At 60.6% G+C, this 42,126-nt stretch carries 50 protein-coding genes and 1 other RNA gene (1 of these 51 running past the window's edge); 27 read left to right on the top strand and 24 right to left on the bottom strand.

Features of this window, described 5'->3' with window-relative positions; translation table 11 throughout:
- Positions 1–350: 350 nt before the first annotated feature.
- Both tmaR and AB5Y98_RS22065 read left to right on the top strand, forming a co-directional pair.
- The gene (gene tmaR, locus AB5Y98_RS22070; protein ID WP_005306016.1) at positions 351–668 is read left to right on the top strand and encodes a PTS system regulator TmaR; all 318 of its coding nucleotides are present in this window, start codon (positions 351–353) and stop codon (positions 666–668) included.
- 216 nt (positions 669–884) lie between these two features.
- A complete protein-coding gene (locus AB5Y98_RS22065) occupies positions 885–3,968 on the top strand; it encodes a transglycosylase domain-containing protein (RefSeq protein ID WP_368232953.1) in 3,084 nt (1,027 codons plus the stop codon).
- 85 nt (positions 3,969–4,053) lie between these two features.
- On the opposite strand, the gene yjgA is transcribed toward AB5Y98_RS22065, so the two are convergent.
- Entirely contained in the window at positions 4,054–4,578 is a 525-nt protein-coding gene (gene yjgA / locus AB5Y98_RS22060) for a ribosome biogenesis factor YjgA (RefSeq protein ID WP_010635921.1), read from the bottom strand.
- Between the two features lie 113 nt (positions 4,579–4,691).
- Between yjgA and pmbA the strand changes: the two genes are divergently transcribed.
- On the top strand, positions 4,692–6,035 hold the full coding sequence (gene pmbA, locus AB5Y98_RS22055; protein WP_017779766.1) for a metalloprotease PmbA: 1,344 nt from the start codon (positions 4,692–4,694) through the stop codon (positions 6,033–6,035).
- Between the two features lie 88 nt (positions 6,036–6,123).
- Here the strand turns inward: pmbA and murA are convergent, their stop codons facing one another.
- The 7 genes from murA to mlaF are packed head-to-tail and all read right to left on the bottom strand — an operon-like array spanning position 6,124 to position 10,643.
- Complete coding sequence (gene murA / locus AB5Y98_RS22050; RefSeq protein WP_123247319.1) at positions 6,124–7,380, bottom strand: UDP-N-acetylglucosamine 1-carboxyvinyltransferase; 1,257 nt, start codon at positions 7,378–7,380, stop codon at positions 6,124–6,126.
- Between the two features lie 16 nt (positions 7,381–7,396).
- The gene (gene ibaG / locus AB5Y98_RS22045; RefSeq protein WP_005306001.1) at positions 7,397–7,654 is read right to left on the bottom strand and encodes a BolA family iron metabolism protein IbaG; all 258 of its coding nucleotides are present in this window, start codon (positions 7,652–7,654) and stop codon (positions 7,397–7,399) included.
- Positions 7,654–7,926, bottom strand: a complete 273-nt coding sequence (locus tag AB5Y98_RS22040) for a lipid asymmetry maintenance protein MlaB (RefSeq protein WP_005305991.1) — start codon at positions 7,924–7,926, stop codon at positions 7,654–7,656. Before AB5Y98_RS22040 ends, ibaG begins: the two co-directional genes overlap by 1 nt.
- Complete coding sequence (gene mlaC / locus AB5Y98_RS22035; RefSeq protein ID WP_005305988.1) at positions 7,923–8,555, bottom strand: phospholipid-binding protein MlaC; 633 nt, start codon at positions 8,553–8,555, stop codon at positions 7,923–7,925. The genes AB5Y98_RS22040 and mlaC overlap by 4 nt, the downstream gene beginning before the upstream one ends.
- A gap of 9 nt (positions 8,556–8,564) precedes the next feature.
- Positions 8,565–9,056 (bottom strand): outer membrane lipid asymmetry maintenance protein MlaD, encoded by a 492-nt coding sequence (mlaD, locus tag AB5Y98_RS22030; protein ID WP_005305985.1) that lies wholly within the window; start codon positions 9,054–9,056, stop codon positions 8,565–8,567.
- A gap of 7 nt (positions 9,057–9,063) precedes the next feature.
- Entirely contained in the window at positions 9,064–9,843 is a 780-nt protein-coding gene (mlaE, locus tag AB5Y98_RS22025; protein ID WP_005305981.1) for a lipid asymmetry maintenance ABC transporter permease subunit MlaE, read from the bottom strand.
- The gene (gene mlaF, locus AB5Y98_RS22020; RefSeq protein ID WP_017766396.1) at positions 9,843–10,643 is read right to left on the bottom strand and encodes a phospholipid ABC transporter ATP-binding protein MlaF; all 801 of its coding nucleotides are present in this window, start codon (positions 10,641–10,643) and stop codon (positions 9,843–9,845) included. Before mlaF ends, mlaE begins: the two co-directional genes overlap by 1 nt.
- Positions 10,644–10,850: 207 nt before the next feature.
- Here mlaF and AB5Y98_RS22015 point away from each other — a divergent pair, with 207 nt between their 5' ends.
- From AB5Y98_RS22015 to npr, 10 genes are all read left to right on the top strand, one after another.
- Positions 10,851–11,846 (top strand): KpsF/GutQ family sugar-phosphate isomerase, encoded by a 996-nt coding sequence (locus AB5Y98_RS22015; RefSeq protein ID WP_005305976.1) that lies wholly within the window; start codon positions 10,851–10,853, stop codon positions 11,844–11,846.
- Positions 11,846–12,400 (top strand): 3-deoxy-manno-octulosonate-8-phosphatase KdsC, encoded by a 555-nt coding sequence (gene kdsC / locus AB5Y98_RS22010; protein WP_368232951.1) that lies wholly within the window; start codon positions 11,846–11,848, stop codon positions 12,398–12,400. The genes AB5Y98_RS22015 and kdsC overlap by 1 nt, the downstream gene beginning before the upstream one ends.
- Positions 12,397–12,957 (top strand): LPS export ABC transporter periplasmic protein LptC, encoded by a 561-nt coding sequence (gene lptC / locus AB5Y98_RS22005; RefSeq protein ID WP_010635927.1) that lies wholly within the window; start codon positions 12,397–12,399, stop codon positions 12,955–12,957. Before kdsC ends, lptC begins: the two co-directional genes overlap by 4 nt.
- Entirely contained in the window at positions 12,944–13,471 is a 528-nt protein-coding gene (gene lptA / locus AB5Y98_RS22000; protein WP_010635928.1) for a lipopolysaccharide transport periplasmic protein LptA, read from the top strand. Before lptC ends, lptA begins: the two co-directional genes overlap by 14 nt.
- Before the next feature lie 3 nt (positions 13,472–13,474).
- The gene (lptB, locus tag AB5Y98_RS21995) at positions 13,475–14,200 is read left to right on the top strand and encodes an LPS export ABC transporter ATP-binding protein (protein ID WP_005305964.1); all 726 of its coding nucleotides are present in this window, start codon (positions 13,475–13,477) and stop codon (positions 14,198–14,200) included.
- 65 nt (positions 14,201–14,265) lie between these two features.
- Positions 14,266–15,705, top strand: a complete 1,440-nt coding sequence (locus AB5Y98_RS21990; protein WP_010635929.1) for an RNA polymerase factor sigma-54 — start codon at positions 14,266–14,268, stop codon at positions 15,703–15,705.
- Between the two features lie 21 nt (positions 15,706–15,726).
- Positions 15,727–16,014: a ribosome hibernation promoting factor gene (gene hpf / locus AB5Y98_RS21985; RefSeq protein WP_005305957.1), complete on the top strand. Its 288-nt coding sequence runs from the start codon at positions 15,727–15,729 to the stop codon at positions 16,012–16,014.
- Positions 16,015–16,016: 2 nt separating this feature from the next.
- Positions 16,017–16,463 (top strand): PTS IIA-like nitrogen regulatory protein PtsN, encoded by a 447-nt coding sequence (gene ptsN, locus AB5Y98_RS21980; RefSeq protein WP_005305951.1) that lies wholly within the window; start codon positions 16,017–16,019, stop codon positions 16,461–16,463.
- Positions 16,464–16,505: 42 nt separating this feature from the next.
- Complete coding sequence (rapZ, locus tag AB5Y98_RS21975) at positions 16,506–17,372, top strand: RNase adapter RapZ (RefSeq protein ID WP_368232949.1); 867 nt, start codon at positions 16,506–16,508, stop codon at positions 17,370–17,372.
- 20 nt (positions 17,373–17,392) lie between these two features.
- Positions 17,393–17,665 carry a PTS phosphocarrier protein NPr gene (gene npr / locus AB5Y98_RS21970; protein ID WP_368232947.1) on the top strand — a complete coding sequence of 91 codons (273 nt, stop codon included), beginning with the start codon at positions 17,393–17,395 and terminating at the stop codon, positions 17,663–17,665.
- Positions 17,666–17,680: 15 nt separating this feature from the next.
- Here npr and AB5Y98_RS21965 read toward each other — a convergent pair whose 3' ends face one another.
- The 12 genes from AB5Y98_RS21965 to AB5Y98_RS21910 form a co-directional block, all read right to left on the bottom strand.
- On the bottom strand, positions 17,681–19,585 hold the full coding sequence (locus AB5Y98_RS21965) for a transcription antiterminator (protein WP_368232945.1): 1,905 nt from the start codon (positions 19,583–19,585) through the stop codon (positions 17,681–17,683).
- A gap of 104 nt (positions 19,586–19,689) precedes the next feature.
- Complete coding sequence (locus AB5Y98_RS21960; protein ID WP_368232943.1) at positions 19,690–20,430, bottom strand: KDGP aldolase family protein; 741 nt, start codon at positions 20,428–20,430, stop codon at positions 19,690–19,692.
- Entirely contained in the window at positions 20,430–21,545 is a 1,116-nt protein-coding gene (locus AB5Y98_RS21955) for a DgaE family pyridoxal phosphate-dependent ammonia lyase (protein WP_368232941.1), read from the bottom strand. The genes AB5Y98_RS21960 and AB5Y98_RS21955 overlap by 1 nt, the downstream gene beginning before the upstream one ends.
- Entirely contained in the window at positions 21,529–22,668 is a 1,140-nt protein-coding gene (locus AB5Y98_RS21950; protein ID WP_368232939.1) for an amidohydrolase/deacetylase family metallohydrolase, read from the bottom strand. Before AB5Y98_RS21950 ends, AB5Y98_RS21955 begins: the two co-directional genes overlap by 17 nt.
- A gap of 42 nt (positions 22,669–22,710) precedes the next feature.
- The gene (locus tag AB5Y98_RS21945; RefSeq protein ID WP_017766404.1) at positions 22,711–23,361 is read right to left on the bottom strand and encodes a DUF4310 family protein; all 651 of its coding nucleotides are present in this window, start codon (positions 23,359–23,361) and stop codon (positions 22,711–22,713) included.
- A gap of 11 nt (positions 23,362–23,372) precedes the next feature.
- Positions 23,373–24,149, bottom strand: coding sequence for a DUF4311 domain-containing protein (locus AB5Y98_RS21940; RefSeq protein WP_005305923.1), 777 nt, complete (start codon positions 24,147–24,149; stop codon positions 23,373–23,375).
- 40 nt (positions 24,150–24,189) lie between these two features.
- Positions 24,190–24,486, bottom strand: coding sequence for a DUF4312 family protein (locus AB5Y98_RS21935; RefSeq protein WP_368232937.1), 297 nt, complete (start codon positions 24,484–24,486; stop codon positions 24,190–24,192).
- Positions 24,486–24,851: an SFCGS family glycine-rich protein gene (locus AB5Y98_RS21930; RefSeq protein ID WP_005305917.1), complete on the bottom strand. Its 366-nt coding sequence runs from the start codon at positions 24,849–24,851 to the stop codon at positions 24,486–24,488. Before AB5Y98_RS21930 ends, AB5Y98_RS21935 begins: the two co-directional genes overlap by 1 nt.
- Positions 24,852–25,214 carry a PRD domain-containing protein gene (locus tag AB5Y98_RS21925; protein WP_005305914.1) on the bottom strand — a complete coding sequence of 121 codons (363 nt, stop codon included), beginning with the start codon at positions 25,212–25,214 and terminating at the stop codon, positions 24,852–24,854.
- Positions 25,215–25,513: 299 nt separating this feature from the next.
- Positions 25,514–26,635, bottom strand: a complete 1,122-nt coding sequence (gene degS / locus AB5Y98_RS21920) for an outer membrane-stress sensor serine endopeptidase DegS (protein WP_005305911.1) — start codon at positions 26,633–26,635, stop codon at positions 25,514–25,516.
- A gap of 89 nt (positions 26,636–26,724) precedes the next feature.
- Positions 26,725–28,086 carry a Do family serine endopeptidase gene (locus tag AB5Y98_RS21915; RefSeq protein WP_005305907.1) on the bottom strand — a complete coding sequence of 454 codons (1,362 nt, stop codon included), beginning with the start codon at positions 28,084–28,086 and terminating at the stop codon, positions 26,725–26,727.
- A gap of 81 nt (positions 28,087–28,167) precedes the next feature.
- Complete coding sequence (locus AB5Y98_RS21910) at positions 28,168–28,548, bottom strand: YhcB family protein (RefSeq protein WP_005305902.1); 381 nt, start codon at positions 28,546–28,548, stop codon at positions 28,168–28,170.
- Positions 28,549–28,688: 140 nt separating this feature from the next.
- Here AB5Y98_RS21910 and zapE point away from each other — a divergent pair, with 140 nt between their 5' ends.
- From zapE to AB5Y98_RS21870, 8 genes are all read left to right on the top strand, one after another.
- Positions 28,689–29,783, top strand: coding sequence for a cell division protein ZapE (gene zapE / locus AB5Y98_RS21905; RefSeq protein ID WP_017766407.1), 1,095 nt, complete (start codon positions 28,689–28,691; stop codon positions 29,781–29,783).
- 266 nt (positions 29,784–30,049) lie between these two features.
- Positions 30,050–30,478, top strand: coding sequence for a 50S ribosomal protein L13 (rplM, locus tag AB5Y98_RS21900; protein WP_005305895.1), 429 nt, complete (start codon positions 30,050–30,052; stop codon positions 30,476–30,478).
- Positions 30,479–30,493: 15 nt separating this feature from the next.
- The gene (gene rpsI / locus AB5Y98_RS21895) at positions 30,494–30,886 is read left to right on the top strand and encodes a 30S ribosomal protein S9 (RefSeq protein WP_005305893.1); all 393 of its coding nucleotides are present in this window, start codon (positions 30,494–30,496) and stop codon (positions 30,884–30,886) included.
- Between the two features lie 295 nt (positions 30,887–31,181).
- Positions 31,182–31,772, top strand: coding sequence for a ubiquinol-cytochrome c reductase iron-sulfur subunit (gene petA, locus AB5Y98_RS21890; RefSeq protein WP_005305890.1), 591 nt, complete (start codon positions 31,182–31,184; stop codon positions 31,770–31,772).
- Positions 31,773–31,774: 2 nt separating this feature from the next.
- The gene (locus tag AB5Y98_RS21885; RefSeq protein ID WP_005305888.1) at positions 31,775–32,992 is read left to right on the top strand and encodes a cytochrome bc complex cytochrome b subunit; all 1,218 of its coding nucleotides are present in this window, start codon (positions 31,775–31,777) and stop codon (positions 32,990–32,992) included.
- A complete protein-coding gene (locus AB5Y98_RS21880) occupies positions 32,989–33,723 on the top strand; it encodes a cytochrome c1 (RefSeq protein WP_010635938.1) in 735 nt (244 codons plus the stop codon). The genes AB5Y98_RS21885 and AB5Y98_RS21880 overlap by 4 nt, the downstream gene beginning before the upstream one ends.
- An 87-nt stretch (positions 33,724–33,810) precedes the next feature.
- Entirely contained in the window at positions 33,811–34,440 is a 630-nt protein-coding gene (gene sspA, locus AB5Y98_RS21875; protein WP_010635939.1) for a stringent starvation protein SspA, read from the top strand.
- Positions 34,437–34,862, top strand: coding sequence for a ClpXP protease specificity-enhancing factor (locus AB5Y98_RS21870; RefSeq protein ID WP_005305878.1), 426 nt, complete (start codon positions 34,437–34,439; stop codon positions 34,860–34,862). Before sspA ends, AB5Y98_RS21870 begins: the two co-directional genes overlap by 4 nt.
- 45 nt (positions 34,863–34,907) lie before the next feature.
- Here the strand turns inward: AB5Y98_RS21870 and dolP are convergent, their stop codons facing one another.
- From dolP to AB5Y98_RS21850, 4 genes are read right to left on the bottom strand one after another with little or no spacing between them, the layout of a single operon-like run.
- Entirely contained in the window at positions 34,908–35,486 is a 579-nt protein-coding gene (gene dolP, locus AB5Y98_RS21865) for a division/outer membrane stress-associated lipid-binding lipoprotein (protein ID WP_005305875.1), read from the bottom strand.
- Positions 35,487–35,490: 4 nt separating this feature from the next.
- The gene (locus AB5Y98_RS21860; protein WP_005305871.1) at positions 35,491–36,081 is read right to left on the bottom strand and encodes an SIS domain-containing protein; all 591 of its coding nucleotides are present in this window, start codon (positions 36,079–36,081) and stop codon (positions 35,491–35,493) included.
- Positions 36,082–36,090: 9 nt separating this feature from the next.
- Entirely contained in the window at positions 36,091–36,462 is a 372-nt protein-coding gene (locus tag AB5Y98_RS21855; RefSeq protein ID WP_026140996.1) for a YraN family protein, read from the bottom strand.
- Positions 36,404–38,311 (bottom strand): penicillin-binding protein activator, encoded by a 1,908-nt coding sequence (locus AB5Y98_RS21850; RefSeq protein WP_368232935.1) that lies wholly within the window; start codon positions 38,309–38,311, stop codon positions 36,404–36,406. The genes AB5Y98_RS21855 and AB5Y98_RS21850 overlap by 59 nt, the downstream gene beginning before the upstream one ends.
- A gap of 79 nt (positions 38,312–38,390) precedes the next feature.
- Here AB5Y98_RS21850 and rsmI point away from each other — a divergent pair, with 79 nt between their 5' ends.
- The 6 genes from rsmI to lfiQ form a co-directional block, all read left to right on the top strand.
- Entirely contained in the window at positions 38,391–39,224 is an 834-nt protein-coding gene (gene rsmI / locus AB5Y98_RS21845) for a 16S rRNA (cytidine(1402)-2'-O)-methyltransferase (protein ID WP_005305861.1), read from the top strand.
- Between the two features lie 62 nt (positions 39,225–39,286).
- An RNA gene (gene rnpB / locus AB5Y98_RS21840) (RNase P RNA component class A) lies at positions 39,287–39,673 on the top strand.
- 228 nt (positions 39,674–39,901) lie between these two features.
- The gene (gene lfiM, locus AB5Y98_RS21835; protein ID WP_336291162.1) at positions 39,902–40,777 is read left to right on the top strand and encodes a lateral flagellar motor switch protein LfiM; all 876 of its coding nucleotides are present in this window, start codon (positions 39,902–39,904) and stop codon (positions 40,775–40,777) included.
- 7 nt (positions 40,778–40,784) lie between these two features.
- Positions 40,785–41,162 carry a lateral flagellar motor switch protein LfiN gene (lfiN, locus tag AB5Y98_RS21830; RefSeq protein ID WP_005305855.1) on the top strand — a complete coding sequence of 126 codons (378 nt, stop codon included), beginning with the start codon at positions 40,785–40,787 and terminating at the stop codon, positions 41,160–41,162.
- Positions 41,162–41,896 carry a flagellar type III secretion system pore protein FliP gene (gene fliP / locus AB5Y98_RS21825; protein WP_336291161.1) on the top strand — a complete coding sequence of 245 codons (735 nt, stop codon included), beginning with the start codon at positions 41,162–41,164 and terminating at the stop codon, positions 41,894–41,896. The genes lfiN and fliP overlap by 1 nt, the downstream gene beginning before the upstream one ends.
- Position 41,897: 1 nt before the next feature.
- Positions 41,898–42,126: the 5' portion of a lateral flagellar biosynthetic protein LfiQ gene (gene lfiQ, locus AB5Y98_RS21820; RefSeq protein WP_005305849.1), read on the top strand. The gene runs 41 nt beyond the window's last position; the window shows 229 of its 270 coding nt (coding positions 1–229); the start codon lies at positions 41,898–41,900; its stop codon lies off the right edge, out of view.

Raw genomic sequence — 42,126 nt, 5'->3', positions numbered from 1 at the left:
TGTAGCGCCGATGGTAGTGTGGCATTCGCCATGCGAGAGTAGGACACTGCCAGGCACCCAATTGAAGAAGCCCGCTCATCTGAGCGGGCTTTTTTATTGCCTGAAATTCGGCTTGATTCGTATTTGACCGCTGTTCTTCGATGCATGATCAGTGCCTGCCTCACTCCTTATTCTCCACTCGACTCTCCTCTGCCGAAACCCGGCACCAGAGCTGTAATTAGGGTTGTATCTGCTTCATAACTCGGTAGAGTAAAGGGCATCTTGGGTTGGCCCGTACTCTCTCATGCTCGTTTCTCTGGTACGGATGCAACTTGGCCTGCTTTTATCAACCTTACGTCAGTGGTATCGATATGGAACAAGTAAACAAGTCCACCTTCAGCGATGTACTGGAATATGTGCGTATGTCCCGTCGTCAGAACAAGCTCAAGCGTGAAATCGCAGACAATGAGAAGAAGATCCGTGACAACCAGAAGCGGGTGCTGCTGCTCGACAACCTGAGCGATTACATCAAGCCTGGCATGAGCATCGATGAGGTTCAGGCCATCATCGCCAACATGCGCGCCGACTATGAGGAGCGGGTGGATGATCACATCATCAAAAACGCCGAGCTCTCCAAGGAGCGTAAAGACCTGAGCTCCAAGCTCAAGGCGATGAGCTCCAGCAAGTAAGCTCGCTCATTATTCTCCCAAAACACCGGCCCATGGCCGGTGTTTTGCTTTCTGCCATCAGCTCGGATCTCTCGCCGCTCTACAACAATCGGCTCCCCTTTTCATGATCGCCCTGTTACCATCACTACAAAGCGGTCAATAGATTTCAAGCCATTGACTTGAAACGACTAAGCTTGAGTCAAACACAATAAATTGCGCAACCATGGTGGGGCTGATATGGGCGCATCAGAACAGACGGATTTGAACAAAGTGGCATATCAGGATTCATCTGTCCCAAGCGCGGACGGCAAGTACAAGCGCAAGCGTCGTCCCTGGTGGCGCTGGTTGTTCTGCTTTCTCTTTTTGCTGTGCCTGGCCGCCGTGATTGCTCTGGTGGGCTATGAGATGCAGACATCGCGCCTGCAGTCGCAGGAGATCTCCCGCTATGCCGCCAAGCTGACCTATCAGGTCGAGCCCGGTCTTAGCAAGCAGATTGCCTTCCCCGAGGATGGCCCCTTCGACAAGCGGCTGGGTTATGTGCTGCTGCCCATGATGCAGGAGCGTCTGCTGCAGCGCGGCTATCAGGTCAGCGAGCAGGTGCATTTCTCCGATGCCTTGTATGACTACGCCAGCCGCGGCTTCTTTGTCCCCTATACCGAGAAGGTCCAGGCCGGTCTGACCCTGCATGATTGCCGGGCAGAGCCCTTCTATCAGTTCAAGTATCCGACCCACTATTATCCGGACTTTGCCTCCATCCCGCCGCTGGTGATCCAGTCGCTGCTGTTCATCGAGAACCGCGATCTGCTCAGCAATGAGCATCCGCTGGCCAACCCGGCCGTGGACTGGCCCCGTTTTGCCAAGGCGGCCATGTCCCAGGTGGGCAAGGCGCTGGATATGCAGGATCAGTCGGCCGGCGGCAGTACCCTAGCGACCCAGGTCGAGAAGTACCGCCACTCGCCGGATGGCCTGACGCTCTCCCCCACCGAGAAGATCCGCCAAATGGCGTCCGCCAGCGTGCGGGCTTACCGGCTTGGGCCGGAGACCCTGGAGGCACGCAAGCTGGTTGCCTGGGCCTACCTCAACTCGGTGCCACTCTCGGCGGCCCCCGGTTATGGCGAGGTGCACGGTCTGGGTGATGGCCTCTGGGTCTGGTTCGGTGCCAATGTTGACGAGGTGAACCGGCTGCTGGATCCCGCTCGCAACCAGGATGCCTCGTTGGCGGAGCAGGGGCTGGCGCTGCGTCAGGTAGTCTCGTTGATGATTGCCCATCGCCGCCCCTCCTATTACCTGGCTCAGGGACGAGAGGCTCTGGCCACTCTGACCGACAGCTATCTGCGCCTGTTCGTGCAGGAAGGGATGATCACGCCGCCGCTGATGGAGGCTGCGCTGAAGGCCAAGATCACCTTCCGTGATTTCCTGCAGTCCCCCGCGGTGACCAAGGTCAACAACAACAAAGGGTTGCAGGTTGCCCGTACCCGTCTCAGCCGTCAGCTCGGGGTGCAGCTCTACGATCTGGACCGGCTCGATCTGACGGCCGATACCAGCCTCAACATGCCGCTGCAAAACGAGGTTTCCCATTACCTGCAACAGTTGGCTGATCCGACGTTTGCCGCTCAGGTTGGCCTGTTTGGTGAGCGCCTGCTCTCGCCGGAGAAGACGGGGGATGTGAAGTACAGTTTCACCCTGTTCGAGAAATCGCCGCAAGGCTTCAAGGTGCGGGTGCAGACCGACAACACGGATCAGCCGTTTGACATCAACGAGGGCAGCAAGCTGGAGCTGGGCTCTACCGCCAAGCTGCGGGTGCTGACCACCTATCTGGAGATCGTCTCCGAGCTGCACGACAGTTATGCCGGCATGTCGGCCGAGAGCCTGCGCAAGATTGAGGTGTCGGATCAGGACAACATCAGCCGTTGGGCCGTCTCTTACCTGATGACCGCCAAGGACAAGAGCCTGCCCCTGATGCTGGAGGCTGCGCTGGATCGCAAGTATTCCGCCAGCCCGAACGAGGGTTTTTTCACCGGCGGCGGCATGCACACCTTCAACAACTTCCGGCGCGAAGACAACGGCCGCATTCCGGCCATTCGCGATGCCCTGCGTGAGTCCATCAACCTGCCGTTCGTACGCTTGATGCGCGATATCGTTCGCTACAGCCTCTATCGGGAGGGCAACCGCGCCCAGTTGCTCAAGGATGACAAGGATCCGCGCCGCACCGAATATCTGGCCAAGTTTGCAGACAAGGAGGGACAGACCTACCTGCTGCGCTTCTGGCGCAAATACCGTGGCAAGGCTCCGGAGGAGCAGCTCGACACCTTCCTGGATGGCCTCAAACCCAGCGCTGTGCGCCTTGCCGCCGTGCACCGCTACCTGATGCCGGATGCCTCGCAGGAGACCTTCGCGGCCTTCCTGGCCAAACGTCTGCCGCGGGAGAAGCTGAGTGAGCGGCGCATCGAACAGCTCTACACCAGCTATGGTCCCGGCAAGTATTCGCTGCCGGATCAGGGCTATATCGCCCGGGTACACCCGCTGGAGCTGTGGTTGCTCTCCTATCTCAAGGAGTTTGACAAGGCGACCTTCGCCGATGCCGTCGAGGCGAGCCGGGACGAGCGCCAAGAGGTCTACAGCTGGCTGTTCAAGACCCGTCACCGCAGCGCCCGCGACAGCCGGATCCGCACCATGCTGGAGGTCGAGGCCTTCCTCGATATCCATCAGCGCTGGGCCAGACTGGGCTATCCGTTCGATCACCTGGTGCCGTCGCTGGCGACCGCGCTGGGCAGCTCGGGCGACCGCCCTGCTGCGTTGGCCGAGCTGATGGGGATCATCCAGAATGGCGGCATCCGCGCGCCGACCCTGCGCATCGAGCACCTCTCGTTTGCCAAGGGCACGCCGTTCGAGACAGAGTTCACGCCGGCGCAGACCGAGGGGACCCGGGTATTGCCGGTCGAGGTGGCCACCGCCCTGCGCAACGCGTTGTCGAAGGTGGTGGAAGGGGGCACCGCCAGGCGCATCGCCGGTGCCTTCGCCCTGCCGGACGGCACAGTGCTGCAGATGGGGGGCAAGACGGGGACCGGTGACAACCGGATCGAGACGGTGGGCCGCTACGGCAACGTGACCAGCTCGCTGGCCCGCAACCGGACCGCGACCTTCGTCTTCTACATCGGGGATGATCACTTCGGCACCCTGACGGCCTATGTGCCCGGCAGCCAGTCCGACAAGTTCCGCTTCACCTCGGCTCTGCCGGTACAGGTGCTCAAGGGGATGGCGCCGCTGCTGATGCCCTATCTGCAACCGGAAACCCACACCCAGTGCGTAGCGGGTAACTGACGCTTCACGCCATGAAAAACGGGGCCGTATAGGCCCCGTTTCATTTTGTGTTGACCGCCGCCTGTCGGCGAACGTGAGTCATCACTTACAGCAGATCTTCGATCTCGCCGCGCAGATACTGGTACATCTCGCGATAGGCCACCGGCGGCTTGTTCAGCTCCCGCTCCTTGTTGGCGGTGCGGATCAGCTGGCGCAGCTTCTGGCGGTCCAGCTCGTGGAACTGGGACATCAGCTCGTTGAGGGCGCTGTCGCCTTCGTTGATCAGCCGCTCGCGCCACTGTTCCAGCCGGTGCAGGCGGGCGTTGACGGTGGAGTGGCGATTCTTGATGATGGAGAGCGCCTCGACGATGGGCTCCACATCGCGGCTGCGCATCAACCGGCCGATGAACTGCAGGTGGCGACGGAAAGACTCGTCCTTCTTCGGCTTGAGCTTGCGGCCCAGTTCGACCGCTTCGGCCAGCTCTTCATCCAGCGGGATCTTCTCCAGTTCGCTGTGGCTGAGGGAGACGATCTCTTCCCCCATCTTCTGCAGTGCCTCGGCATCACGCTTGAGCTGGCTCTTGCTGGGGCCCCAGTCTTCCCACTCGTTGTCGTCTTGATATTGACTCATCGGTCTCTTGATTCCTGTCATTCACGTTTGGCGGATATGTTACCAGCTTCTCCCGCTGGGCGCAGGGGTCTGATATGCTTAGCCCCTTTCCTTCCTTCATACAGATGTGAGTTATGGATCAGCAAGACCAAATCCGCCAGGATCAAGCCCATCTCGAGGCCGTGGTTGCCGAGGCCCTGGATATCGCCAAGGGACTGGGCGCCTCGCTGGCCGAAGTCTCCATCAGCAAACAGACCGGGTTGTCGGTCAACACCCGCGGTTGTGAACTGGAAAGCATCGAATTCAACAAGGATGGTGCGCTCGGCATCGCCGTCTATCGCGATGGCTGCAAGGGATCCTCGTCCACCACGGATCTGAGCCCGTCAGCCATTCGCGCCGCCGTGGAAGCGGCCATGGAGATTGCTCGCCATACCTCCCCTGATGAGTGCGCCGGTCTGGCAGATGCAGATCTGCTGGCCTGGAACGCCCCGGATCTGCAGCTGTGCCACCCGGTCGCGCTGGATCCCCAATATGGCATCGAGCTGGCCACCGAGTGCGAGCGGTTGGCGCTGGGGCGCGATGCCCGTATCAAGCACTCCGACGGCGCTGGTTTCTCCAGCCACCTCGGCATCAAGGTCTATGGCAACAGTCATGGCTTCGTCAAAGGCTATGCCGCCTCGCGCAACTCCCTGAGCTGCGTGTTGATCGGCGAGCAGGACGGCGACATGCAGCGTGATTACGGTTACTCCTCCAGCCGTACCTTGGAGGGCCTCTGGAGCCCGCAGCGCATTGCCGATGAGGCGGTGGAGCGCACCGTCTCCCGCCTCGGTGCCCGCAAGATCGCCACCCGCCATGCACCCGTGCTGTTCCATCCCGATACCGCGGCCGGGCTCTGGGGTCATTTGGTGATGGCCATCAGCGGCGGCAACCTCTACCGCAAGTCGAGCTTCCTGCTGGACAAGCTGGGCAAGCAGATCCTGCCCGAATGGCTCACCATCCAGGAATTCCCCCACCTGCTGGGAGGGCTCGCCAGTACCCCGTTCGATGGGGAAGGGGTGCTGACCCGCGACATGGACATAGTGCGCAATGGCGAGCTGATGAGCTGGCTGTTGACCTCCTACTCCGCCCGCAAGCTGGGGCTGACCAGCACTGGCCACGCCGGTGGCATCCATAACTGGCAGGTCTCCAGCACAGGTCAGGATTTCAATGGCATGCTCAAGGAGATGGGCACCGGCCTGCTGGTGACCGAGTTGATGGGGCAGGGGGTCAACATCGTCAATGGTGACTACTCCCGCGGCGCCGCCGGTTTCTGGGTGGAGAACGGCGAGATAGCCTATCCGGTCGAAGAGATCACCATCGCCGGCAATCTGGCCGAGATGTTCAGCCACATAGTGGCGGTGGGCAGCGACGAAGATGAGCGCTCCAGCCTCAAGACGGGCTCTGTGCTGGTCGAGAACATGAAGCTGGCGGGACACTGACCCCGCCATCCCGCCGATCCGCGCTCATGAAAAAGGCCCCTCGCTGTGCGAGGGGCCTTTTTGTATCGGCTTTGCTCAGGGGCGGCAATCAGCCCTTGATGCGCTCGATGCGGCCGCCGAGGCCTTGCAGCTTCTGCTCGATGTCTTCGTAGCCGCGGTCGATGTGGTAGATGCGGTCGACTATGGTGGAGCCTTCGGCCACGAAGCCGGCCAGCACCAGACTGGCGGAGGCGCGCAGATCGGTTGCCATCACCTGGGCACCCTTGAGCTGCTCGGTGTCGCGGCAGATGGCCACGTTGCCCTGCAGTTCGATGTCGGCGCCCATCCGTACCAGTTCAGGCACGTGCATGAAACGGTTCTCGAAGATGGTCTCTGTGACCATGCCGGTGCCCTTGGCTACCGCGTTCAGCACGGTGAACTGGGCCTGCATGTCGGTCGGGAAGGCCGGGTAGGGGGCGGTCTTGATGGTGACCGGCTTGAGGGTGCGACCAGTCATGTCGAGGGTGATCCAGTCTTCACCCTTCTCAATCAGGGCACCGGCCTCTTCCAGCTTGACCAGAACTGCTTCCAGCAGGGTCGGGTCGGTGTTGCGGCAGGTGATCTTGCCGCCGGTGACCGCGGCGCCCACCAGGAAGGTACCGGTTTCGATACGGTCAGGCTGGACGCTGTAACTGCCCCCGTGCAGACGCTCGACGCCGTCGATGATCAGGGTGTCGGTGCCAGCGCCCTGGATCTTGGCGCCCAGCGCGTTGAGGAAGTGGGCCAGATCGACCACTTCCGGCTCGCGCGCGGCGTTTTCGATCACGGTACGGCCGTCAGCCAGGGTGGCGGCCATCATCAGGTTTTCGGTACCGGTGACGGAGACCATATCCATCAGGATGTGGGCACCCTTCAGGCGACCGTCGACGCGGGCCTTGATGTAACCCTCTTCGATGACGATCTTGGCGCCCATCAGCTCCAGACCGTGCACGTGCAGGTTGACCGGACGGGCACCGATGGCGCAGCCGCCGGGCAGGGAGACGTCAGCCGCGCCAAAACGGGCGGCCAGCGGGCCCAGCGCCAGGATGGAGGCGCGCATGGTTTTCACCAGCTCGTAGGGGGCGACGTGGTTGTTCACGGCGCCGGTCAGTACGGTCACGTTGCCGTTCACCTTGGTGGTGGCGCCCAGCATCTCCAGCAGCTTGATGGTGGTCCCCACGTCTTTCAGACGCGGTACGTTGGAGAGGTGGATCTCCTCGTCACACAGCAGGGTGGCGAACAGGATCGGCAGAGCGGCGTTCTTGGCGCCAGAGATGGTCACTTCGCCGTTGAGAGTACAACGACCATCGATCTTGAATTTGTCCATTTACGTTTGATACCAATCAGGAGGGCAGTAGAAATTTACGTTCGCGTTTCCACTCGGCATCGGTAAAGGCCTTGATGGAGAGTGCGTGAATGGCGTTGCTGGCGATCTTGTCCATCAGCGGGGCATAGATGGCCTGCTGCTTCTTGACCCGGCTCATGCCGTCAAACATGTCACCGACGGCGATCACTTGGTAGTGACTGCCATCCCCTTTGACATGGACTTCGGACAATGGCAGAGCCTCGAGGAGTATCGCTTCAATTTCAGAGACTTGCATTATGCGTCCTCAGTTGTGAGCGGGGTTGATTGAAACAATCCGGCCACCCCGTAGAGGTTGGCCAGGGTATAGAAATCAGCGGAGGCGCCCACCAGTTGCGGTGTGGCGCCTCGTGCCAGAGCGGCTTTGGCCCATTTGACCAGCAGGGCCAGCCCGGCGGAATCCAGCGTGGTCACGTCGCCGAGCTCGAGTAGGTCCTCCTGCCACCAGTCAGCCCGCCGTTGCCACAGCTCAATCACCTGAGCCGCCTGCAGCTCGCCGCTCAGTCTCATGACTTGAGCACCAGCGGCTTGGCATTGTGGGCGCGCAGCTGGGCGATCACCGCATCGATGCCGTTCTGGCGAATGAGGCCACCCAGCTCGTTCTGTTTGGCAGAGAGCAGGCTGATCCCCTCGGCGACCATGTCGAAGGCTTTCCATTCGCCGGTCTTGTTGTTCTTGCGCAGCTTGAACTCGAGGAAGATGTCCGGCTTGCCGGCCTCTTTCACGCTGACGTTGACGGCGGTGATGTTGCTGTCACCGGCGGCCTTGCCCGGCTCGACCTTGACGGTCTGCTTGTCGAAATGGGCCAGGGCGTCGGCGTAGGAGCTCACCATGTACTCGGTGAACACCTCGACGAAGGCGTCACGCTGGGCCGGGGTGGTCTGCTTGATCTGGTTGCCGAGCACCTTGTAGGCGGCGAAGCGGTTGTCCACGTAGGGCAGCAGCTCTTCGCGGATGATCACCCGCAGGTGATCCGGGTTGCTCTTCACCTGAGCCTGATCGGATTTCAGGCGGGCGAAGGTCTGCTTGGCTGCCTGATCCACCAGGGCGTAGGGGTCGGTGGCGTCGGTGGCTTGCGCGGTCAGGGAAAACAGCATGCTGGTCATCAGGCCCAGCAACAGGGCGATTTTCTTGAACATGGTTACTCCTTACTTGCTGTCTGACTTGGTGTCGGAAGACTGGCTGTAGAGGAATTTGCCAATCAGGTCTTCCAGCACAATGGCGGATTTGGTGTCTTCAATCATGTCGCCATCCTTGAGCATGCTGGTGCCCATCTCCTCATCGGTAAAACCGGGTACCAGGCCGATGTACTGCTCACCCAGCAGGCCTGAGGTCAGGATGGAGAGGGTGCTGGTCTCGGAGAACTCGCCGGCGCTCTTCTGCATCTGCAGGGAGACGACCGGAACCTGGCTCTTGGCGTCCAGGCTGATGTCGCTGACCCGACCGACCACCACGCCGCCCACCTTGACCGGAGAGCGTACTTTCAGGCCGCCGATATTATCGAAATGGGCGCGCAGGGTATAGGTTTCTCCTTCCGGTTTGAAGCTCAAACCGGCCACTTGCAGTGCCAATGCCAGAATGGCACCGATGCCGGCCAGCATGAAGGTGCCAACCAGGAATTCTACTTTGCTGAACTTCATCTTTACCTTATCCAAACATGACTGCGGTGAGTATAAAATCCAGGCCGAGCACGGCCAGGGAGGAGTGGACCACGGTACGGGTCGTGGCCTGACTGATCCCGGCCGAGGTCGGCTTGGCATCATAACCGTTAAAGAGCGCAATCCAGGTGACCACCAGGGCGAAGATCAGGCTCTTGATGGCGCCCTGCATGATGTCATCCTGCCAGTCGACGGAGGCCTGCATGGCGGACCAGAAGCCCCCCTCATCGACCCCCAGCCAGTCCACCCCGACCAGCTTGCCGCCGAAGATGCCGATCAGGCTGAACATGAAGGCCAGCAGCGGCATGCTGATGACCCCGGCCCAGAAGCGCGGCGCCACCACCCGACGCAGCGGATCCACCGCCATCATCTCGAGGCTCGAGAGCTGCTCGGTGGCCTTCATCAGGCCGATTTCGGCGGTGAGGGCGGAGCCCGCACGACCGGCAAACAGCAGGGCGGTCACCACCGGGCCCAGTTCCCGCAGCAGGGAGAGGGAGACCAGCGGGCCCAGGCTCTGCTCGGCGCCAAAGTCCTTCAGGACGTTGTAGCCTTGCAGCGAGAGCACCATGCCAATGAACAGGCCCGACACCAGAATGATGGCGACCGACTGCACCCCGACCACATAGAGCTGCTGTACCAGCAGCGGAAAGTGCTTGCGCGGCGCGGGTTTGCCCGCCAACGCGTGAAACAACATGATGGTGGCGCGGCCGATGGCGCTGATGAACCGCACCCCGCTTCGCCCGAGTTTGCTTACCTGGCTTGTCAACATCAGAGATCCTGTAGCAGCTCGCCTGCCGGAAAATGAAACGGAACAGGACCGTCGGGCAGTCCCTTCAGGAACTGCTCGACCTCGGGATTGTGCTCCTCGCGCAGCTGGGCCGGCGTGCCGTGCGCCACCACCTTGCGGTTGGCGATGATATAGGCGTAGTCGGCGATGCTCAGCACCTCCTTCACGTCGTGGGTGACGATGACGGAGGTGATGCCGAGGGCATCGTTCATATCCTTGATGAGCTTCACCAGCACCGCCATGGTGATGGGATCCTGGCCGACGAACGGCTCGTCATACATGATGAGGTCCGGATCCAGCGCGATGGAGCGGGCCAGCGCCGCACGTCTGGCCATGCCGCCGGAGAGTTCGGACGGCATCAGTCTTGCCGCGCCGCGCAAGCCCACCGCCTGCAGCTTCATCATGACGATGGTGTGGATCAGCTCTTCTGGCAGGCCGGAGTGCTCGCGCAGCGGGAAGGCCACGTTGTCGTATACCGTCATGCCGGTGAACAGGGCGCCGCTCTGGAACAGCATGCTCATCCGCTTGCGCACTTCGTACAGGCGCGAGCGGGAGAGGGTGGGGATATCTTCCCCGTCAAACAGGATATGACCGGACTCGGGCTTGAGCTGGCCGCCGATCAACCGCAGCAAGGTGGTCTTGCCGATGCCGCTGGGGCCCATGACCGCAGTGACCTTGCCACGGGGAATGGTCAGGTTTATCCCGTCGTATAACAGCCGATCTCCGTGACTGAAGGTCAGGTCGGAGATGGTGATCAGGTCATCGTTCAAACAATTGTCCATCCGGTGTAAATGAAGAGCGAATTTTATGGGCTAGTCTAGGTCTAAGCAACAGCAAGGAACAACTATTGAACAGTCTGCCCATCCAGACGCGCGACAGTTTTTTGTAACCAATTGTCTCTCTTTTACGCCCAAGAAGTATCCGATTCGCTTATCTCGACAGACTTTTTTATAATCCCGCAGCAAATTTCAGCCCGGAGCTGTGCCTTTATGTCTGTAAAGTCTGAAAAAGTGTCTGAACTGTTCGATTTTCGTCGCAGCGCCCGTACCGTGCTGGACATCGAGAAACAAGCGATTGATGGACTCTACCAGTACCTGAACGATGCCTTCGATCAGGCGTGCGAGATGATACTGCGCTGTAGTGGCAAGATAGTGGTCACCGGCATGGGCAAGTCAGGTCATGTCGGAAGCAAGATAGCTGCGACCCTGGCCAGCACCGGCACGCCCGCCTTCTTCCTCCATCCGGGTGAAGCCAGCCACGGCGATCTGGGGATGATCTCCGGCGGCGATCTCATCATCGCCATCTCCAACTCCGGTGAGAGCGACGAGATCCTGGCCCTGCTGCCGGTACTCAAGCGCCGCGGCATTCCGCTCATCTGCATGACCGGCAACCCGGCCTCCACCATGGCAAAAGAAGCCAACGTGCACCTGTGCATCAAGGTGGAGAAGGAAGCCTGCCCGCTGGGGCTGGCGCCGACCTCCAGTACTACCGCGACCCTGGTGATGGGCGATGCGCTGGCTGTGGCCCTGCTGGAAGCCCGCGGTTTTACCGCCGACGATTTCGCGCTCTCTCACCCGGGCGGGTCGCTCGGCAAGCGCTTGCTGCTGCGAGTCGGCGATCTGATGCACAGCGGCGAGCTGTTGCCCCAGGTGGGGATAGATGCCACCATCAGCCAGGCACTGCTGGAAGTGAGTCGCAAGGGGCTCGGCATGACGGCGGTGGTTGATGGCAACGGCGTGCTGGCCGGCCTGTTCACCGATGGCGACCTGCGCCGCATTCTGGATCTGCAGGTGGATATCCATCACACCCCGATCAGCCGCGTCATGACGGTGAACTGTGTTACCGTGGGACCAGAGATGATGGCGGCCGAGGCCGTCAAGCTGATGGAAACCAGAAAGATCAACGGATTACTGGTCGTGGATGGCGACAAGCGCCCGCTGGGGGCCTTCAACATGCACGACCTGCTGAAAGCCGGAGTAATTTGATGCAAAACGTACCGACCCTCTATGGTCCGGTGACGCGCAGCCAGTTTGATCAGGCGGCGCAGATCCGCCTGCTGGTGTGCGATGTGGACGGGGTGCTCTCCAACGGCCTCATCTACATGGGAAATGACGGCGAAGAGCTGAAAACCTTCTGTACCCGCGACGGTGCCGGCATGCGGGCGCTGCTCAATGCCGGCATCGAGATTGCCATCATTACCGGGCGCAACTCCCGCATCGTTAGCGATCGGATGAAGAGCCTGGGGGTGCAGCACCTGGTGCAAGGGGCGGATCAGAAGCTGCCCCACTTCGAGGCGCTGCTAGCCAAGCTGGAGCTGGATGCATCGCAAGCAGCCTATATGGGAGATGACACCATCGATCTGCCGGTGATGCAGGCGTGTGGCCTCGGCATTGCCGTGGCCGACGCCCATCCGCTGGTGCTGGCGCGCGCCGACATGGTGACCCGGCTGGCCGGTGGGGTGGGGGCGGTGCGTGAGGTGTGCGATCTCATCCTGCAGGCCCAGGGGCTGGGTGATTATCAGCCAGAGGCCTCGGTATGAGCAGACAGACCCTGTTGTTCGCCCTGCTGTTTCTGGTGGCGCTGGCGGCCTGGCAGCTCGGCGATATCGAGCTGGCACCGGAGCCGACCACCAAGGTGGAAAATTATCAGCCGGACTTCACCGCCAAGAATCTGGTGACGACCCGCTTCAATGCCGAGGGACTGCGTACCGAACGGCTCGAGTCCCGCTACGCGGAGTATTACCAGATCCTGGAACAGGCCACCTTCGACAAGCCGGTGGTCTACATGTTCGACAAGCAGGGCGAAGCCGAGTGGAAGGTCAACGCCGAGACCGGGGTGCTCAACACCGATGACAACGTGATCCTGCGGGACAAGGTACATCTGGACGGTCTGCTGCCCACCTCCTTCATCTCCACGCTGGATACCCCCTATCTGGAGCTGGATCTGGTGACCCAGAACGTGAGAAGCAATCAGCAGGTCAGCATAGTGGGTAAGGACTTCCAGACCGAGGGCGTTGGCCTGAAGGGTCATCTGGAACGCAAATATTTCGAATTACTGGATCAGGGCCATGCCATCTATTTCAATGAAAAACGCTAATCTGGCCCTCGCGGCCCTGCTGCTGTGCGGCACCGTGAGCGCCAAAGAGTCCGACTTTGCCGAGAAGGTCTATGTGGACGCGGTCAAGCAAGTGGCCGAGCTGCAGGACAACCGCATCACCTTCGAACAGGATGTGACCATCACCCAGGGTTCCATCAAGATCAAGGCCGACAAGGTGGTGGTAATCCGCTCCGGTGAGAAGGGGGCCGAGGTGATGACGGCCTATGGCAAGCCAGCCACCTTCTTCCAGATCCTGGACAACGGCAAGCCGGTCAATGCCCACGGCAACAGCATTCGCTATGAGCTCAAGAACCGGCTGGTGACCATCACCGGCGATGGCCAGCTCAAGCAGGAAGACAGCCAGGTCAATGGCGATCTCATTCGCTACGACATCGTCAAACAGAAGATGGTTGCCGAGAGCAAGACCCCGAACCAGCGGGTCAAGACGGTGTTCCTGCCGGATCAGGTCGAGAGTTTCGACAAGCCGGCCGATCAGAAGAAGCAGGGAAAATAAGCCATGGCAGTGTTGAAAGCAGCCGGCCTGCAGAAGAGCTACAAGCGCCGCATGGTGGTCAGCGATGTGAGCCTGGAAGTGGGCACCGGCCAGATCGTCGGCCTGCTCGGCCCGAACGGCGCCGGCAAGACCACCTCCTTCTACATGATCGTGGGGCTGGTGCAGAGCGATGCCGGTCTCATCACCATCGATGATCAGGACATCAGCCTGCAACCCATGCATATCCGTGCTCGCAACGGCATCGGCTATCTGCCGCAGGAGGCCTCCATCTTCCGGCGCCTGTCGGTGTTCGACAACCTGATGGGGGTCATGCAGACCCGCAAGGGACTGAGCCGCGAGGAGCGGGAGGACAAGGTCCAGCAGCTGCTGGAAGAGTTCAACATCACCCATATCCGCGACAGCCTGGGGCAGAGCCTGTCGGGCGGTGAGCGGCGCCGGGTCGAGATCGCCCGTGCACTGGCGGCAGAGCCGCGTTTTATCCTGCTGGATGAACCTTTTGCCGGGGTAGACCCCATTTCTGTGATAGACATCAAGAAGATCATCCAGCACCTCAAAGATAGAGGCCTGGGCGTCTTGATCACCGACCACAACGTCAGAGAGACTCTGGACGTATGTGAGAAGGCCTATATCGTCAGCCACGGCAAGATGATTGCCGAAGGTGCACCGGCGGAAATACTCGCCGATGAGCAGGTCAAGCGCGTCTATTTGGGCGATCAATTCAGTCTATAGTAAGGGGGCATCTCTTCATTTCCTGTGACGACTGCCTCGCTGACCATAAGGATATCCCGACGTAGATGAAGCCGACATTACAGTTGCGTCTCGGTCAGTCCCTGACCATGACGCCGCAATTACAACAAGCGATTCGTCTGCTCCAGCTCTCCACTCTGGAACTCCAGCAGGAAATTCAGCAAGCGCTCGACAACAACCCCTTGCTGGAGCAAGAGGAAAACGACGTTCAGGAGACCAGCCCGGTCGACCAGGTGGACGTCAGCCAGCTCGACTCCAGCGATGCCATGGCCCAGGATCAGATGCCGGACGAACTGCCGGTGGATACCACCTGGGAAGAGGTTTATTCGGCCGGCACGGCCCAGAGCGCAGGCCCCATCCATGACGGGGAAGACAGCATCTATCAGGGGGAGACAACCGAGAACCTGCAGGACTACCTGTTGTGGCAGATGCGCTTGACCCCGTTCAGCGACGTGGATGCCGCCATCGCCCTCGCCATCATAGATGCCATCGACGAATCTGGTTACCTGACGGTGTCGCTTGAGGATATTCAGGCGGCGGTGAGCAGCGAGGATGTCGAGGTGGAGCTCGATGAAGTGGAGGCCGTGCTCAAGCGGGTGCAGCATTTCGATCCGGTCGGCATCGCCGCCCGCTCGGTGCAGGAGTGCCTGCTGATCCAGCTGGGCCAATACTCCCCTGACTTGCCCTGGCTTAACGAAGCCAGGGAGGTGATCCTCGAGCACATGGATCTGCTCGGCAACCGCGATTACCGCACCTTGGCCCGCAAGACCAAGCTGAAGGAGAACGACCTCAAGGAGGTGCTGGATCTCATCCAGCAGCTGGAGCCGCGGCCCGGCAACGGCGTCATCCAGAGCGAATCCCAGTACGTGATCCCGGATGTCTCCGTGGTCAAGAAGGGCAACAAGTGGGTGGTCGAGCTCAACCCTGACTCGGCCCCGCGCATCCGGGTCAACGAGACCTATGCCGCCATGGCCAGACAGGCCCGTACCAGTCAGGATACCCAGTTCATCCGCTCCCACCTGCAGGAAGCCAAGTGGTTCATCAAGAGTCTGGAGAGTCGCAACGACACCCTGCTCAAGGTGGCCAGCTGCATCGTCGAGCAGCAGCAGGGCTTCTTCGAATACGGTGAAGAGGCCATGAAACCCATGGTGCTCAACGACATCGCCGAAGCGGTGGAGATGCACGAGTCGACCATCTCGCGGGTGACTACCCAGAAGTACATGCACACGCCGCGCGGCATCTTCGAACTGAAGTTTTTTTTCTCCAGCCATGTAAACACCGAGGGAGGAGGAGAGTGCTCATCGACCGCAATTCGCGCGCTCATCAAGAAGCTGGTCACGGCGGAGAATCCCGCCAAGCCGCTAAGTGATAGCAAGATCGCGGATTTGCTGGCCGAACAGGGTATTATGGTGGCGAGACGCACGATCGCAAAGTACCGTGAATCCTTGTTGATCCCGCCATCCAATCAGCGCAAACGCCTGGTTTAGGCAAAACAAAAGGAAGACGTTATGCAAATCAACCTGACCGGACACCATGTCGAGATCACCGAAGCTCTGCGTGATTATGTGAACAACAAATTTGCCAAACTCGAGCGTCACTTTGACCACATCAACAATGTTCATGTGGTGTTGAGCGTAGAAAAACTGAACCAGATCGCCGAAGCCAAGCTGCATGTCAGCGGGGGTGAGGTGTTCGCCAACTCGCAGCATGCCGACATGTATGCGGCGATTGATACCCTGCTGGACAAGCTGGATCGGCAGATCATCAAGCACAAAGATAAGTTAAACCAAAAATAACCATGCAACTTGAACACATACTGAGTCGGGACTGCACCAAAAGTGCGGTCCCTTGTACCAGCAAGAAACGCGCCCTGGAGATCATCAGCGAGTTAGCCGCTGAGCGCCTGGGGACCTCTCGTCAGGTGCTCTTCGAGTGCCTGCTGGCGCGAGAAAAGATGGGCAGTACCGGGATCGGTGCCGGTATCGCCATTCCCCACGGCCGGATCGGCGACGAGTTTCCGCCGACCGCGATCCTGATGACCTTCGCAGAGCCTATCCCTTTCGATTCCATCGACAATCAACCGGTTGACCTGCTGTTTGCCCTGCTGGTGCCGGAAAGCGAGTGCAAGCAGCACCTCAAGACCCTTTCCCTGATGGCATCCAAACTGGGCGACAAGGCGGTATGCCGCCAGTTGCGCCAGGCAACCAGCGATGAAGAACTCTATCAGATCATGACATCGGCCTGAGATGCAGGCCCTTGCAATGACGCCAAGCGGTGAGGGAACAAGATGCAATTAATAGTGGTGAGTGGGCGCTCCGGCTCGGGCAAGACAGTTGCCCTGCGTGTGCTGGAGGATCTCGGTTATTACTGCGTGGATAACCTGCCGGTCAACCTGCTGCCCCAGTTGATCGTGTCGGTCGAGAGCCAGTATGACAAGCTGGCGGTCAGCATCGATGTGCGCAACCTGCCGGCGAGTTCCGACAAGCTGGAAACCCTGCTGGCTCAGGTACGCAACGAGGGGCGTGTGGAGTTCACGAGCTTCTTCTTCGATGCGGAAAACTCCACCCTGCTCAAGCGCTACGGCGAGAGCCGCCGGCTGCACCCCCTGTCGCGCAACAAGCTGTCGCTCGACGAGGCGATCCGGGAAGAGACCCACCTGCTGGCGCCGCTCTCCTCGACGGCCGATCTGCGCATCGACACCACCAACCTCAGCATTCACGACCTGAGCGAGCTCATCAGGACCCGGGTGCTCGGCAAGAAGGAGAACGAGCTGGTGCTGGTGTTCGAGTCGTTCGGCTTCAAGTACGGTATCCCCAAGGATGCCGACTTCGTGTTCGACGCCCGCTTCCTGCCCAATCCGCACTGGATCCCGGAGCTCAAGCCTTTCACCGGCAAGGATGAGCCGGTGGCCCGCTACCTCTCCAGCCAGCCCGATGTGATGCAGTTCATCCTGCAGATCGAGAACATGCTGGCGACCTGGCTGCCCCACCTGGAGCGCAACAATCGCAGCTATGTGACGGTCGGCATTGGCTGTACCGGTGGTCAGCACAGATCGGTATTCATTGCCGAGCAGCTGGCCGGCGCCTTTCGCCTGCTGGGCAAGAACGTCCAGATCCGCCACCGCACCCTCGACAAGAGTGCGCCGCAATTTTGATGGACCAATAGGAAGATCAGATGACCGTCTCAGCCTCGGTGGAAGTGAAAAACAAACTGGGCATGCATGCCAGACCGGCCATGATGCTGTTCGAGCTGGTGCAGGGGTTCGATGCTCACGTGTTGCTGCGCAACGAAGAGGGGGTCGAGGCCGACGCGGACAGCGTGATCGGCCTGTTGATGCTGGACTCCGCCCAGGGCAAGCAGGTAGAAATTCAGGTGGAGGGGCCTGAGGAAGTGGAGGCCTTGGCCGCCGTGGTGGCGCTGTTCACCTCGGGCTTCAACGAGGAGTAACGCGCCTCGGCATGCTCAAGGTGCGCTGCGTGCCAGCGCCTTGAAGGCGGCAAAGTCTCGACAAGCCAGCAGGTTCCTGCTGGCTTTTTCGTTCATCAGCGCCAGGAACAGGTCGTAGAGCCCCATCGCCTCTTCGTAGTCGGCCTTGGCGATGGCCAGCACGAAGATGAGGGTGGCGCTCTCGCCGTTGCCCCAGTCGATCCCCTGCGGGGCCAGCACGGTATAGACCAGAGTGCGGCGCGCCAGCAGGCCGAGGGAGTGGGGCAGGGCAATGCCGTCCCCCAGCAGGGTGGAGACGATCCGCTCCCGCTCCTGCAAGGATCCCCGAAAGCCGCTCTCCACCAGATCCTCCGCCTCCAGCTGGCTGCAGATGCGATCAAACAGCGCCCCCTGGCTGAGCGGTTCGCTGACCACCATGAAGTGGTCGGCATCGAAGTACTTGTCGAGCAGGTAGGGGCGGGTGCGATCGACCAGCACCAGCTTGCCGAGCTGCTCCAGCTGGTATTGGGTGGGGAAGGGGGCGACCTGCACCACTGGCACGTTCTTGTCGCTCACCTTGACGGTGCTGATGACGAAATCCTGCTCGACTCGCGCCAGCCCTTCGTAATCCCGCACCGACTCCAGTGTGGTCAATTGCAGCTGGGGATACTCCCGCTTGATGCGAGCCTCCAGCACCCGGAAGGTGGCGTTGCCCGCATCGCACAACAGCAGCGCCTGGGGACGGCGGGTGTAGCCGATGTCGTAGTGACGCTCCAGTCCAACCCCTATGTGGATCACCAGATAGCCTATCTCGTGGTGGGTCAGCCGGTAAGGGGTCTGCTTGATCCACTCCGAGATGGCCGCCAGCGTGATGTCGTAGGCGAGGGGGTAATACTGCTTGATGTGGTCCGCCAGCGGATTGTGGCTGCCAATCTGGTATTTGACCCGCAGCAGCATGGCACTGATATGGGTCTGCAGGTCGGCCCGCAGTTGCAGGTCGCCGCGCAGGTCATAGGGGTAGTGCTGGTGGATGTAGGCGAGCAGGTGCTCTACCAGCTGCTCGCTCTCGGCCGCCATGGCCGGGCTGAGCTGGGGGGCATCGGCGGTGAGGCGGGCCTGGATCTGGATGGCGAGGCAGGCTATCTCCTCTTCCCCCGGCGGGGTCAGGGTCGGCAGCTCGCCATAGGTATCGCGGGCGACCGCCAGCAGTGGCGCCGTGAGATCCTCGCCGGTGAATTGGCGCAGCTCGTGGCCCGCGGCCTGGCGCAGCAGGGCGACGGCGCAGTAGATGGCGAGCTGCTGCAGACTCTCGTCGGCCAGACGCAGCTGGTGGCGGCCGAGTTGCTCGTGGATGTGATTACCCACTACCTCCAGCGTCTTGCTGGGACAGAGGTTGGGCAGCAGGCTCTGCAGTGGGTTGCTGTGCAGCAGTTCTTGATAGAGCAGCTGGGTGAGGCAGGCGCGGATGGCCGTCTCACCCCCCTGGATCCGCATCCCCTGCCTGGGCTTGCTGTCGATGGCGAGGTCGAAGTGGGCGAGCCGATCCCGCACCTCCGCCATGTCCCCCTGCAGTGCCGCCCGGCTCAGATACCAGGTGTCCGCCAGCTCGTCGAGCTTGATGCCCTGCTCCGCCGTCAACAACAGGATCTGCAGGTGCAGCACCCGCTCGCGGCTGGTGCGAGGCAAGCCGCTCTCCTGCTCCTGGGCCGCCAGCAGCGCCGCGAACAGCTCCTGATTGTAGATCTTGAGCTGATAGCCGCTGCCGCGCTGGTGGATCAGGTGGGCGCCCCGGGTGGCGATGATCTCGTTGAGGGTCGCCACGTCGGTGCGTACTGTGCGGGTGGAGACATTGAGGCGGCGGGCCAGCTCCTCCTGCGGCAGCGGCTCGGCGTGGAGCAGGGTGAGCAGTTGCTGGAGTCTGGGATGGGGCAGCTTGGTCATGAGGGGGGATCGGACTCCTGTCGCAGAATAAAAAACCGATGTTAACAAGCGAGTCAATGACAAGCCAGGCACCGGCCAGTGATCGGACCGGTGCCTGAGGGCGATCAGGCCAGCAGCCGCTTCACCGTGGCCAGCAGGGTACGCACATCCTCGGGACGGGTCTGACCGCTCGTACTGTCGATGATGGAGCTGTAGACGTGGGGGATCACCTTCTCGACCCCGGCATCCAGCGCGATTCGCACAATTTCTTCAAAGTTGTCGAGATCGATGCCGCCGGTGGGCTCCAGCCAGAAACCGTGCCGCGCACAGGCCTCGGCCACTGCCTGATACTCGGCGCGGCAGGCCAGCCCGCCCATGGGGAAGAACTTGACCGAGCTGCCGCCCATATCCTTGAGCAGGGCGATGGCGGTGTCGATGGGTACGATGCCGTCGGGCTGCTGGCTACTCAGGGGGCCGGTGGAGATCTTAACCATCCCCGGTGTGCCGGTGGGGGAGACAAGGCCATTGACGAGGGTGTCAGACTGGCCAAGCAGCGCCCGGCTGGCGCCGACCCCGGTGAACACCTGGTTGACGTGCTGGGGCTGCAGCTGGCGAGCCAGCTCGGCCACCATGGCGGACTGGCGCGGATCGCCGGCCCCCAGCCCGATGGAGAGGGCGTTGTCGATTAGCTTGGCGTAGGCCTGCATGTCAGCGACGGCGGAGGGTACATCCGGGTAGTTCTTGGAGAGCACACCGACCAGCACGTGGCCTTCGGCTGCGTCGTATACCTCGACGGCATTCTCCTTGGAACCTGCCAGCACGTTGAGGCAGACCTGATCGCGGTAGTAATTGGGAGTAAGAGACATCAGTTGTTCTCCTGAACGAGGTGGGCAATGGCGGCATGGATCTGGTCGAGCTGGGGCAGGGTGACGCTGCGCACGTCGATCTCGATGTGTCCCTCGTTGGCCTTGTAGCCACGGCAGTAGATGGCAGGTGTGCCCTGCTGCAGACGGGCGACGACCTGCACTGTGGTCATGCCGATCTGCTGGTGGTCGAAGGCGATATCGGTGCGGGCTATGTCGCGCCCCGCGCTGTCCCACACCACCTTGGCGCTGACGCCGGGCAGCTGGTTGAGGCGCTCGATGAAGGGGGTCATCTTGGCGACCATGGCGGCGCCGCTCTCCTTCTCTTTGATCAGGTAGCGCTCGATGGCGTGGGTGAGGCCGAGGATCCCCTCTTTGCCCACCTTCATGGCACGGCCGATGCCGTTGGCCTGCTGCTTGACCCACTCCACGTACTGACGCTTGCCGAGTACCAGCCCGCTGGTGGGCCCTTCGATGGCCTTGGCGCCGCTGTAGATGACCAGGTCGGCCCCCAGGTTGTAGTAGAGACGCAGATCCTCCTCGGCCGCCGCATCGACGATGAGCGGGAGCCCGTGGGCCTTGGCCACCTCGGCTGCCTCGGTCACCGACAGGATGCTCTTCTGCACGCAGTGGTGAGACTTGATGTAGAGGATGGCGGCGGTATTGGCATTGATGGCTGCGGCCAGCTGGGCGGCAGAGCACTCGTTGGCGTAGCCGGCCTCCACCACCTTGCCGCCCCCCAGGTTGACCATGGTGCCGACCGGGGCGCCGAAGTTGACGTTGTGCCCCTTGGGCAACACGATTTCGCTCGGCACATTGTGGGCATGGGCGTGCAACTGCTCGAGGCGGTAGGGGTCGCCGCGCACGATCACGGCGGCCACCGACTGGGCGATGCCGGCGCTGGCGCAGGAGACCACCACCGCATCTTCCACACCCAGCAAGCCCGCCAGGTAGGCGCCGGTCTTGTTGACCAGATCCTTCACCTCGAAGTAGTGGCCAAGGCCGAAGTTGACCGCATCGACCACCTCCTGCTCGGGGGTGGAGACGCCGAGAATGGTCATGCGCCCGGAGGCGTTGATCACCGGTTTGAGCTGATATTTCTCATACACAGAAGGCATGGTGTGATTTCCCATAGTGAGTCAGAACCAGTTCGCCACCGACCAGGGCGGCGAGGGGCAGCAACTGCTGGTCGCCATTGCGGGCGCCGGCTTCGGTATCGGTAAAGAGGGTGGGGCCGTTCATCACCTCGAACAGGGTCAGATCGGCATCTGCGCCCACCTCGAGTCGCCCCTTGCCGGACAGGCGCAGGGCATCGGCGGCATGGTGGGTGACGCAGGCCAGCACCTGCTCCAGGGTCATGCCGATGGCGAGAAACTTCGACATCACGTGGGCCAGGCTGTAGACAGGCCCCTTGATGCGGTTCTTGCAGTAGATGTCGGAGCTGATGGTGCGGGGCAGGATCCCCTGGGCAATGGCCAGCTCCGCCACCTCGAAGCTGAAGCTGGCGCCGCCGTGGCCAATGTCGAGCAAGAGCCCCCGCTGCATCGCCTCACGCACCGCCTGGCGCAGTTCACCGGCCGGGGTCAGGATGCGGTTGGGCTTGCCGTTGAAGCAGTGGGTCAGCAGATCGCCATCCCCCAGCAAGGCGACGATCTCGTCCAGATCCGGCGGCGTGTTGCCCACGTGCACCATCAGCGGCAGCTGGCCGTGGGCCTGTTGCAGCGCCTTGGCCATACGCAGCGGCTGCAGGCCGTTCTCACCCACCACGCTGCCGCTCATCCGCGCCTTGATGCCGACGATGAAGCCGGGGTGGCGGGCAATGGCCGCCGAGGCGAGATCCATGTCGAGGTCCCGGCTGTCGGCCAGTTCATTCTGGCGCAGCAGGCCGATGCGGGAGATGTTGAGCAGGGCGTGCACCCGGGTCTTGCAGCCGGCGGCGAGACGCTGGAAGTCACCCACGTCGTCGGCCCCGGTGCTGCCGGCGTCGATGACGGTGGTGACGCCGGACTCCACGCCCACCTTGTCCGGCTCATCGTGATAGAGGGGGGAGGCGGGGTAGCAGTGGGTGTGGCCGTCGATCCAGCCGGCGCTCACATGCACCCGGCCGCCGAGATCCAGGGCCTGCTGCGCCGCTGCCGTCTCCGGCAGGGTGCCAAGGGCGGCGATTTTGCCCTGCTGGATGGCGATATCGACGAGCTGGCCATCTCCCTGGCGCCCCGCTCTGATGATGATGTCGTACATGCTGATGGCCTCTAGCGTGCCGCCCCGCAGGGCGGCTGATGGTTATGCAAGCGCAACCGGGAAGAAGGTACCCAGCAGCATGGCCCCCAGGATGGCACCGCCGGTGATGGGCTTGCCCCACACGTAGAACAGCAGCGCACCCAGCAGGGAGCCGATGCCGATGGGGATCGAGGCACCCATGGCGGATAGGATGATGAGGGGGCCGAGGAAGCGGCCCGAGCTGTTGCCAGCCCCCATCATCACATCCGCCCCGTAGGTGGAGTTGCTCTGGTTGATGGTGAACTTGCGCGCCAGGATGATCACGTAGCCGATGGCCAGACCAATCACCATGCCAGTCACCAGCGAAGCGGGGAAGTTCTCCACCGGATAGATGATGCCGGCCCCCAGCAGCAGGGCGGGCACGCCGAGGCCTACCCCGGTCTGGATAGCACCGCCGATGTCCAGGATCCCCACCAGGGAGCCCTCGATGATGCGAGCGAACAGGAAGCTGGCGCCGAAGGCCGCCACCGCGCCGTAGGCGCCGGTGTCCATCCCGGCCTTGAGCATGGCGACGAAGGCCACCTCGTTGAAGGCGCCGACCCCGTACAGGTAGAACATGTGGGTACCGGCAAAGACCCCGGCCGAGAGCAGGCCGACGAAGATGGGGAAGGACCAGTCGGCATACCAGAAGTTGTTTTTCAGTTTCTCATCCATGGCGTGACCCCTTATTTGCCGCTCAGCAGGTTATGGACGTTTTCCAGCCACAGGGGAATGCCCAGATGGAAGGACTCGATGAGTTTCATGTCGAAGCCGCGGAAGAAGCCGCTCAGCACGAACAGCAGGACGATGGCCGCCATCATCACCTTGGTGACGTGGTTCCAGCCGCTCTCTTCCACCCCCTTGCCGATCAGGATGCCGAGCACCAGACCCGGTACCGCGTTGCCCATGATGAGCTGGGCCAGACCGCCGAAGATGGTGGCCCAGAAGCCGGACTTCTTGCCCGCCTCGATGGCGGCCAGCCAGAAGATCACCGGCATGACGGTGTTGACCAGCAGGTTGGCGGCCGGCACCAGTACCTTGACCGCGGTGACCTGCAATGCGGCCGGTACGGCGGCGGCGGTGCTGTTGAGGAAGGCGACCACGATGGCACCTATGATGCCGCAGGCGATGGCCATCTTCTTCGGGTCATGCAGGGTGGTGGCGAGATCCCGGTTCTTGATCATCAGGGCTGCCGCACCCCAGTTCGGCAGGATGCGGTGATCCACGTCCTGGGTGAAGGCGCCGGCTGCGACCGTGGAGGCCCAGGCGTTGAAGAAGAAGCCCAGACCAAACGAGAAGTGGGAGGCGGGATCCCCTTCACAGGAGTTGAGCTCGCCCAAGGTACGGAAGGCGCCCATCCCCTGCACGGTCGGGGCGTGGAACATCCGTGCCGCGCCGGCCCCCACCCCGACGCCAACCAGGCCGCCAATGATGAGTGACTTGATAAATATGATTAGAAACATCCCATGTATCCTTCTTGTGGCGGTGTTGCCGCGGGCGGCGTCACACCCGGGTAAAGGTCACCTTGTCGGCGTCCAGGCTGGTGACCCTGACCGTGATGGCGAGCCGAACCCGGTATTCGTGGCGTTGGCGCGGCAGGAAGAAGAACAGGAACTTCTCCACCCGGACCGACTCCTCGGCCTCGATCACCTCGACCTCGACCGGTTCGATGCGCAGCAGCACCCGCGGGTTGTCCTTGAGCAGCGTGGATTGCACCTGGCTGAGGGCGGCGGCGAACGCCTGCTGACGGGTCGCGCCCTTGCCGTTGACGGTGACCCGGGTGGTGAAGTCCTCTTTCATCAGGCGCGTCCGTGTTTCTTGGCAAACGCCTCGACCAGCTTCTGGCCCAGCTCTTCCTTGTCCATGAAGCCGAAGCCCAGCACCACGCACCCCTCGTTGATGGCGGTCACGCCCTCCTCGATGGATCGCATGCCGTAACGGCACTTGTAGCCGTACTTGGTCTGGGCCGTGATGGCGCCGGCACCGCCGCTGCCGCAGAAGGAGATGCCGAGATCCGCCTGCTCCTTGTTCATCACGTCGCCGAGCTTCATGTCGGCGGCCATGCCGGGGATGACGGTCACGCTGGCGCCGGCGGCTTCCGCGCCTGCTCCCACTTTCTGGCCCTTGCCGAGGCGATCACCGATCACGAGTTTGATGGCTGTCATTTAGCATTCTCCTTTGACTGAACTGAGTTCGTTTTCTTTGGCTACTTCGAAATGGACGGACAAGAGGTGTGCCTCTTCATAGGCGAGCCGCTCCAGCCAGCTGACGACCTGCTCGGCCAGACGCAGGGAGAGGGGGGAGATCTCCTCGAACAGGCTGAGGTCGACCTCCGGCAGCGGCTCGCCACTGTGGGAGCGCCACACCATGGCTTTGACGTGAGAGGCCAGCATCTGCTGCTGTACCTCGTTGGGGCGGATGCCCTGTTCGGCCAGCAGGATATGGATGCGCGCCAGGATCTGGTCGGTTTGGCGCAGCAGGGCAGGGCTGTCCGGGGTCAGGGGCTGGTCATGGGTCTCTGTGTGCAAGGTCTGCTCTCCAAGGCTGGCAGAAGGGATAGCGTTACCCTAAGCCGGTCATGTTCGGGAGAGGAGGCACCGTTTTTCCGATTCGAAGCGGAAATTCGCGCGTCAGCTGGCCAATTGAAGCCGCTTTTGCAGCATCAAGCGGAAAAGAGAGCTCATTGGCGCCTATTTTGTGTGATCAGGGGCGCACTTGGCGTTGGATGAAGGGCTGCTGGCCCTTGGCTGAAACTGTGAGTTGCCTCACGGCCGGGAGGGGAAAAGGGAGGAGAAGGGGGCGATTCCTCGCCCCGACCATGGGGATGTCAGCTGGCGGTAGCCGCGCTCGCGCTGGCCCGGTTCTGATAGCGCAGATCCTCTTCGATGGTGACCTCCACCTCGAGCGGTTTGCCGTCGCGGATCACCGAGATGGTGAGTTTGGTGCCGGGCCGGCTCTCGACGATCTTGTCCATGGCGGCCCGCACGCCACTGATGGCCTCGCCATTGATCTTGAGCAGCACGTCGCCCCGCTTCAGCCCGCCCTTGGTGGCCGGCCCGTTGGGATCCAGGCTCTCCACCACCAGGCCGCGCAGGTCACCCAGATTCATCATGCGGGCGACGATGGGATTGATCTCGACGCTGGAGATGCCGAGGTAGCCGCGGATCACCCGGCCGTTGGCGATCAGCTCGTCCATGATGCGCTTGGCCAGCTTGTAGGGAATGGCGAAGCTGATGCCGTAGCTCTCCTGATTGCCGTTGAGGTGGTAGGCGGCGGTGTTGATGCCCACCAGATCGCCGCGGGCATTGACCAGGGCGCCCCCCGAGTTGCCCTCGTTGATGGCGGCGTCGGTCTGCAGCAGATCCTGCCGGCCGTTGCTGTCCGGCCCCATGCTGGAGAGGCCGATGCGGCCGGTGGCGCTGATGATGCCCTGGGTGATGGTCTGGCCGACGTTGTAGGGGTTGCCGATGGCGAGCACCACGTCGCCCACGTCGGGCAGCCGCTCCGGATCCTGCGGGATCACCGGCAGGTTGTCCGATTCGATGTAGAGCACCGCCAGGTCGGTGAGCTGGTCGGTGCCGACCAGTTCGGCGCTGAATACCCGTCCGTCCTGCAGCGCGACTATGATCTGGTCCGCATCGGCGATGACGTGGTAGTTGGTCAGCACGTGGCCGCGCTGGTTCATGATGACGCCGGAGCCCAGCCCCTGAGGCCTGAGTTCAGTCTGGTTGCCCTGATTGCGGGCGAAGCTGCGGGTATAGATGTTGACGACGGCAGGGCCGGCGCGGTGCGCCGCGTAGGAGAAGCTCAGTTCACGGGCATTGGTGATGAGGCCGGGCAGTTGGGCCCCGCCCCGAAAATTGGGAAACAGCAGCAACAGTAGCGCCGCCACGGTGAGACCGAAGCCGACAGACTTGCCCAAGTAACTGACTATAGGGGGGATTTTCATGTCATTCTCATCCGTACATAGAGCGGGCAGAGAATAACACTATCGGTGGATAAAAATCACCCGCGGCAGGCGCCGCGGGTGAGAGGAGATTAACGAATTACCAGGTAGAGCGAAGAGTCGCCGCGCTGGATGTTGAGGGCCAGCACATCCGGCTTGTTCTTCAGTGCCTTGCTCAGCTCTTCCAGCGAGTTGATGCGCAGGCGGTTGACGCCGATGATGACGTCGCCCTTCTGCAGACCGGAGGCGGCGGCAGGGGAGCGCGGATCGATCTCGGAGACGGCCACGCCGCTCACCGGCTCGCTGGTGGTGCTCAGCTTGGCCCCTTCCAGTGCCGGGTGCAGCGCACTAGCCAGGATTTCGCTGTCATCCGCCTTCTTCAGGGTGACCTTGACGGTCTGCTCCTTGCCATCGCGGATCAGGCCCAGTGCCACCTGCTTGTCGGCACCCATGGTGGCAATCTTGGCCCGCAGCTCGCCGAAGGAGCGGATGGCCTTGCCGTCGATGCTGACGATGATGTCGCCCGGCTTGATGCCGGCCTTGGCGGCCGCGGAGTCAGGCATCACCTGGTTGACGAAGGCGCCGTCCTTCTTGTTGTAGCCGAAGGTCTTGGCCACTTCAGAGGTGAGCTCGGTCCCTATGATGCCCAGCTGGCCGCGACGGACTTCACCGTATTTCACGATCTGTTCGGACAGGTCGCGCACCATGTTGGACGGAATGGCGAAGCCGATGCCGATGTTGCCACCGTTGGGGCCCAGGATGGCGGTGTTGATGCCGATCAGCTCGCCGCGCAGGTTGAGCAGGGCGCCACCCGAGTTGCCCGAGTTGATGGCCGCATCGGTCTGGATGAAGTTTTCCAGGTTCTCGATGTTGAGGCCGCTGCGGCCGAGCGCACTGACGATGCCGGAGGTGACGGTCTGGCCGAGACCGAACGGGTTGCCGATGGCCAGCGCATAGTCACCGACCCGCAGCTCGTCAGAGTCGGCGAATTTGATTTGAACCAGATCCTCGGCCTTGATTTGCAGCAGAGCGATGTCGGACTGCTTGTCTTCGCCGATCTTCTTGGCGGCGTATTCACGGCCATCCTTCAGGTTGACCTTGATCTCGTCCGCCTCGTGCACCACGTGGGCGTTGGTGATCACGTAGCCCTTCTTGGCATCGATGATGACGCCGGACCCGAGCGCCTGGAAGGGCTGCTCGCTCACCTGTTCGTCAGGCATGTTGGGGCCGAAGAAGAAGCGGAACTGTTCCGGCAGACGCTGGCGGGTGATCTTCTTGCCGGAGACGGAAATGTTGACCACGGCAGGGGTGACTTGTTCGAGTACCGGCGCCAGGCTCGGCATCTCCTGATTGTTCGCCAAAAGGGAGGGCAGTGCAGCCTGCACGGGGGCCGCAGACATGGCGATACCGACACTGAGGGCTAACACACTGAGCACAGAAAGAGGTTTACGCATATGAAAAACAGCTCCCAGAAAAAGTTGCAATGCAATCGTCAAGGTCTGACCACGATACAGCGCAATTAGTTCCGCGGGGAACTAACTGGACTGCTTGAGCAGACCGGAGGCCCCTGCATAGTCACGGGGCGGTACACCCGGTTCTTCATTGGCCGGGACATCGCTGCTCTCGTCGAGCAGAGTTTCACGGAACAGCGGCTCCTGGGCTTTGGCCAGGAATTTGCTCTGCTCCGCCATATGGCGATAAAGGGTCTGGTACTGCTCGGCCAACTGTTCCATCAGGGCAGCACTGTCGGCGAAGTGGGTATTGATCTGACCCTGGTAGCTTTCCAGTTCCTTGTGAGCCTTCTTCAGTTCTTGTTCCAGACGGCCGGCATCCCGGCTGCGCACTGTGAAGCGACCGATGATGATACCGATAATCAAGGCGGCGACAGCCAGCAGGATCCCGTTTAACAGACTCATAGATGCTCCTTGTTACAGCTAAACCAATGTATGTTAATGCGGCCTGAACGGCCGCTACGCCTTGATGGCACTATACCGTGCACCCCGAGGGCGTGATACCATTTTGTCCTTCATTCAGGGACTTGAAGGCAATCGACAGGATGACCCCGCAGCAAAAATATCAGCAGGATTTGCAGCGCCCCGGCTTCGTGGCCGACCCCGCTCAGGCGATGGCCGTGGCCCGTCTGGAGCGACTCTATCAGGATTTGTGCCAAACCCCGACTCCGACCAGATCCCGCGGTCTGCTGGGCTGGCTGCAAAAGCCGAAGCCCCGTACGCCCATCCTGGGGCTATATATGTGGGGTGGAGTGGGCAGAGGCAAGACCTGGTTGATGGATACTTTTTTCGACAGCCTGCCCGGGGAGCGCAAACTGCGTATCCACTTCCACCGTTTCATGCACCGGGTGCACGATGAGCTCAAGGGACTGACCGGTCAGGCCGATCCGCTCAAGCTGATCGCCCGCAAGCTGGCCGACGAGACCGACGTCATCTGCTTCGACGAATTTTTCGTCTCCGACATTACCGATGCCATGCTGCTGGGGACCCTGTTCCAGGAGCTGTTCGGCCATGGGGTCGTGCTGGTGGCGACCTCGAACATACCGCCGCAGGATTTGTATCGAAATGGTTTGCAACGTGCCCGTTTTCTACCGGCCATTGCCCTCATAGAGCGTCATTGCGAGATACTTAACGTGGATGGCGGTACCGATTATCGCCTACGCACGCTGGAGCAGGCGGAGATATATCACTTCCCGCTGGATCGGCAGGCAAAATCCAATCTCGAGCTCTATTTTCAACAATTAACCGGGCTGCAACAGGCCCTGGCGGGCCAGGTCGAGATCAATCACCGTCAGCTGGCGTCGCTGGGGATGGGGGAAGGTGTGCTCTATATGGAGTTCGAGCAACTTTGCTGCACACCCCGCTCCCAGAGCGACTATATCGAGCTGGCGCGGCTGTTTCACACCGTCCTGCTGGCCAATGTGCAGCCCATGGGGGCTGGCACGGATGACGCGGCGCGCCGCTTCATCGCCATGGTGGACGAGTTCTATGAGCGGCACGTCAAGCTCATCATGTCGGCGGCGGTGCCCATGCAGGAACTCTATGGTCACGGGCTGCTGGATTTCGAATTCCAACGTTGTCTTTCACGGCTTCAGGAAATGCAATCGCACGAATACCTTGCCAGAGTGCACCTTCCTTAGTCACAATACCGCGCCTGCCAGTCGGATGGGCATCTGCGGCAGGTAGGGCCGGGCGACATTTGCTAGCTTCATGGCAGTGAAATTAGCAGGTGATATTTAAGGCAACTTCACTTATAATCGCCCGGCCCACGTTACAGCTGTCGATAAGACAGCAACACTTTAAGCTTTACTTGTATTCGAAGGGGTACAGGTAGGCCATCGTTTGTTGTTTGTGGGAGAGCCCCCATAAGCAATTGGGTCTGTAACAGGTAATTGGGTTTAACTTAATGAAAACTTTCGTTGCCAAGCCAGAAACCGTAAAACGTGACTGGTACATTGTGGACGCAGAAGGTAAAACTCTGGGTCGTATCGCAACCGAGATCGCTGCTCGTCTGCGTGGTAAGCACAAAGCCGAGTACACTCCGCACGTTGACACCGGTGATTACATCATCGTTGTAAACGCCGAGAAGGTACACGTAACCGGTAAGAAATCTACCGACAAAATGTACCACGCTCACTCCGGTTTCCCGGGTGGTATCAAGTCCATCAGCTTCGACAAGCTGATTCAGCGTAAACCGGAAATGGTAATCGAAGCTGCCGTCAAAGGCATGCTGCCGAAGGGTCCGCTGGGCCGTGCCATGTTCCGTAAACTGAAAGTTTACGCAGGCGCCGAGCACGCTCATGCTGCTCAGCAACCTCAAGTACTGGATATCTAATCGGGAACTGGCAACATGGCAGAAAATCAATACTACGGTACTGGCCGTCGCAAAAGCTCCACTGCTCGCGTATTCATCAAAGCGGGTAGCGGTAAAATCGTAATCAACCAGCGCTCCCTGGAGCAGTACTTCGGCCGTCCGACTGCCCGCATGGTAGTTCGTCAGCCGCTGGAACTGGTTGAGATGACCGAGAAACTGGATCTGTTCATCACCGTTAACGGTGGCGGCATCTCCGGTCAAGCTGGTGCGATCCGTCACGGTATCACTCGTGCTCTGATGCAGTACGATGAAACCCTGCGTTCCGAACTGCGTAAAGCTGGCTTTGTTACTCGTGATGCCCGTAAGGTTGAGCGTAAGAAAGTCGGTCTGCACAAAGCTCGTAAGCGTCCGCAGTACTCCAAGCGTTAATTCGCTTTTTGTACGCACTCTCGCGAGTGTCAAAAAAGCCTGGCCACGTGCCAGGCTTTTTTTATTGGTAATATTACGAACCGCATTGCTAACACCACGTCACAAAAGACAAAAAATTGTGTATTTATTGTTTTTGACCTTCGCTTCTCTTTCTTGTCAAGTTGTTATCTTTTCTTTAAAATTCCCTCGGTTTTTCTGTGACAATTGTAACTCCGCTTCCGCCGCTGTTGTCACGGAAGAAAGGGGAACAGGGACACAATAAGAATGTGCGGAGTCCACATGGGAGAGTTTTTGGATGAGCAATGCGCCAGTTGATACCGGTCGCCGCAGATTTCTTACCTGGTCAACGGTCGCCGTTGGTGGGGTAGGAGCTGCTTTTACCGCAGTGCCGTTTATTAAGTCATGGAACCCGAGTGCCAAAGCCAAAGCGGCGGGTGCTCCGGTCGAAGTGGATATCAGTAAGTTGGAACCAGGCCAGCTCATCCGTGTTGAGTGGCGAGGCAAGCCGGTCTGGGTGGTGAAACGCACCAAACAGACGCTGGATGCCCTGGCCGCGCATGACGACAAGCTGCGCGACCCGGCTTCTGACGAGCCCCAACAACCCGACTATGCCCACAATGGCTACAGATCCATCAAGCCGGAGATCTTCGTGGCCGTCGGTATCTGTACCCACCTGGGCTGCTCTCCCTCCTACCTGCCGGACAACTTCGGCGAACAGGTGCAGGGGGTGACTTCCGGTTTCTTCTGCCCGTGCCATGGCTCCAAGTTCGACATGGCTGGTCGAGTGTTCCAGGGGGTGCCTGCGCCCTTGAACCTGGTCATTCCGCCGTACCAATATCTTAGCGACACCACCATCCTGGTCGGTGCCGATGGCAAGGAGGCCTGACCATGTTTGCCAAACTGATGGGCTGGATTGACTATCGCTTTCCGCTCACCGCCATGTACAACGACCACATGGCCAAGTATCCGGCGCCCAAGAACCTGAACTTCTGGTACTTCTTCGGCTCGCTCGCCATGCTGGTGCTGGTCAACCAGATCATCACGGGCATCTGGCTGACCATGAACTACAACCCCTCCGCCGAAGGTGCCTTCGCCTCCGTCGAGTACATCATGCGGGATGTGGATTACGGCTGGCTGCTGCGCTACATGCACTCCACCGGCGCGTCCGCCTTCTTCATCGTGGTCTACCTGCACATGTTCCGCGGCATGATCTACGGCTCCTACCAGAAGCCGCGCGAGCTGCTGTGGATCTTCGGCATGCTGATCTTCCTCTGCCTGATGGCGGAAGCCTTCATGGGCTACCTGCTGCCGTGGGGCCAGATGTCCTTCTGGGGCGCACAGGTCATCATCTCGCTGTTCGGTGCCATTCCGGTCATCGGCGATGATCTGACCCTGTGGATCCGGGGTGACTACGTCATCTCCGGCGCTACCCTCAACCGCTTCTTCGCGCTGCACGTTATCGCCCTGCCGCTGGTGCTGGTGATGCTGGTTGCCATGCACATCCTGGCGCTGCACGAAGTGGGTTCGAACAACCCGGACGGCATCGACATCAAGAAGCACAAGGATGAGAACGGCTGGCCGCTGGATGCGGTGGCATTCCACCCCTACTTCACCGTCAAGGACATGATTGGCGTAGCCGGTTTCCTGTTCTTCTTCTGCGCCATCATCTTCTTCAAGCCGGACATGTGGGGCTACTTCCTCGAGAAGCCGAACTTTGAAGTGGCCAACGGCCTGAAGACCCCGGCACACATCGCGCCCGTATGGTACTTCACCCCCTTCTACGCCATTCTGCGGGCGGTACCGGACAAGCTGCTGGGCGTCATCATGATGGGCCTCTCCATCGTGGTGCTGTTCCTGCTGCCTTGGCTGGATCGCTGCAAGGTGCGTTCGGTGCGCTATCGCAGCACCCTGCACAAGCTGAACATCGCCCAGTTCGTGGTCTGCTTCATCATTCTCGGGGTACTCGGCGTGCTGCCATCGACCCCGACCCTGACGCTGATCGCCCAGATCTGTACCCTGGGTTATTTCGGGTTCTTCGTTCTGTTGTTCTTCTACAGCAAGAATGAAAGCACCAAGCCGCTGCCGGAAAGGGTGACATTCAAATGAAAAAAATAATATTTGCAGTGCTGACCCTGCTGCCATCACTGGTGTTTGCCAACACCGGGGCCGTGCATCTGGACAAGGCTCATTATGATCTGAACGACAAGGCGTCCCTGCAGCGTGGTGCCGCCACCTTCATGAACTACTGCTTTGGCTGTCACAGCACCCAGTACCAGCGTTACAACCGGGTAGCGGCAGACATCGGTATCCCGGAAGACCTGATGGCGGCCAACCTGATCGTCAATGGCGCCAAGATCGGTGATCTGATGGAAAACTCGGTGCCGGACAAGGATGCGGCCAAGTGGTTCGGTGCACCGCCCCCCGATCTGACGCTGGTCGCCCGGGTGCGTGGTGCGGACTGGATCTACACCTACCTGCGTTCCTTCTACGTGGACGAGACCCGTCCATTCGGGGTGAACAACGCCGTGTTCCCGTCCGTGGGCATGCCTCACGTGCTGGAGCCGCTGCAGGGGACGCCCCGCGCCGAGTTTGCGACCCACCAGGTCGATGGTGTCGACGTTCAGCAGGTTGTCAGCATCAAATCTGACGGCAACGGTGAAATGAATAACGAAGAGTATGATCAGACGGTGCTGGATCTGGTAAACTTCTTGGTCTACTCGGCTGAACCGGTACAACAGGAGCGCGAACGCATGGGCTTCTGGGTGCTGGGTTTCATCGTGATCTTCTTCATCTTCACTGTGCTGTTGAAGAAGGAATTCTGGCGCGACGTTCACTAAGCGACCAGATCCGGGTAATATAATGCACGGCAATGAAGTCCAAGATGCTTCATTGCCGTTTCTGCTTTTTAATGACGGGAGGGTTCAATGGCTGTAGCTGCCAATAAGCGTTCGGTAATGACGCTGTTTTCCGGTGCCAACGACATGTTCAGCCATCAGGTGCGCATTGTCCTGGCGGAGAAGGGTGTTAGCGTAGATATTTGCCAGGTAGACCCTGCCAACCTGCCGGATGAGCTGGCCGAGCTGAACCCGTACAACACTGTACCGACCCTGGTTGATCGGGAGCTGGCGCTCTACACCTCGCGCATCATCATGGAATATCTGGACGAGCGTTTCCCGCACCCGCCCCTGATGCCGGTATACCCGGTGGCGCGCGGCAACAGCCGTCTGATGATGCATCGCATCGAGCTGGACTGGTACTCACTGGCCGACAAGATCATGGCGGGTACCGACGTGGATGCGGCGCGTGCCGAACTGCGGGACAACCTGCTGGCCATCGCCCCCATCTTCGGTGAGATGCCCTATTTCATGAGCGAAGAGTTCGGTCTGGTCGACTGCTACATGGCCCCGCTGCTGTGGCGTCTGCCGAGTCTGGGCATCGATTTCACCGGTCGTGGCGCCAAAGAGCTGAAAGCCTACATGGTTCGTCTGTTCGAACGTGAATCCTTCCAGGCTTCCCTGACCGAAGCCGAGCGCGAGATCCGCGCTGGCGTATGAGCATGGAACCGACGATGACGCCCAGTCGCCCGTATCTGTTGCGGGCGTTCTTTGACTGGTTGCTGGACAATGACTTGACCCCTCACCTGGTGGTCAACGTCAACATCCCCCATGTGATGGTGCCGATGCAGTTCGTCCAGGATGGGCAGATAGTGCTGAACATCGCACCTCGTGCGGTTGGGCAGTTCCACATGGACAATGATGCCATCAGCTTCAGCGCCCGTTTTGGTGGAGTTTCCCAGCAGGTCTACATCCCGATGGCGGCCGTGCTGGCCATTCATGCCCGGGAAAACGGCGTGGGCACCATGTTCCCACCCGAGCCTGGCTATGATCTCTGGCTGGAGCAGGCCGAAGCACCGGTGGAGCCCGAGCCGGAACCGCCGCGCCCGAGCGGCCGTCCGACCCTGAAGGTCATCAAATAAAAAACGCAGCCAATTGGCTGCGTTTTTTTATGGCGATCAACAGAGTCAGTTCTGGGCAAACTCGAAGGCCTTGATCACGCGCTTCACGCCGCTGACGTGGCGGGCGATCTCGACGGCCTGATCCCCCTCCTGGCGGGTCACCAGGCCGATCAGGAACACCTCGCCATTCTCGGTGACCACCTTGACCTTGGCACTGTCGAAGTTCTTGGCCCCCAGCATGTCAGCCCGCACCTTGGAGGTGATCCAGGTGTCGTTGCTGCGTACCCCTATGCTGACTGGCTGGCCTAGGCGCAGCTCGTTGTAGACGTGGCGCACCCCCTCGATACGGGCCACTATCTTGCCAGCCTCGAGCTTGTAAGCGTCAGAAGGTGTCTGACCGACCAGCAGTACCCGGCCGTTGTTGCTGTAGACGCTGATCTTGCTGGCCGCGCTCAGCGGCTTGTTGTCGGCCAGCAGGTTGGCCGCCTTCAGTTCGATGGCCTGATCGTCCCATTGGGCGCCCAGGGTGCGGCGATCGCCGGAAGCCTTGGCGGTACCGGCGGCACCACCGACCACCACGGCCGCACAACCTTGCAGCAGCAGGGTGCCGGCCAGCAGGCCGAGCAGGAGCGTTTGCTTCTTCATGGTTTCAATCTTCCTGTTGCGGGAAAAGAGTCTGGTCGATGAGATCACACAGGCAGTGCAGGGTCAACAGGTTCACTTCCAGAATGCGGGGGCGACGGGCAGACGGCACCCGGATCTCCACATCGTTGGGACCGAGCAGACCGGCGATCTCGCCGCCATCACCGCCCCCCAGCACCACTATGGTCATATCGCGGGAGAGGGCGGCCTCGGCGGCTTTGATCAGGCTGCGGCTGTTGCCCGTGGTGGTGATGACCACCAGGATGTCGCCGGGCTGACCGAGTGCACGGATCTGCTTGGCATACACCTCTTCAAAGCCGTGATCGGTGGCGATGGCACTGATGGTCGCCATGTCCGGGGTCAGCGCCATGCCGGGCAGGGAGGGGCGCTCGGTTTCGTAGCAGTTGACCAGCTCAGAGATGAACAGCTGGGCCAGTGCTGCGGAGGGACCATTGCCGCATGCCATCACCTTGTGGCCATTGAGCAGACAGATGGTCAGCATCTGGGCTGCAGTATGGATGGCATCCGGCAGCGCCTCGGCGGCGGCTATCTTGGTCTGGATGCTCTCGGTGTAGTTTTCTTTGATGCGGTCAGTCATGGGGTCCTCTTAAAATGCGTTCTGGATCCAGTCCGGCTGGTCGCCTTCGAACGCGATCACATCGAATCGGCAGGCCTGGTTGGCCTCGTTGATGGCATGTTGCTTGAAATAGTGGCGTGCCGCCAGCACGATCTTGTGCTGTTTGCGTCGGGTGACGGAGCTGGCGGCGCCGCCGTGGCTGGCCTGGGCGCGATAGCGGACTTCAACAAACACCAGGGTCTCCCCCTGGCGCATGACGAGATCGATCTCGCCGCCCCGGCAGCGATAGTTGCGAGTCACGGGTTGCAGGCCGCGGGCCTGCAACCAGCGCTCCGCTACCTGCTCAAAGTGCTGTCCCTTGCTCGTTGGTGACGGGAACAGGTTCTGTAACTGCCGGCGCATCCGTGCCAGAAGTACCTTCATGGGGGACTCCCTCGAGCTGGGGCATGGCGTTGTCACTGACCAGCTTGCCATTCTGGTAGATGGCCCAGTCCAGTACCCGCACAATGTTGCCGCCGGCATCCACGCTCAGCTGACCGCTCATGCCAGGCTGCTGCATGGCGTTGACCTTGCGCATCTGCTGCAGGTTCTCCGCCAGGCTGACGGCGTCATAACCCAGTGCAAACAGACGCAGCAGGTCGCCCTGGGTCTGCGGCCAGAGCAGGGCGATCTGCTCGCGCTGCTTCTCGTAACCGCCAAGCAGCAGCGGCATGTCGGAGATGTGCATGCCGTTGAGCTCGGAGGCCACCTCGGTGGTGGCGCTGTCGTAGCTGCGCGAGCTGCTGTAGATCGGCAGGCTGCCCATCGGATTGACCGAGATGTCGACGTAGGGCTTGATCATCCGGGTCTCCAGGCTGTTGGCGACCACATAGACTACGTCGATGCTGCGCGGGGCGGCAGCGGAGAGCTGAACCACTTCGCCAGCCCGGGCGGTGGAGCGCCCGCTCAACGCATTCTTGACCATACCCTGGACTTCGTTGCGGGCACCGAAAGTGGCCACGACCGGTTTGTCCTGGCTTACGGTCGCCCAGGCCTGTTCAAACGCCTTGATGCTGCTGTAACCGATCCGCCCCTGTGCCGCGATCAGCAGCGGCTTGCGATAGCCCTGACCATAGAGGTACTGGGCAGCCTGCGTTGCATCGGCGGCGGCTGAGAGGGAGAAGTAATAGGTGGTGTCGTTGACGATCGGCTTGTCCAGCTCGTTGAGCGCCAGTACCGGCACGGTCGGATTGGCCTTGAGCAGCTCCTCGACCCGGTCTTTGAGCAGCGGGCCGATGATCATGTTGGCCCCTTCCTGAATGGCCTGCTTGTAGAGATCCGCCGTCGACTTGGTCTGGGTATCGTAGAAGTTCAGGGTGAACTGGCTCTGATTTTCCTTGTAAGACATCAACATGCCGTTACGGATTGCCGCACCCTGCGGTTCCAGGTTGCCGGACAGCGGCAGGAAGACGGCGATCTGCTGCAGGGCATTGATGTTGCTGGTGGCCAGATCACCGAGTCCGGCCGGCATGTCTTTCTGGGCCGGGTGGTTCGGGAAGGCCTGTTTCCAGCCGGTCAGCTGGCGAGCCAGCTGATTGGGCTGGGCACCGAATTCATTCACCAGCGCCGCCAGCCGCAGCCAGCCGGTGGTGACATCGGGAGCCGGTGCCTCTTCCAGCGCCTGCAGGGTAGAAGGGGTCATGCTCTTGAGCAGGGACCAGATCTGCTGATGATTGGTGGCCAGCTCATTCTGGGCCAGGTAGGGCTCCAGCAGGATCAGCGACTTGGCGGCACCAAACTTGTTGTTGATGTCGAGCTGCAGCACCACGCGCTGGCGGTACCAGTCCTTCTGGGTATCAGCATCCAGCGCCACATCGGGCTTGCCTTCCAGCAGGATCAGCGCCTGGTTGGCGTTGCCCTGGGCGAGCAGCAGGTGAGCCTGCAGCAGTTGCAGCTGGGCCTTCTGCTCGGCGCTCTGGGCCTGCTTCTGCAATTGCTGGAACAGGGCTGCGGCCGGCTTGGCCTGACCGAGCGCCAGATAGCTGCGCGCCGCCATCACCTGCCAGGTGAAGGCTTCGGCCGGTTTGGCCGGGTCCACCTGGGCCAGATACCACTGGGCATTCTTGGTGAGATCCGAGAAGGCCGATGGCATGCCGGACTGGCCAGCGGGTTGATTGGGCTCCGACGCACAGGCGGCGAGCAGGACTGCCGCGAGTAGGATGCCGAAGAGTCGTGATACACTTAGCTGCTTTATAACCCGGTTCAAGTTCATTCCCCGACCAGTGTTGAAATTCTCCATAGTGTAAACGGGCCAATATGGCGACACAATTGTCGGGACACTCGGAGCTCCCATGAGTGACATCCCAACCCTGTATATAGTCCCCACTCCGATCGGCAATCTGGCCGACATCACCCAGCGAGCACTGGATGTGCTGCGCAGTGTCGATCTGGTGGCCGCCGAGGATACCCGCCATACCGGCATCCTGCTCAGCCACTACCAGATCTCGGTGCCGACCTTTGCGCTGCATGATCACAATGAACAGCAGAAAGCCGACGTGCTGATCGGCCGTATCAAGGAGGGCAAGAGTGTGGCCCTGGTCTCCGACGCGGGCACGCCGCTCATCAGCGACCCCGGTTATCACCTGGTCACCCGTTGTCGCGAAGCCGGGGTCAAAGTAGTGCCGCTGCCCGGTCCCTGCGCCGCCATCACGGCGCTCTCCGCCGCCGGGTTGCCCACCGACCGTTTTGCCTTCGAGGGTTTTCTGCCGGCCAAAGCCAAGGGACGCGACGATCGCCTGCAGGCCGTGATTGAGGACACCCGCTCGCTGGTGTTCTATGAATCGCCGCGCCGGGTGCAGGAGACGGTGGAAGCGATCGCCCGCATTCTGGGTGAGCGCCAGGTGGTGGTCTGCCGCGAGCTGACCAAGACCTTCGAGTCGATCCATGGTCTGCCAGCCTCCGAGATGCTGACCTGGCTCGGCGAAGATGAAAACCGCTGCCGTGGCGAGATCGTGCTGGTGGTGGCGGGGGCGAGCAAGGACGAAGAGGCCTTGCCGGCTGAGGCGATCCGCACCCTGGGGTTGCTGGTGGCCGAGCTGCCGCTGAAAAAAGCGGCGGCGCTGACCGCCGAGATTCACGGCGTGAAGAAGAATGCCCTCTACAAGTACGGCCTCGAGCACTATTAATTGCCGTAAACGGGAATTGCCGGTTTACCCCGCCGGCATCACGAGGCTATAATCCGCGCCTCGGAGTTGGCTGGGCAATCGCTGCTTCGTCGTTGTGTCCCTCGGGACAGACGGGCGGAGGGGAGGAAAGTCCGGGCTTCACAGGGCAGGGTGCCAGGTAACGCCTGGGGGGCGCGAGCCTACGACCAGTGCAACAGAGAGCAGACCGCCGATGGCCCGCAAGGGATCAGGTAAGGGTGAAAGGGTGCGGTAAGAGCGCACCGCGCGACTGGCAACAGTTCGTGGCACGGTAAACTCCACCCGAAGCAAGACCAAATAGGCCCCTATTGGCGCGGCCCGCGTTGGGGGCGGGTAGGTTGCTTGAGCCAGCGAGCGATTGCTGGCCTAGAGGAATGATTGCTACCCGGGGCAACCCGGTACAGAACCCGGCTTACAGGCCGACTCCGACCCAATTCAAGGTATGCAAATACCAACCAATCCCGGCACCTTCAGGTGCCGGGATTTTTATTATGGGGTTGCCAGACTGGCTCGTGGCGCCTTTTAGGGTTTTGTAATAAAGTTCTCGCCCATTCTGGTCGCTATAAGTCGGCTGGGTTATTTGTACCGATCACATGGCTGGCCTGATGGATGTCTCTGTGGCTGTAAGGCGAGATAAAAATGGCTAAGGTGGATTTTGAATGTCATCAAGCGGCGTAATGCTCACACCTTCCCGGTTGCTCTGTGCACAGCGGGGCAAAACTCTTCCTCATTATGACTTGCTTGGCGTCGAACGGGCTGACCAGGAGCGGCTCAAGCAGATCAATGCTCAGCTGGGTACCTTTTCTCTGCAAGCGGCAGGCTGTATGGCGCAGTTGTTCAATAGCGCCGATTGCGAACTGAGTTATCAAGAATTTACGACTGTGGCCTCGCCCGTGCAAGACGATGGTCTGCTGTGGGTGGAAGCGCGCAGTGCGCTCGACGTACAACGGGTCGCCTATTTCTCCATTTCTCCTGCCGTTATATATCGCCTGGCCGTGCTCTTTTTCGGTGGTGCCTTGCGCGACCAGAGCGAGGCTCCCTCCCATGGTAAAGGGCTGACCGATACCGAGCAGCGTCTGATGCTGCGTCTTTGCCAATACCAGGTCGATATCTGGTCCTCATGCCTCGGATTGGGTGATCTTGGCTGGCAGCTGACTCTCATTACCAGGGATGCATTGCCGCAATCACGGCTATGGATGTCTGAAGCCAGCCTCACGGTCGGCAGTTTTGCACATGGCTGGCAGCTCTGGCTGGTGCCGCCGACCGAGAACTCTGGCCCCGCGGCCGGGCATGAGCTGCAGGATGGCGCGCTTGAGCTGGTGCTGACGCATGTTCCGGTACGTCTGCGTGTGGTAATGGGGCAGATGTCCATGACCCTGGCGGATCTGGAGTGCCTCAAGGTGGGCGATGTGCTCTCGCTGGATCTGCCGGAAGTCGTTCCGGCCCTGATTGGTAATCGTCCCTGCTTTAGCGGACGAGTCGCTGAACATAAAGGCAGCCTGGTGTATCAGGTCGCGACTGTTGTAGAGGAATAATCACATCATGAACGAGCACAATATGAATGACCCGCTGGATCTGGATGGACTGGATCAATTGTTTAGTGACGATATCAGCATGCCCAGCGCAGCCGACTACATGGCACCGACCAGCAACAGCAAGCAGCGGGACCTTTCCTTCTTCCGCCAGATCCCGGTCAAGGTAACCCTCGAGGTAGCCAGTACCGAAGTGCCTCTGGGCGATCTGATGCGAGTGGAAGAGGGGGCTGTGATTGAGCTGGACAAACTGGCGGGTGAGCCGCTGGATGTTCGGGTCAACGGCCGGCTGCTGGCCAAAGGCGAAGTTGTCGTGGTCAATGGCAAATATGGCTTGCGCCTGGTGGATGTGATCGACACCAATCTGCTGGGTGGCATGGACGACTGATGCGCCGGTTGCTGCTTGTCCTGCTGTTGTTTTCGCTGCCCAGTTGGGGGGCGGATATGACGTTGTTCTCGGTGATGCCGGGGGCTGAAGGAGGAGAGGACTACAACATCAAGTTGCAGATCCTCTTCTTCATGACCCTGTTGGGGTTGTTGCCGACGCTGTTGTTGATGATGACCAGCTTTACCAGGATCATCATAGTGTTGGCGATCTTGCGGCAGGCGATGGGACTGCAGCAGAGTCCTCCCAATAGGGTTCTGATCGGCATCAGCCTGATTCTGACTCTGGTGATCATGCGCCCGGTATGGACCGACATGTATCAGAACGCGTTTGTTCCCTACGACCAGAATGAAATCACCTTGTCGGAAGGGCTGGCGCGCGCCGAAAAACCGTTGCGCCACTTTATGCTGGCTCAGACCCGGGAGCCGGATCTGGAGCAGATGCTGCGCATTTCCGGTGAGCCCACCACCCTCAGCAAAGCCGATGTCCCGTTTGGTGTATTGTTGCCGGCGTTTGTGCTGAGCGAGCTGAATACGGCATTTCAGATTGGCTTCATGTTGTTTATCCCCTTTCTGGTGATCGATCTGGTGGTGGCCAGCGTGCTGATGGCCATGGGGATGATGATGTTGTCCCCTCTGATCATTTCGTTGCCATTCAAACTGATGGTGTTCGTGCTGGTGGATGGCTGGTCGATGACGGTCGGTGCGCTGGCTGCCAGCTTTGGTGGGGGAGGCTGATATGACGCCGGAACAGAGCGTTGCGCTGGTTGGCGGTGCTGTCAACCTGGTCGTAGTGATGGTGTCGGTACTGATTGTTCCGGGCCTCATCATCGGTCTCATTGTCAGTGTGTTCCAGGCCGCAACGCAGATCCAGGAGCAGACCCTCAGCTTTTTGCCCCGTTTTCTGGTGACTCTGATGACGCTCATCTTTACCGGAAACTGGCTGCTCTCCCAAATCACTACCCTGT

This window comes from Aeromonas sp. s3, from assembly GCF_040907805.1.
In the GTDB taxonomy this organism is placed as follows: Bacteria; Pseudomonadota; Gammaproteobacteria; order Enterobacterales; family Aeromonadaceae; genus Aeromonas; species Aeromonas dhakensis.
This window is presented reverse-complemented; position numbering and strand designations above follow the sequence as displayed.

What these genes read in the sequence shown, in the direction of transcription:
- tmaR (WP_005306016.1), top strand. Translation starts at nt 351, where the DNA reads ATGGAACAAGTAAACAAGTCCACCTTCAGCGATGTACTGGAATATGTG.
- AB5Y98_RS22065 (WP_368232953.1), top strand. Translation starts at nt 885, where the DNA reads ATGGGCGCATCAGAACAGACGGATTTGAACAAAGTGGCATATCAGGAT.
- yjgA (WP_010635921.1), bottom strand. Translation starts at nt 4,578, where the DNA reads ATGAGTCAATATCAAGACGACAACGAGTGGGAAGACTGGGGCCCCAGC.
- pmbA (WP_017779766.1), top strand. Translation starts at nt 4,692, where the DNA reads ATGGATCAGCAAGACCAAATCCGCCAGGATCAAGCCCATCTCGAGGCC.
- murA (WP_123247319.1), bottom strand. Translation starts at nt 7,380, where the DNA reads ATGGACAAATTCAAGATCGATGGTCGTTGTACTCTCAACGGCGAAGTG.
- ibaG (WP_005306001.1), bottom strand. Translation starts at nt 7,654, where the DNA reads ATGCAAGTCTCTGAAATTGAAGCGATACTCCTCGAGGCTCTGCCATTG.
- AB5Y98_RS22040 (WP_005305991.1), bottom strand. Translation starts at nt 7,926, where the DNA reads ATGAGACTGAGCGGCGAGCTGCAGGCGGCTCAGGTGATTGAGCTGTGG.
- mlaC (WP_005305988.1), bottom strand. Translation starts at nt 8,555, where the DNA reads ATGTTCAAGAAAATCGCCCTGTTGCTGGGCCTGATGACCAGCATGCTG.
- mlaD (WP_005305985.1), bottom strand. Translation starts at nt 9,056, where the DNA reads ATGAAGTTCAGCAAAGTAGAATTCCTGGTTGGCACCTTCATGCTGGCC.
- mlaE (WP_005305981.1), bottom strand. Translation starts at nt 9,843, where the DNA reads ATGTTGACAAGCCAGGTAAGCAAACTCGGGCGAAGCGGGGTGCGGTTC.
- mlaF (WP_017766396.1), bottom strand. Translation starts at nt 10,643, where the DNA reads ATGGACAATTGTTTGAACGATGACCTGATCACCATCTCCGACCTGACC.
- AB5Y98_RS22015 (WP_005305976.1), top strand. Translation starts at nt 10,851, where the DNA reads ATGTCTGTAAAGTCTGAAAAAGTGTCTGAACTGTTCGATTTTCGTCGC.
- kdsC (WP_368232951.1), top strand. Translation starts at nt 11,846, where the DNA reads ATGCAAAACGTACCGACCCTCTATGGTCCGGTGACGCGCAGCCAGTTT.
- lptC (WP_010635927.1), top strand. Translation starts at nt 12,397, where the DNA reads ATGAGCAGACAGACCCTGTTGTTCGCCCTGCTGTTTCTGGTGGCGCTG.
- lptA (WP_010635928.1), top strand. Translation starts at nt 12,944, where the DNA reads ATGAAAAACGCTAATCTGGCCCTCGCGGCCCTGCTGCTGTGCGGCACC.
- lptB (WP_005305964.1), top strand. Translation starts at nt 13,475, where the DNA reads ATGGCAGTGTTGAAAGCAGCCGGCCTGCAGAAGAGCTACAAGCGCCGC.
- AB5Y98_RS21990 (WP_010635929.1), top strand. Translation starts at nt 14,266, where the DNA reads ATGAAGCCGACATTACAGTTGCGTCTCGGTCAGTCCCTGACCATGACG.
- hpf (WP_005305957.1), top strand. Translation starts at nt 15,727, where the DNA reads ATGCAAATCAACCTGACCGGACACCATGTCGAGATCACCGAAGCTCTG.
- ptsN (WP_005305951.1), top strand. Translation starts at nt 16,017, where the DNA reads ATGCAACTTGAACACATACTGAGTCGGGACTGCACCAAAAGTGCGGTC.
- rapZ (WP_368232949.1), top strand. Translation starts at nt 16,506, where the DNA reads ATGCAATTAATAGTGGTGAGTGGGCGCTCCGGCTCGGGCAAGACAGTT.
- npr (WP_368232947.1), top strand. Translation starts at nt 17,393, where the DNA reads ATGACCGTCTCAGCCTCGGTGGAAGTGAAAAACAAACTGGGCATGCAT.
- AB5Y98_RS21965 (WP_368232945.1), bottom strand. Translation starts at nt 19,585, where the DNA reads ATGACCAAGCTGCCCCATCCCAGACTCCAGCAACTGCTCACCCTGCTC.
- AB5Y98_RS21960 (WP_368232943.1), bottom strand. Translation starts at nt 20,430, where the DNA reads ATGTCTCTTACTCCCAATTACTACCGCGATCAGGTCTGCCTCAACGTG.
- AB5Y98_RS21955 (WP_368232941.1), bottom strand. Translation starts at nt 21,545, where the DNA reads ATGCCTTCTGTGTATGAGAAATATCAGCTCAAACCGGTGATCAACGCC.
- AB5Y98_RS21950 (WP_368232939.1), bottom strand. Translation starts at nt 22,668, where the DNA reads ATGTACGACATCATCATCAGAGCGGGGCGCCAGGGAGATGGCCAGCTC.
- AB5Y98_RS21945 (WP_017766404.1), bottom strand. Translation starts at nt 23,361, where the DNA reads ATGGATGAGAAACTGAAAAACAACTTCTGGTATGCCGACTGGTCCTTC.
- AB5Y98_RS21940 (WP_005305923.1), bottom strand. Translation starts at nt 24,149, where the DNA reads ATGTTTCTAATCATATTTATCAAGTCACTCATCATTGGCGGCCTGGTT.
- AB5Y98_RS21935 (WP_368232937.1), bottom strand. Translation starts at nt 24,486, where the DNA reads ATGAAAGAGGACTTCACCACCCGGGTCACCGTCAACGGCAAGGGCGCG.
- AB5Y98_RS21930 (WP_005305917.1), bottom strand. Translation starts at nt 24,851, where the DNA reads ATGACAGCCATCAAACTCGTGATCGGTGATCGCCTCGGCAAGGGCCAG.
- degS (WP_005305911.1), bottom strand. Translation starts at nt 26,635, where the DNA reads ATGAAAATCCCCCCTATAGTCAGTTACTTGGGCAAGTCTGTCGGCTTC.
- AB5Y98_RS21915 (WP_005305907.1), bottom strand. Translation starts at nt 28,086, where the DNA reads ATGCGTAAACCTCTTTCTGTGCTCAGTGTGTTAGCCCTCAGTGTCGGT.
- AB5Y98_RS21910 (WP_005305902.1), bottom strand. Translation starts at nt 28,548, where the DNA reads ATGAGTCTGTTAAACGGGATCCTGCTGGCTGTCGCCGCCTTGATTATC.
- zapE (WP_017766407.1), top strand. Translation starts at nt 28,689, where the DNA reads ATGACCCCGCAGCAAAAATATCAGCAGGATTTGCAGCGCCCCGGCTTC.
- rplM (WP_005305895.1), top strand. Translation starts at nt 30,050, where the DNA reads ATGAAAACTTTCGTTGCCAAGCCAGAAACCGTAAAACGTGACTGGTAC.
- rpsI (WP_005305893.1), top strand. Translation starts at nt 30,494, where the DNA reads ATGGCAGAAAATCAATACTACGGTACTGGCCGTCGCAAAAGCTCCACT.
- petA (WP_005305890.1), top strand. Translation starts at nt 31,182, where the DNA reads ATGAGCAATGCGCCAGTTGATACCGGTCGCCGCAGATTTCTTACCTGG.
- AB5Y98_RS21885 (WP_005305888.1), top strand. Translation starts at nt 31,775, where the DNA reads ATGTTTGCCAAACTGATGGGCTGGATTGACTATCGCTTTCCGCTCACC.
- AB5Y98_RS21880 (WP_010635938.1), top strand. Translation starts at nt 32,989, where the DNA reads ATGAAAAAAATAATATTTGCAGTGCTGACCCTGCTGCCATCACTGGTG.
- sspA (WP_010635939.1), top strand. Translation starts at nt 33,811, where the DNA reads ATGGCTGTAGCTGCCAATAAGCGTTCGGTAATGACGCTGTTTTCCGGT.
- AB5Y98_RS21870 (WP_005305878.1), top strand. Translation starts at nt 34,437, where the DNA reads ATGAGCATGGAACCGACGATGACGCCCAGTCGCCCGTATCTGTTGCGG.
- dolP (WP_005305875.1), bottom strand. Translation starts at nt 35,486, where the DNA reads ATGAAGAAGCAAACGCTCCTGCTCGGCCTGCTGGCCGGCACCCTGCTG.
- AB5Y98_RS21860 (WP_005305871.1), bottom strand. Translation starts at nt 36,081, where the DNA reads ATGACTGACCGCATCAAAGAAAACTACACCGAGAGCATCCAGACCAAG.
- AB5Y98_RS21855 (WP_026140996.1), bottom strand. Translation starts at nt 36,462, where the DNA reads ATGCGCCGGCAGTTACAGAACCTGTTCCCGTCACCAACGAGCAAGGGA.
- AB5Y98_RS21850 (WP_368232935.1), bottom strand. Translation starts at nt 38,311, where the DNA reads ATGAACTTGAACCGGGTTATAAAGCAGCTAAGTGTATCACGACTCTTC.
- rsmI (WP_005305861.1), top strand. Translation starts at nt 38,391, where the DNA reads ATGAGTGACATCCCAACCCTGTATATAGTCCCCACTCCGATCGGCAAT.
- lfiM (WP_336291162.1), top strand. Translation starts at nt 39,902, where the DNA reads ATGTCATCAAGCGGCGTAATGCTCACACCTTCCCGGTTGCTCTGTGCA.
- lfiN (WP_005305855.1), top strand. Translation starts at nt 40,785, where the DNA reads ATGAACGAGCACAATATGAATGACCCGCTGGATCTGGATGGACTGGAT.
- fliP (WP_336291161.1), top strand. Translation starts at nt 41,162, where the DNA reads ATGCGCCGGTTGCTGCTTGTCCTGCTGTTGTTTTCGCTGCCCAGTTGG.